Origin of the sequence: Caulobacter sp. RHG1, assembly GCF_013181195.1 — a bacterium.
Classification (GTDB): domain Bacteria; phylum Pseudomonadota; class Alphaproteobacteria; order Caulobacterales; family Caulobacteraceae; genus Caulobacter.
The window spans coordinates 789728-845695 of sequence record NZ_SMZP01000001.1 but is presented as its reverse complement, the minus strand read 5'-3'; the positions used below and the strand labels follow the sequence as shown (position 1 = coordinate 845695).

Below are 55968 nucleotides of genomic sequence, written 5' to 3'. Positions count from 1 at the left end.
CTCGGCGACCAGGGCGTCCTTGTCCTCGTGGTGGTGGTAGAACGAGCCCTTGGTGACGTTCAGGGCGGCCGAGATCTCCTCGACCGACGCGCCGCGATAGCCGCGCTGATTGATCAGGCGGGTGGCGGCGACCAAGAAGGTCTCGCGGCCGTCCAGCCCCTCGGGCGCCGATCCTTTCTGGGCTTGCGGGGTCGGATCGGGCAGGGCCTGCGGGGCCCAGGTCCGGCCCGTGGCGTGCAGGCCGTTCAGCAGGATGTCGCCCATGCGGTCGCGCACCCGGCCATAGTCCTCGACGTCGTAGCGGCGCAGCCAGCGGCCCGACCAGAACACCTGCTCCATCAGGAGGTGGGCGCGCGCCGTGCGCTGACGCTTGTCCAGGTGGCCCAGCGACGGGTCGTCGAAGAAGGCCCGCACGCGCCGGAACAGATCGGTGAACGCGCCGCCGACGGACTCGCGCAGCGGTTCCTTCAGCGCCTTGACCTCGGCGAAGCTGGTGAGCGGCGTGGCCTCGCCCAGGCGGACGCGGCGGTTGAGGTCGAGATAGAGGTCCAGGAACTTCAGGATGCGCGCGGCGGGCGTGCCCTGCGCCGCGGCCTCGTCGACCATGGCCTCGAAGCGCTCCAGCCCGCGCATGAAGCAGGCGGCGGCCAGGTCGTCCTTCTTGCGATAATAGTAGGTGACGCTGGTGGTGTTCAGGCCCACGGCAGCGGCGACGTCGGCCAGGGTCATGCCGCGCACGCCCTGGCGGTTCAGGATCCCCGTGGCCGCGGCCAGGATGGTCTCCTTCTTGCGGGCGTAACGCGCCGTGGCCGCACCCGCGATCCGACCGTCATCCATCGAACAGAACCCCTGCGGCGCCCGTCGCGCCAATTGGCCGAACGCTCATACCCGATTTAGGCTTTTCGAGGGGCGGCCGAAAGACTCCGCTCTCCAAAATCCTCTTTCCCTACGGCGCGGGATGTTTGGCCATTTCGGCCTCGACGATGGCCAGGAAGCGCTGGCCCAGCTCGCCGCCGGTCGCGGTCTCGACGGCCTCCAGCACGACGATGTCCGAGGTCAGCAGGTCCTGGGTCAGGCCCTCGGCCGGGACCAGGGTCGCGCCGCCCTTGTGATACTCGATCGGCGCCAGGCTGATGTAGCCGTAGTTGCGGGCGTGATGGACCAGCTCGTTCTGGTTCAGGAACAGGGTCAACTGGTCCATGAAGCTGTCATTGACCGCCGTCAGGGTCAGCTTGCCTTCGCCGGGCGCGGCCAGGGGCTGGGGCGTCACGGCCGGGGTCTTCCAGGCGCGCGGCGGGCGGCGCAGGTTCAGCAGGGCCGACAGGTCGCGGTCCGGACCGATCTCGTCAGGCCCCGTCGCCACGCTCCAGGTCAGCTTGGGGATCGACGGGTCCTGGCGGCGCAGGGCGTCGGTCACGGCCTCGCCGGCCAGGGCCACGCCCAGCTGGTTCCAGTGGATGCCGTTGCGGGGGAAGAGCTCGTACTCGACCTTGCCGCGGTGGGATTCCAGCACCGCGCGGGCGTCGACCCAGTGGACGCCGGCCGCATCGAACGCGCTGCGGGCGGCCGGATAGAGGACGTCGCGCTTGGCGGCCGGGCAGGGATAGCTGGCCGGGACCAGGTCGGGCAGCCAGGTCGTCTTCACCGGCGACAGCACATAGACGAACTTCTGCCCGCGGCTGGCGAACCAGTCCTGGGCCTTGCGTACGCGGGCGGCGAAGGCGGGCAGGCTGGCGGGATTGACCGGCGCGATCAGTCCGCAATGGGCCAGGATGTAACTCTCTTCGAACAGTGCGCCCTTGCGGCCGCGGATGATCGAGCCGGACGCCATGTAGGACGTGCCGAAGGTGTTCCACTGCCACTGGTTATAGGCGCGCACGATCTGCGGCCGCGGCGGCAGGCTGGCGGCGACATTGGCTTCGGTCGCCTTCTGGTATTCGCCGCTCCACAGCGACGCCAGCGACAGGGGCGGGCGCTCGGGCGGCAGTTGCATGCCCTGCAGCGGCGCCGGCTCGGGCAGGCGCTTCTTGATCAGGGGCGAGGCGCCCATGAGGCCCAGGCCGGCTGCGACCGACAGGGCCAGGATCCTCGGTGTCCAGGTGAGCAGCGTGCGCATGGTCAGAACCGGAAATAGAGGAAGGGATTGAACGTCGTCGTCAGCGCCTTGGCGATGGCCAGGCCGCCGACGGCGACGATGAAGACGGCGGCGCCGGCGCGGGCGGCGGGGCGGGCGGCGCCGGCTGTGACGAGGCGGCGGACCAGCGGCGTGGCGGCGATCAGCGCGCCGCCCAGGCCGATGACGATGGCGGCTAGCTCATGGCTGCGCAAGGCGACGAAGCGGCCCTCCAGCCCTGGCGAGGCCATGGCGCTCAGCATCGCGCCCAGCTGGGGCAGGTCGTGGGCGCGGAAGATGGTCCAGCCGATGGCGACCAGAAACAGCACCCCGGCCGCGCGCAGCGGCGAGGGCAGTTTCTCGCTCCACTTCCACCAGCTCTGGCGGTCCAGCACCATGAACGCCCCGTGCCAGGCGCCCCACAGCACGAAGGTCCAGGCCGCCCCGTGCCACAGGCCTGACAGGAGGAAGCACAGCCACAGGTTCAGATAGGTCCGCGCCTGGCCGTGCCGGTTGCCGCCCAGCGGGATGTACAGATAGCTGCGGATCCAGGTGGTCAGCGAGATGTGCCAGCGCTTCCAGAACTCGGTGAAGCTGACCGCGCCATAGGGGTGGGCGAAGTTCTCCCGCAGCTTGAAGCCGAACATCCGGGCCAGGCCCAGGGCCATGTCCGAATAGCCGGCGAAGTCGAAATAGATCTGGGCGGTGAAGGCGATCACCCCGATCCAGGCGCCGGCAAAGCCCGGCGTGGCCCCGGCCGGATCGAAGGCGCGGTCCACCACCTGGGCGCAGACGTCGGCGATCAGCACCTTGCGGGCCAGGCCCCACAGGAAGCGCAGGAAGCCCCAGGTCCGGTCGTCCCAGACCTCGGTCTTGGCGTCCTGGCGGTTGCGCAGGGCGTCGTCGATCTCGTGATACTTGATGATCGGGCCGGCCAGCACCTTGGGGAAGAAGAACACGAACAGCAGGTAGTCGCGCAGGGACCGGGCGGTGCGGCTTTCGCCCCGGCGCAGGTCGACCAGATAGGTGATCTTCTCGAAGACGATGAACGACACGCCCAGCGGCAGGGCTAGGTTCAGGTGGGGCAGGGGGCCCAGTACCGGTTCGACCGTGCCGATGAAGAAGTTGGCGTACTTGTAGACGAACAGCAGCAGCAGGTTGGCCGACACGCCCAGCGCCAGCCAGCGGCCGCCCTCGGGGCCAGGCTTCACCACCTTGGGGCCCAGCAGGTAGTCGAACAGCGCCGAGGCCAGCACCACCAGCACCGCGGCCGGCTCGCCCCAGGCATAGAACAGCACGCTGGCGACCAGCAGCGCCGTGTTCTTCAGGACCTTCGGCGCCAGGAAGTACAGCAGCAGCGCCGGCGGCAGTACGAAGAACAGAAACAGCGGCGACGAGAACAGCATACTTCCCCCAAGGCGACGCGCGGTCAGCCTCAACCTGGGCAGGAGGGTTAGCGAGCTTGCCGCCGTTTGAACAGAGGCGTGACCCCGGACGGGTCAGCCGCGTCGATTTCACCGTTCCGGGTAATAAGCGGTTTGACCTTCGCGACGCCTCGGCGGCGTGGTGGCCGCCTCGTAGAGCGTGGAGAGGGCGAGATGGAACGCAGGACCGCATTGATGGCGCTGGCCGCCGCGCCGCTGGGGCTGGCGGCGAGCAAGGTCCAGGCGGTCGTCGCGCCGCCGGGGACGCTGCGGATCAACGGCGCGGACTTGGCCTGCTCGATCACCGGGCCGGAGGACGCCCCGCCGCTGATCGTGCTGCACGGCGGGCGAGGTTTCGGCACGCACGGCGGGGTGTTCGCGGCCTTCAAGCCGCTGGCCGACCAATATCGGGTGATTGGCTTCGACATGCGCGGCCACGGCAAGTCCAGCGTCACGGGGCCGTTCACCTTCGACCAGATGTGCGATGACATCGAACAGCTGCGGCTGACGCAAGGCGGCAGCCGCAAGCTGGTCCTGCACGGCGGCTCGTTCGGCGGCTTCATCGCCCTGGCCTATGCCATGCGCTACCCCGATAGCCTCTCGCACCTGATCCTGCGCGGCACGGCGCCGTCCTATCGCCAGGAGGAGGCGGCGATCGCCAATTTCGAGGCCCGGCGAGCGGCCAAGGCGCCGATGGCCACACGCGAGATGCTGGACAAGCTGTTCAGTCCCAACATCGTCGACGACGAGGAATTCCGGCTGATCATGTTCGCCCTGGCGCCGATGTACCTGCCGGACGGCGAGGCGCCCGACTACAACCGGATCCTGGCCAATTCCCGGCGCGTGGCCTATCGCGCCAAGGTCCACAACGACCTCTATCGGCCCGAGGTCTGGCGCGCGTTCGACGTCACCGAAAGGCTGAAGGACATCAAGGTCCCGACCCTGGTGATCTGCGGCGCCGACGACTGGATCTGCGATCCCGTCCACTCACGGGTCATGGCCGAGCGCATCCCGAAGTCGAAGCTGGTGGTGCTGCCGGGCGTTGATCACGGCGTGCCCGCCGAGATTCTGGAGCGTGAGTCGCGGCTCTTCCTGCAGCAGACCTCAGTATAAGCCGTTGTCGCAAAGGCTTGTTTCGATCTTTCCGAGAACTGTGCCTAGATAGCCGCATCGGGGCGGGCGTTTCTTCTTGCATGGAGCGCGTTCGCGAAAATGGCAGTTGTTGAAGGTGGATCGGCGTCGACCGGTCTTGTGGCGCGGATCAAGGGCATCCTTCTTTCGCCCTCCGCCGAATGGGAACGGATCGAACGGGAGCCCGCCACGATCGGCGGCCTGTTCACGGGCTATGTCTGCATCCTGGCGGCGATCCCGGCGGTGGCCGGCCTGATCGGCGGCCAGCTGTTCGGCGTCGGCATTCCGGGGCTGTCGGTCAAGCCGGGCCTGGGCCTGGGCATCGCCGGCGCGGTCATGGGCTATCTCGGCGCGCTGCTGATGGTCGCCATCCTGGGCTTCATCATTGACGCCCTGGCTCCCAGCTTCGGGGCCGAGAAGAACCGCGTCCAGGCCTTCAAGGTCGCCGCCTATTCCGGCACGGCCGGCTGGGTGGCGGGCGTGCTGCAGATCATGCCGGCGCTGGGCATCGTCGTCCTGCTGGCCAGCCTGTACGGCTGCTACCTGCTTTATCTGGGCCTGCCCCGCGTGATGAAGGCCCCGGCCGAGAAGGCCACCGGCTATGCGGTGGTCACGATCCTGGCGGCCATCGTCGTCTCGATCGTCATCGGGGTGATCACCACCACGGTGATCGGCATGGCCGGCCTGGGCGCCGGTCTCGCCGGCGGCGGCCTGGCGGGCGTGGCCGCGGGCAATGCCGCGGGCGCCTCCGGCACGGTCGAGATCAACGGCCAGAAGGTCGATCTGGGCCAGATGCAGGCCGCCGCCAACCGCGCCGAGCAATTGTCCAAGCAGCCTCAGAAGCCGGTGGCGGTCGACGCCCTCAAGGCCCTGATCCCCGGTGACATGGCCGGCTATACGCGGGCCAATCTCGAGACCAGCTCGACCGGCTCGGGCGACGTCCAGATCGGCGTGGCCAAGGCCGACTACCGGAAGGGCGACTCCTCGTTCCAGCTGGCGGTCACCGACCTTGGTCCCATGGGCGCGATGGCGGCCCTGGCCTCGGGCATGGGCGCGCAGCAGACCCGCGAGACCGACGAAGGCTACGAGAAGGTCTCCACGGTCGATGGACGGCTGGTGTCCGAGGAATGGAACCGCCAGTCCAAGTACGGCAAGTACTCGGTGGTCGTCGCCGACCGCTTCTCGGTCGAGGCCGAGGGCACGGCCGACAGCGTCGACGACCTGAAGCGCGCCGTCGGTGCGGTGAACGCTGGCCGCCTGGAAGCTCTGGCGCGATAGTCGGCAAGGCCCTGGCGAGCGAGCCCACTGGGTCCGCTCGCCAGGGCCGGCCGTCAGCCGCCGAAGATGAAGTCGGCCTTGTAGTAGCCGTTGGCCGGATCCAGGATGTTGACCGCGAACGGGGCCGAGCCGTCGGACAGGTCGGCCAGCCAAGCGTCGTTCGAACGGGCCAGGACGCCCAGGTTCTCAGTCGCCGCCGCCGCCAGGAGAAAGCCGACCATCGCCGCCTTGGTGCCGATTCCCTCGGCCGGATCGCCGCTGAAGCTGGCCAGGAAGTCGACGCGGCCCTCCAGCAACTGGGCGACCTTGGCGTCGTTCGGCGCCTTGCCGAAGATGACGCCGTAGGCCTTTCGCGTCGCTTCGAACAGCGTCAGCGATCCGTACTCCGCCGCGAAGCTGTCCTTGGCCTCGCCGTTGCGGCCCAGGTTCATGGCGAAGTTGATGTAACGGTTGACGGTGTTGAACTTGGCGTAGGCCGCACTGTTGAGATTGGCGGTGTTGGGGCCGTCCGGCGCGACCAGGAAGTCGATGCCGATGACGCTGGGGATCTTGCCGGTGAAGAACTGGTAGCTCATCGTCGCCACCGAAGTCGTGGCGTCGGCTAGGGTCGAGACCGTCGTGACCAGGCCGGCATTGGTCAGGGTCCCCTTGTCGTAGGCCGCGGCGGCGGTCTTCAGGCTGGCGAAGTCGCGCAGCAGCACGTCGTCCAGCCGCAGCACGCTCTGGGCCATCTGAACCAGCTTGACGCCGCCGGCGCTGGTGGCCGCACCAGTCGGGGCGCCCTTGGCGATTTGAACGATGAACTCGACGGTGTCGTCGCTGGTGGCGGTGTTGTCGTAGGTCCCGTTCGGCCCAGGCAGGCCGTTCAGGTGGACCATGTCCAGCTTGCCGTCCCCGTTGATGTCCAGCAGCCAGCCGCCTTCGCCATAGAAGCCGTCGCCGTCGGAAAAGTAGCGAACGTCGGCAGCGACGAACTTGCCGTCGCCGTCGTTCAGCATCAGCGCGGGGCCGATGTCCTTGAGGTAGTCGTAGTTGCCGCTCAGAACCAGATCGAGATCGCCGTCGCCGTCCACGTCACGAACGTCGATGTCGTGTGGGGTGTTGTTGTGCGTCTTGACGTCTTTGGTCAGGGACTGGTCGCCCAGTCGAGTGGCGGTCTCGTCACGGAATGTGCCGTCGGCGTTGGCGATCAGAATCTGAAGGAAGCGACCGGTAAAGCCGGGCTCGACGTTCGGCCCGGAGACGTCGTCGTTGCGGGTATGGGCCAGGATCAGGTCGGCGCGCCCGTCCCCATCGATGTCACCGCTACCGATCGCCTCGACGGAGGTATAGCCGAAATAAAAGTCAGGATGGGGCATGGCCACGCGGTTGGCCAAGGGGAAGTGGCCGGTCTTGTCGTTGTAGACGACGAAACTGCTTTGGTTGATGTGCGTCCGGTCGTTGTCGCGAATTTGGCCCAGGATCAGGTCCAGCCAGCCGTCGCCGTTCAGGTCGATCAGCTCGCCGCGACCGTAGCGCCAATAGTCGCCGGAGCCGCCGCCGAAGATCGTCGTCTTGTCGATCCGACTGGGGTCGACCACGAACTGGCCGTTCCCCTGGTTGATCTGAAAGTGATTGGTGATGTTGTCGGCGCCCGTGCTCTCGACCCAAAGGTCGATGTCGCCGTCGTTGTCGATGTCACCCGCCACGAAGCCCTTTATGGCCAAATCGGCGTCGGTGAAGGTCCCTAGGTAGCTATTCTTGGGCGTATTCAACACGGCGTCGGCAAGCGCCGACGAGGCCGTAAATCCGCCCTTGCCGTCGCCGACCAGCAGGGTGGGCGGATGACCGACGCCCATGCGGAGCGTCCAATCGTAGCGCCCGGCGTCGTAAAGGGCGATGTCCAACTTGCCGTCGCCGTTGAAGTCGGAGGCCTGGGCGAAGGCCCATTCGGCCTTGAGCCCCGTAGGCAGGCCGGCGGCTCCGACCGTATAGCCACCCTTGCCGTCGCTCAACGCCACGGCCAGCGGTTGCTGCGCACCCGAGTTCGACCATGCCAATAGGAAGTCTGTCCAGCCGTCGCCGTTGAAGTCACCGGCGGCGCTGATGCCGGTGAGCTTGCTCCCGTACAGCGTCTTGGTGATCGTGAAGCGGTCGGTCAGCGCCATGAATGAATCCCCCAAGATCGGTTCTGGGGCGGCTTGCACCGGGGGCGATGACGCCGCATCCCCCATATGGGGGATGAGGGGCTCTTCAGGACGCCCGGCGTTTGTCCGGGCGCTCTGTCGTGAGCGCCCGGGCGATGGCCTGGACCAGGGCGGATGGCGACAGCGGCTTGGCGATGGCGCCGTCCATGCCGGCGGCGAGGTAGGCCGCTTGCTGGTGGGCCATGGCGTTGGCGGTCATGGCCAGGATCGGCGCGGCGCCGGCGCGGCCCGGCAGGGCGCGGATGCGGTGGGTCGCCTCGACGCCGTCCATCAGCGGCATCTGGATGTCCATCAGGATCAGGTCGAAGCCCTCGCGGGCGGCGGCCACGCCCTGAACGCCATCGTCGGCGGTGGTGACCCGCGCGCCCAGCGCCTCCAGCATCCGGCCGGCGATCAGGCGGTTGGTGGCGTTGTCCTCGACCACCAGCACCCGCAAGCCGGCGAACAGCGGGCCGTCGTCTTCCTCCGCGGCCTCGGCCGGGGCGGCGCAGGCTTGCGCCTCCACCTCGATCCAGAAGGTCGAGCCCTGTCCCGGCTGGCTCTCGAAACCGACCTCGCCGCCCATCAGTTCGGCCAGCCGCCGGCAGATGGCCAGGCCCAGGCCCGAACCGCCGAACCGGCGGGTGGTCGAGCCGTCGCCTTGCCTGAAGCGCTCGAACAGACCCTGGGCCGCCTCTTCGTCGATGCCCACGCCGGTGTCCTGGATCTCGTAGCGCAGGCGCAGGCGTCCATCCACGCGACGCCCGCTGAGCCGGGCCACGACCCCGCCTTCCAGGGTGAACTTCACGGCGTTGCCCAGCAGGTTGAACAGGGCCTGGCGCAGGCGCAGCGGATCGGCGGCCACCCAGCCCAGGGCGCCGGCCCCTGCCGGAGGAACCTCGATGCGCAGCTCCAGGCCCTTGGCCTGGGCCTGGGGGCGCAGCATGTCGGCCACGCCGCGCAGCAGGTCGGCGGGATCCACCGGCTCGATCGCCAACTCCAGCTTGCCGGCCTCGATCTTCGAGAAGTCGATGATGTCGTTCAGCAGCTCCGACAGCATCTCGCCGCAGCCGAGGGCCTCGTTCAGCAGCCGGCGGCCGTCGTCGGAGAGAGACTCGGTCTTGAGCAGGTGCATGACGCCCAGCACCCCGTTCATCGGCGTGCGGATCTCGTGGCTGACATTGGCCAGGAACTGGCTCTTGGCCTCGGCTGCGGACAGGGCCGCGTCGCGGGCTCGAACCAGCTGGGTGACGTCTTGGCTGATGCCGATGATGTCCCAGGCGTCGGAGCTGCCGCCGCGGACGCCGCGCCACTCGGCGTGCATGTGGGTCCAGGCGTCGACGCCAGGGTCGAAGTGGCGATAGTCGACGGTCACATGTTCGCCCGTCCTCAGGGTGCGGGTGAAGCCTTCCCAGACCTTTTCGCGGTCCTCCGCATGGATGGACTGGGTCATCTCGGCCACGGTCATCACCTTCGCGCCCTTCGGCGTCGACGGTGTCGGCACATCCTGGTCGAAGACGTAGACGCCCTTGCGCGGGTTGAAGCGCCAAGCATAGACGCCGGCGGCGCTGCGCAGCAGCTCGCTGGAGCGTTCGGCCTGCTGGTGGGCGATGCGGCGGGCGCGCTCCTCGCTGAAGTCCTGGATGACGATCAGCAGGCCGTCGCCACCGCCTTCGGTCTTGGGAAGGATCTTCGACTGCGAGCGCACCCACAGCCAGCCGCCGCCCTTGCGGGCCAGGCGGTGCTCGGAGCGGGCATGGCCGACCGTGCGCAGGGCCGCGGCGATGGCGTGGATCACCTCGGTGTCGTGCAGATGGAAGAAGTCGCGGATCGGCCGGCCCAGAGTCTCCTCGGGCGTCCAGCCGGTCGCCTGCGTCCAGGCCGGATTGACCTTCACGATGGCGTCGTCGCGTAGCACCACGAACATGTCGAGGCTGCTCTGGAAGAACCAGTCGGCGGCCTCGGCCTCGATTCCGGATGCGGCGTCTGCGTCCAAGCGCTTGCCCATCCACTCTCCCTCGTTTTCAATCAGGATGCGCAGGATCGGGTAAAGGTTGCGTTTCGACGTAACGTTGAAATCTCGGTTCCTGATCCAAAAGCAAGACAGTCGCAGAACTGGGAGGGATACCGATTTGAGCACGCCGGAAGCCGTAGGCATGTCGTCCGAGCGCCTGGAGCGCATCGAGACCTTCATCCAGGACAAGTATATCGACACCGGGAAATTGCCGTGCGCCCAGGTCCAGGTGTGGCGGCGCGGGCAGCTGGCCTATCAGACGGTGCTGGGCTCGGCCGACATCGAGCGCGGCAAGCCGCTGAAGGCCGACAGCCTGTTTCGCATCTATTCGATGACCAAGCCGGTCACCAGCGTGGCCTTCATGATGCTGGTCGAGGAGGGGCTGGTGGCGCTGGACGATCCGGTGCACCGCTTCATTCCAGCGTGGCGCGACCTGGGCGTGTTCCAGGCCGGCGTGGCCGGGGCGTTCCTGACCGAGCGCACGGCCGAGCCGATGCGGATGATCGATCTGCTGCGCCACACGGCGGGCCTGACCTATGGCTTCCAGCAGCGCACCAATGTCGACGCGGCCTATCGCAAGCTGCGGCTGGACGGCGTCGACAGCGAAGGCGGCCTGCAGACCTTCGTCGACACCCTGGGGACTGTGCCGCTGGAGTTCTCGCCGGGGACGGCCTGGAACTATTCGGTGGCAACCGACGTGTTGGGCTATCTGGTCGAGGCGATCTCGGGCCAGCCGTTCGAGGCTTTCCTGAAGAGCCGGATCTTCGACCCGCTGAAGATGGTCGACACTGGCTTCTTCGTGCCCGAGAGCGAGCGCGCCCGCTTCACCGCCTGCTATACGCTGAACCCGCAGGGCAAGATGGTGCTGCAGGACGATCCGCTGAAGAGCCGCTTCCTGTCCGACCCGGCCGTGAAGTCGGGCGGCGGCGGCCTCGTTTCGACCGCCGCCGACTACATGCGCTTTTGCCGCATGCTGCTGAACGGCGGCGAGCTGGACGGCGTGCGGCTGCTCAGCCCCAAGACCCTCAAGCTGATGACCATGAACCACCTGCCGGGCGGCCAGGAGCTGGTCCAGGCGTCCAAGTCGCTGTTCAGCGAGGCGGTGTTCGAAGGGCTGGGCTTTGGCCTCGGCTTCGCCATGACCATCGATCAGGCCCGGACCAAGAACCTGGGCTCGCTGGGCGAATATTTCTGGGGCGGCATGGCCTCGACCGCCTTCTGGGTCGACCCCGTCGAGGACCTGACGGTGGTGTTCATGACCCAGCTGATGCCGTCGAACGCCTACCCGATCCGGCGCGAGCTGCGGACGCTGGTGTATTCCAGCCTGACGGAAGCGGCGGGGTGACAGAGGCTCCCCCGCGATGCGGGGGAGCCTCTACAGGCCCGCAAAGAAACGGCGCGGAAGGGCCCCTTCCGCGCCGAGTTGCGCTTTACCAAAGTCCGACGCATTGCGGGCAACACGCCGCGCCCGCGGGTTCACCGACTTCGAAACGTCAGGACGCGTGCAAGGCGCATCCAAAGTCCATGATTTTCCGCGAACGCCCTCCCCAGCTCGGATCATTCTTCTCGGATTTCAGGCAAATGCGGCGCGCGGACAGTCGCGGCCTGGCATCGGCATCCACGGACGATCTCGGCTGAAACTACAGTTTCGAACTTGCAGTATGGCAACGGGGCCGTCAACGGCGGGCGCCTGAAAATGGGGCGCCGTCAGGGAGGTCTGGACATCTTCGCCGGACCGTGCAGGCTTCTCTCAAACAATCGTTCAAACGATATCAAAGGGTGGAAGCCGCCATGGCCGCGATCAACGACGTCACCGATCTTACCGTCGAAGGCGACATCGGCGTCGTCACGCTGGACAGCCCGCCCGTCAACGCCCTGTCGGCCAAGGTCCGCGAGGGGCTGAAGGGCGCCTTCGAGGGCGCGATCGCCGATCCGGCCGTGAAGGCCATCGTGCTGATCTGCGCCGGCAAGACCTTCATCGCCGGCGCCGACATCACCGAGTTCGGCAAGGCCATGACCGGCCCGTCGCTGCAAGAGGTGCAGGCGATCATCGAGAACTCGCCCAAGCCGGTCGTCGCGGCGATCCACGGCACGGTGCTGGGCGGCGGCCTGGAGGTGGCGCTGGTGGCGCACTACCGCGTCGCCGTGCCGTCGGCCAAGGCCGGCCTGCCGGAAGTGAACATCGGCCTGCTGCCGGGCGCCGGCGGCACCCAGCGCCTGCCGCGCATCGTCGGCGTCGAGAAGGCGCTGGAGATGGTGACCAGCGGCCAGCACGTGCCGGCCAAGGCCGCGCTGGCCATGGGCCTGTTCGATTCGATCGTCGAGGAAGGCGCGCTGCGGGACGGCGCCATCGCCTTCGCCCGCGTGGTGCTGGCCGAGGACCGGCCGCTGAACAAGGTCCGCGAGCTGAACGACAAGGTCGAGGCCGCCCGCGGCAAGCCCGAGATCTTCGCCGACTTCCGCAAGGCCAACGCCAAGAAGTTCCGCGGCTTCCTGGCCCCGGAAAACAACATCAAGTGCATCGAGGCGGCGGTGAATCTGCCGTTCGAGGAAGGCCTGGCCGAGGAGCGCCGGCTGTTCGTCGAGCTGATGAGCGGCAGCCAGTCGGCCGCCCAGCGCTATGTATTCTTCGCCGAGCGTCAGGCCGCCAAGATCCCGGACGTGCCGGACGACACCCCGCTGATCCCGGTCAAGAAGGTCGGCGTCATCGGCGCCGGCACCATGGGCGGCGGCATCTCGATGAACTTCCTCAACGCCGGCATCCCGGTGACGATCATCGAGGCCAAGCCGGAGAACCTGGAGCGCGGCGTCGGCGTCATTCGCAAGAACTATGAGAACACCGCCAAGAAGGGCCGCCTGACCCAGGACGACGTCGAAAAGCGCATGGGCCTGCTGACGCCGTCGATGAATCTGGAGGACCTGGCCGACTGCGACCTGATCATCGAGGCCGTGTTCGAGCTGATGGAGATCAAGAAGGAGGTCTTCGGCAAGCTGGACAAGATCGCCAAACCCGGCGCGATCCTGGCCTCGAACACCTCGTACCTGGACATCGACGTCATCGCCGCCAGCACCAGCCGGCCCGAGAGCGTGATCGGCCTGCACTTCTTCTCGCCGGCCAATGTCATGCGCCTGCTGGAAATCGTGCGCGGCGAGAAGACCGACAAGTCGGTGATCGCCACCTCGATGCAGATCGGCAAGAAGATCGGCAAGGTCGCGGTGCTGGTCGGCAACTGCCACGGCTTCGTCGGCAACCGCATGCTGGCCCAGCGCCAGCGCGAGGCCCAGAAGCTGATCCTGGAAGGCGCCATGCCCTGGGACGTCGACCGGGTGCTGTACGACTTCGGCCTGCCGATGGGGCCGTTCGCCATGAGCGACCTGGCCGGCCTCGACATCGGCTGGGACCCGGCCAAGACCTCGTCCTCGACCGTGCGGGAGGTCCTCTGCGAGATGGACCGTCGCGGCCAGAAGAACGGCAAGGGCTTCTACGACTACGACGAGAACCGCAACGCCAAGCCGTCGGCCGAGGTCGAGGGCGTGATCCGCGACTTCGCCGAGAAGCGCCAGATCCAGCGCCGCGAGATCAGCGACCAGGAGATCCTGGAGCGCTGCCTCTATCCGATGGTCAACGAGGGCGCGAAGATCCTGGAAGAGGGCAAGGCCATCCGGGCGTCCGACATCGATATCGTCTGGATCAACGGCTACGGCTGGCCGGTCTATCGCGGTGGCCCGATGTTCTGGGGCGAGCTGGTGGGCCTCGACAAGATCCTGGCCAAGATGAAGGAATTCCACGAGACCCTGGGCGACGACTTCAAGCCGTCGGCGCTGCTGGAGCGACTGGTCGCCGAGGGCAAGGGGTTCAAGGACGCCTGAGGGCGGCTTCTTCCTGAATTGTCATCCCGGACAAGCGTGTAGCGCGCAGATCCGGGACCGCCGGAAGCGCTGAGCCTTCTGCGGTCCCGGCTCTCCGCTGCGCTCCGGCCGGGATGACAGGATTTGTTGTTTGGAGTCTCCCATGACCACCATCGCCGCCATGATGTCCGCCGACTACGGCACGCTGGGCGACATCCTCCGCGTCCGCGCGCAGGAAGGCCCCAACCATCCGGCGATCGTCATGGAGACCGGCGAGGAGGTGAGCTACGCTCAGTTTGACGCCCTGGCCGACCGCGTCGCCGCCGCCCTGCAGCGGGACGGGATCGCGCCGGGCGAGGCCGTCGCCGTCTGCGCCCTGTCGTCCATTCCGTACACGGCGCTGTTCCTGGGCGCCCTGCGCGCCGGTGTCGCCGTCGCGCCGATCGCGCCGTCCTCGACGCCCGAGGCCATCGCCGGCATGGTCTCCGACTGCGGCGCACGGCTGTTCTTCCTCGACGCCGGCGTCGCGCAGGCCCAGCAGCCCGCGCCGATCGCCGTCCGCCAGATCGACCTGGACCGCGAGTTCGACGCCTGGCTGGCGCCTGAGGACGCTACGCCACGCCCGGTCGCGATCGCTCCCGACCAGCCGTTCAACATCATCTATTCCAGCGGCACGACCGGCACGCCCAAGGGCATCGTCCAGTCGCACGGCATGCGCTGGAAGCACGTGTTTCGCGGCGACGCGGTCGGCTACGGCCCCGAGGCCGTCACGGTGCTGTCGACGCCGCTCTATTCGAACACCACCCTGGTCTGCTTCTTCCCCACCCTGGCCGGCGGCGGGACCGTGGTGCTGATGAGGAAGTTCGACGCCGGCAGGTATCTGGAGCTGGCCCAGAAGCACCGCATGACCCACACCATGCTGGTGCCGGTGCAGTACCGCCGCCTGATGGAGCGGCCCGACTTTTCCGACTACGACCTGTCGTCCACCCACCTGAAGTTCTGCACCAGCGCGCCGTTCGCAGCCGAACTGAAGAGCGAGGTGCTGCAGCGCTGGCCCGGCGGCCTGGTCGAGTATTTCGGCATGACCGAGGGCGGCGGCACCTGCATCCTCATCGCCCACGAGCATCCCGACAAGTTGCACACGGTGGGCCGCCCGGCGCCCGGCCATGACATCCGCCTGATCGACGAGGACGGCGTCCAGGTCGGTCCGGGCGTGGTCGGCGAGATCGTCGGCCGCTCGGGCGCGACCATGAACGGCTATCACGGCCGCCCGGACAAGACCGCCGAAGCGATCTGGACCTCGCCAGAGGGCTGGACCTTCATCCGCACCGGGGACGTGGGGCGCTTCGACGAGGAAGGGTTCCTGACCCTGATGGACCGCAAGAAGGACATGGTCATCTCCGGCGGCTTCAACATCTATCCGTCCGACCTCGAGGCGGTGCTGGTCCAACATCCGGCCGTGCTGGAGGCGGCGGTGGTCGGCGTGCCGTCGAAAGAGTGGGGCGAGACCCCGGTCGCCTTTGTCGCCCTGAAGGGGGCGGGGGAAGCCGCCGACATCAAGGCCTTCGTCAACGGCCAGGTCGGCAAGACCCAGCGGCTGGCCGACGTACAGATCGTCGACAGCCTGCCGCGCAGCCACATCGGCAAGGTTCTGAAGCGCGAGCTGCGCGACAGCTGGCAGATTCCGCCTAGCTAAAGGACGTTTTTGCCGCGTCGGCGCGCCACATTAGGCCAGATGGAATCAGCGAATACGGTTGCTTAACCATATGGTGCGGCCATGCAGGTCGCCCGGTTCGTCGTGGAATGCGCCTGATATGCTCCCGAAGCTTGCCGCTGCTGATCAGAACATCTTCCTGCAAGGGAAGGCCTTCGTCCGGGCTTCGGGCGCGCCGATCGATTTCGATGCGGTCGCCGAGGCCCTGGGCTTCACGGGTCACGTCGCGAATCTCGAAAGCCGTCTGGCCGCCCGCTTCGCCCGTCCGGTCGCCGTCCGCGCGTTTGCGGATCGCGTCGAGGCCACGGCCGCGGCGCTGAAAGCCCTGGGCGTGCGCGAGGGCGGCGTCTGCGTCGTCTCGGCCCTGGCCGATCCCGAGACCCTGGCCGGCGTCGCCGCCGCGGGGCTGAAGGCCTGGCTGGTCGACGTCGATCCGTTCAGCGCCATGTTCGACACCGGCCACCTGCGCGAACGCCTGCCCGACGCGCCGGGGGCTCTGGAAGCCATCGTTCCTGCGGCCGCTCATGGCCGCGCGCCCGACATGCGCGCCTGGGCCGCCTTCCGCGCCGAGACCGGGCTGCCGATCCTGATCGACGCCGCCGGCGCCTTCGACGTGATGATCGAGGCCCCGGTGCCGGTTCTGGTCGGCCTGCCGGGCGGGGAGGGCGTGTTCGTCGCCTGCGAGGACGCCGCCACCATCAACGACATCGAGGCTGCGCCCTTCGCCGGCGAGGACGGCCTCGCCGCCTGGCCGGGCCTGCGCCAGCGCCTGTGCGGCACCGCCCAACAACTGCGCGTGCTGCTGCTGGACAGCGGGGTCGGCTTCCAGCCGGGCTGGGGCATGAGCTGGATCTCGCCAACCTGCGCGCTGAGCCTGCCGACCGACGACGCCGGCGCTGTCGCCTGGAAGCTGCAAGACGCGGGCGTCCAGGCCAGCTGCGCCGTCCGCGACCGCTCGCTGGCCGCCGACGACACGCCGACCGCCGACCACCTGGCCGCCTCGACCGTGGTGATCACGCTCGATCCCAACCTGGACATCGAAGCCCTGGACCGCCTGTGCGACGCCCTGCGCGAGGCTGTGGGCTAGAGCCGGCTCGCGACTTGGCCTAGAGCTCTGGGCCATGGCTGAAGAGTTTCATCACGAAGGCTTGTCGCGGGACTGGGGCTTCACCCTGCCGGACGAGGTCTGGGCGATCCCCGAAGACGAGCGCGACGCCCAGGCGCGTTATAGCGACGACCTGTGCCAGTGGGGCGACCGCTTCTTCATTCGCTGCATCCTGCCGGTGCCGCTGAAGGGGGAAGACGACTATTTCGGCTGGGGCGCGTGGGCCGAGGTCGAGGCCGAGGCGTTCGAGCGCTATCTCGACCTCTATGACGAAGACGGCCGCGAGGAGCCGCCGTTGCCGGGCAAGCTGGCCAACCGGCTTGCGCCCTATCCCGGCGTGTCGCTGGGCACCCGGCTTTTCATCCAGCTACAGACGCCGGACGAACGCGCGACCCTGATCCTTCCCGAAGGCGACAAGAGCCGGCTGGCCCAGGAACAGCGCGACGGCATCGACGCCGCGCGCCACCACGAGATCCTGGGCGTCCTCCACGCGTCCTAGTTCGCCGCCGCGTAGGCCTCGACCTGGGCCACGCGCTCGGCCTTTTCGGCGTCGCTGAGGAACGAGCCCGTGAAGCTGTTCTTGGCCAGGGTGACGATCTCGTCGCGGGTCAGGCCCACGGCGTCAGCGGTGGCCAGGTAGTTCTCCAGCAGGTAGCCGCCGAAATAGGCCGGGTCGTCAGAGTTGACGGTGGCCTTCAGGCCCAGGGCCAGCATCTTCTTCAGCGGGTGGACGTCCAGGCTGGGCACGCCGCACAGCTTCAGGTTCGACAGCGGACAGACCGTCAGGGTGATGCCTTCGTCGACCAGGCGCTGGGTCAGGGCCTCGTCTTCCAGGGCGCGGTTGCCGTGGTCGATGCGGTCGACCTTCACCAGGTCGAGGGCTTCCCAAACATAGGCCGGCGGGCCTTCCTCGCCGGCGTGGGCCACGACCTTGAGGCCGAGGTCACGGGCGGCCTGCATGACGCGGGCGAACTTGGCCGGCGGGTGGCCGACCTCCGAGCTGTCCAGGCCCACGCCCGCCAGCGAGCCGAGCCAGGGCTTGGCCTGCTCCAGGGTCGCAAAAGCGCTCTCTTCCGACAGGTGGCGCAGGAAGCAGAGGATCAGCTTGCTGGTCACGCCCAGCGTCTTCTCGGCCTCGTCCATGCCGGCCAGCAGGCCCTTGATCGCCGTGTCGAAGGCGACGCCGCGGTCGGTGTGGGTCTGCGGGTCGTAGAAGATCTCGGCGTGCGTGCCGCCATCGGCCGCCAGGCGCTTGAAATAGGCCAGCGCCAGGTCCTTGAAGTCGGCCTCGGTGATCAGCACCCCGGCGCCCTGGTAATAGATGTCCAGGAAGTCCTGCAGGTTCGAGAAGTCGTAGGCCGCTCGGATCTCGTCCACCGACTTGAAGGGCAGGGCGACGCCGTTGCGCGCGGCCAGCTCGAACATCAGCTCGGGCTCGAGGCTGCCCTCGATGTGCATGTGCAGCTCGGCCTTGGGCAGGCCGCGGACGAAGGTGGAGAAGGCGGTGTCGGTCATGGGGGCTTTATGAGCCGCCACTTCGTTACCAATCAACCGTCATCCCGCGCTTTATGCGCGGGACCCATCCGTCCGCCGCAAGTGCGGAGAAGATGGGCGCTCTCTCGTGCGGGCTGAACCATGGGTCCCGCGCACAAAGCGCGGGATGACGGGTTGGGTGTTCTCAGCTCAAGAACCCCACCATCGCCTGGGCAAACGCCGGATCCGCCACCGCGGCGCGGTGGTCGCCCTTCACCAGCAGCGAGCGCGCGCCCGGGATCGCCGCGGCCAGCCGCTCGGGACGCACCGCCAGCGGGTCGTCGTCGCCGGCTGTGACCAGGGTCGGGGCGGTGATGCGGTCCAGGGCGATCGGCTGGGCGTGGACGACGCTGGCCTGGGCGGCCAGCGCCTTGCGGTCCGCGCCGATGGCGTCGGCGAACTGGCGGAAGGGGATCGCTGCGGGATGCTGGATCGTGGACGGATCATCGGCCAGCAAAGCCTCGACCAGGGCGGCGTTGGGCACGTGGCGGGTGTCGACGCCGCCGGTCTCGACCACGCCCTCGCCGACGCCGCCGGTGAGCAGCCGCCGCACGCGCGGTTCCTGGCTGGCGCAGATCAGAGACACGATCGCCCCCATCGAATAGCCGGCCAGGTCGATGGTCGGCGCGTCCAGGTGGTCGATCAGCGCGGAGACATCGGCCGCCATCCGCGCCTCGCCGTAGAAGGCCGGATCGTGCGGCTTGTCAGAAGCCCCGTGGCCGCGCGCGTCGATCGTCACGACCTTGCGGCCGGCCCCGACCAGGGCGTCGATGATGCCTGGCGCCTTCCAGTTGATGACGCCGCTGGCCCCGAAGCCGTGGTGCAGCACGATGGGCGGCCGGTCTTCGTCCTCGCCCCAGACCTGATAGGCGATGGAGAGGCCGTCGGAGGTCGTGAAGCGGGGCATGGCGGCTCGCGCGTGAAGTCAAACGATCGTTTCAATTCCTAGCAAACGAAAACGCCGGCCGCCACTGGGGCGACCGGCGTTCGGTGTTCCGGGCCGAACGGCGCGGCTAGTGCGCGGCGTCCTGAGCCTTCTTGGCGGCGTCCTGCGCCTTGTCGCCGGCCTTCTCGGCGGCTTCGCCCGCAGCCGCGGCGGCGTCACCGGCGGCTTCCTTGCCTTCCGGCGTGGTGGCCATGGCGGCGCTGGCCGAGGCGTCGGCGGCGGCCTGCGAGGCCGAGGCGGCGGCGGCCGCTTCGCTGGCGGCGTTGCTGCTTTCGGCGGTGGCTTCCTGGGCCTTCTCGGCCTTGTTCTCGCAGGCCATCACCGTCAGGCCCAAAGCGGCCACGGCCGCGATCGTCACGATACGCATGGACATCTCCTCCAAGCCCGGCCTTGGCGCCGGGTCTGGAGGATAATCCGGATACGGGCGATCGGTTGCGCTTGGCCCTACAGAGGTTGCGGCGGCTTCGGCGTTTCGGGCAGCGGGATGAATTCGTCGTGGTCCAGGTCGGGCAGCTTCATGCGGCCGGCCTTCCAGTCGGCCTTGGCCTGCTCGATGCGCTCCTTGGACGAGGAGACGAAGTTCCACTCCATGAAGCGCGGGCCCACCGGCTCGCCGCCCAGCAGCATGACGGTCGAGCGCTCCAGGGCCTTGAAGACCACGGTGTCGCCGGGCTCGAACACGGCCATCTGCAGGGCGTTCAGCTCGCGGCCGTCGACCTCGACCCGGCCGTCGGCGACATAGGCCGCGCGCTCGGCATACTCGGCGGGCAGGGCGGCGGTCGCGCCCGCCTCCAGCTCCCAGTGGACGTAGAACAGCGGCGAGAAGATCGGCACATTGGCCTTGGCGCCGAACGCCTCGCCGGCGATCAGCCGCGCCTTCAGGCCGCGCTCCTCATAGGTGGGCAGGTCGACGTCGCCCTCGATGTGGACGAAGCCGGGATCGGTCTCTTCGAATTCCTTGGGCAGGGCGATCCACGCCTGCATGCCGTCCATGCGGCCGCCCTGGCGGCGCAGGGTCTCGAAGCGCTCGGAGTGGGTGATGCCCGAGCCGGCGGTCATCCAGTTGACCTCGCCCGGCTTGATCACGGTTTCCGAGCCGACGCTGTCGCGGTGGGTGATCTCGCCCTGGAACAGGTAGGACAGGGTCGACAGGCCGATGTGCGGGTGCGGGCGGACGTCGGCGCTCTTGGGGAAGCCGGGCGCGAACTCGGCCGGCCCCATGTGGTCCAGGAAGGTGAACGGGCCGACCATGCGGCGGGCGTGGAAGGGCAGCACGCGGCCGACCTCGAAGTTTCCGATGTCGTGGCGGCGGGCTTCGATGACGAGATCGATCATGGGGCGGCTCCGGGAAGATGTAAGCTCAACCTAGCCGGGGCGCCCCATGTCGTCTTGCGCAAAGACCGCAACACATCGTTCGCGTTTTGGCGCCCCTAGAGGCTGTCGGGCGTCTTTCTCAGGGGCAGCAGGGCGAGAAGGCTGATCAGGCCGGCCGCCGCCAGATAGATACCGACGAAGCCCAGGCCGCCGTGGCTGGCCAGGTACTGCGCGGCCACCGGCGCCAGGCCGCCGCCCAGGATGCCGCCGACATTGAAGGCGATCGAGGCGCCGGTGTAGCGCACCCGGGCCGGGAACAGGCTGGGCAGCCAGGCGCCCAGCGGTCCGTAAACCAGGCCCATGACCAGCAGCGACAGCGACAGGAACCCGCCGACCAGCCACAGCGAGCCGCCGCCCAGCATCGGGGCCAGGAGGGCGCCGACCACGACGGTCAGGCCCGAGCCGGTCATCAGCACCTTGCGCGGCGTCGTGGCGTCCGACCAGTAGCCGGCCCAGACGATGCCGCCGGCCATGAACAGGATGGCGAACAACAGTACGCTCAGGAACGTCTGGCGATCATAGCCCAGGGTGGTGGTGCCATAGCCCAGGGCGAAGGCGGTGGTCAGGTAGAAGAGCGCAAAGCAGGCGACGACGGCGAAGATGCCGCTGATCGTCTCGCGGCCGTGGGTGCGGAAAAGCTCGGCGACCGGCACGTGCGGCGGCGGGGCCTCGGCGGCCGCGGCGGCGAAGGCGGGAGTCTCGGTCAGCTTCAGGCGGATCCACAGGCCGACCCCGACCAAGAGGATGCTGCCCAGGAACGGCAGGCGCCAGCCCCAGGCCTGGAACTGCTCGGGCGTCAGCAGCGCGCCGAGGATCAGGAACAGGCCGTTGGCGGCGATGAAGCCCACCGGCGCCCCCAGTTGCGGGAACATGCCGAAGCGCGCGCGCCAGCCGGGCGGGGCGTTCTCGACCGCCAGCAGCGCGGCCCCGCCCCACTCGCCGCCCAGGCCGAAGCCTTGGCCAAAGCGCAGCAGGCACAGCATGAACGGCGCGATCCAGCCAGCTTGGTGATAGGTCGGCAGGAAGGCCACCAGCAGGGTCGAGCCGCCCATGATGATCAGCGAGGCCACCAGGGTCGACTTGCGGCCGATGCGGTCGCCGAAGTGCCCGAACACGATCGAGCCCAGCGGCCGGGCGATGAACGCGACGCTCAGGCTGGCGTATGAGGCCAGCAGCTGCATGGCCGGCGAACTGGACGGGAAGAACAGCGGCCCGAACACCAGCGAGGCGGCGGTGGCGTAGATATAGAAGTCGTAGAACTCGACCGCGGTGCCGATCAGGCTGGCGGCCAGCACCCGTCGCGACGAGGCGCCGGTAGCGCTCGATTGGGCCATGACGGCCTCCTCAGAATGTCAGGATAGTCCGGAGCGGCTCCCCAGCACGCTCCGGTTACGCTTTTCAGCCCAGCGGGCTGACGTATGGGCTGACCAGGCCCAGCGGCACGGCGGTCGAGTTCTTGACGCCGCGGATGACGATGCGGCTCTCGATGTTGGACACCAGGCCCAGCGACAGCAGCTTTTCCCGAAGGAACTCGTCGAAGGCGTGCATGTCGCGGGTGACGATGCGCATCTCGTAGTCGGCCGCGCCGGTCACGGTGGCGCACTGCACGACCTCGGCCCACTTGGCGACCGCGACCTCGAAGGTGTCGAGGTTTTCCTTGGTCGGCAGCGACAGCTTGACGGTGCAGTAGACTTCGAAGCCCAGGCCCAGCTTTTCGCGGTCCAGGATGGTGACGCGACGCTGGATGACGCCGGCGTCTTCCAGGCGCTTGATCCGGCGCCAGCAGGGGCTGGACGACAGGCCGACGCGTTCGGCGATCTCGGCGACGGACAGTCCGGCGTCGTGTTGGATGAGATCGAGGATCTTGGCATCCACGGCGTCGAGTTGTTCGGACAAGAAATTCCTCCCCCCAGAGGGCGTTGACGCTCCAATTTTGCGCAAAACCGCCACGAACCGGGCACGCCTTGGGCAAAACTTTTCCGCGCTTCTATAAGATATTGCGTGACGGGCGGAAAGACCCGGGAGGAAAATTTTTGCTATGCGGCACTCCGAAGTCACGCTCGACGACAAATATGTGCTCGAAGATGGTCGTGCATTCATCACTGGCGTGCAGGCGCTGCTGCGGGTCCTGCTGGATCGCAAGCGCCTCGATCGCCTCGCCGGACTGAACACCGCGGGCTTTCTTTCCGGCTATCGCGGCTCGCCGCTGGGCGGCCTGGACCAGCAGGCCGCGCGCATCAACAAGCTGCTGACCGCGCACGACGTCGTCTTCAAGGAAGGCGTCAATGAGGACCTCGCCGCCACCGCCGTGTGGGGCAGCCAGCAGGCCAATCTCTTCCCCGGCGCGCTTTATGATGGCGTCTATGGGATGTGGTACGGCAAGGCCCCCGGGGTCGACCGCACCGGCGACGTCTTCAAGCACGCCAATTTCGCAGGGACCTTCCCGACCGGCGGCGTACTGGCGGTGGCCGGCGACGACCACGGCTGCAAGAGCTCGACCCTGCCGTCGCAATCGGAATTCGCCTTCCAGGACTTCGAGATGCCGGTGCTGTCGCCGGCCGACGTTCAGGAAGTCCTCGACTACGGCATCCTGGGCATCGCGATGTCGCGGTTCTCGGGCCTGTGGACGGGCATGATCGCCCTGGCCGACACCATGGATAGCGGTGTGACCATCGACGTCTCGCTGGGGCGCCACAAGGCGATCATTCCCGACTTCCCGTTCCCCCCCGGTGGTCTGGGCATCCGGCTGAAGGATCAGCCGATGGAGAAGGAACGGCGGATGCGGCTGCACAAGCTGCCCGCCGCCCTGGCCTTCGCCCGCGCCAACCAGATCGACCGCGTGGTGCTGGGCGCCTCGCACGTTCGTGTGGGCAAAGCTCGATTGGGCATCGTCTGTCAGGGCCAGGCCTACAAGGACGTGCTGGAGGCCTTCACGGCCATGGGCATGACCCTGCAGGAAGCCGCCGACCTGGGGGTGTCGATCTACAAGGTCGGCATGCCCTGGCCGCTGGAGCCGCTGGGCCTGCGCGCCTTCGCCGCCGGCCTCGAGACCCTGATGGTCATCGAGCACAAGCGCGGCCTGATCGAGCCCCAGGCGAGGGCGGCGCTGTACGACCTGCCCGCGCAAGCTCGCCCCCGCATCATCGGCAAGATCGACGAGCGCGGCGCGCCGCTGCTGTCGGAGCTGGGCGCCCTGTCGGTGGCCGAGATCGCCCTGGCCATCTACGACCGCCTGCCCGACGGTCCGCACATGGAGCGGGCGCGAGCCTATCTGAACCGCGTCTCGGCCGCCGGCGTCGCCGCCGTCAGCCTGGCCGCCGATCAGGCCCGCAAGCCGTTCTTCTGCTCGGGCTGTCCGCACAACACTTCGACCAAGCTGCCGGAAGGCAGCCGGGCCCTGGCCGGCATCGGCTGCCACTACATGGCCGGGTTCAACGATCCGCAGACCGACCTCAACACCCACATGGGCGGCGAGGGCCTGACCTGGGTCGGCGCCTCGCCCTTCACGGCCGAGAAGCACGTCTTCCAGAACCTGGGCGACGGCACCTACAACCACTCGGGATCCCTGGCCATTCGCGGCGCCGTCGCGGCTGGGACCAACATCACCTACAAGCTGCTCTATAACGACGCCGTCGCCATGACGGGCGGCCAGCGCGCCGAGAGCGGCTTCACCCCCGCCCAGATCACCCGCCAGCTGGCGGCCGAGGGCGTCCAGAAGACCGTCATCGTCGTCGATGACCTGAAGCGCTACGAGGGCGTCACCGACCTGGCGCCCGGCGTCGAGATCTTCCCGCGCTCGGACCTGATGCGCGTGCAGGAGATGCTGCGCGAGACGCCCGCGACCAGCGTGCTGCTGTACGACCAGACCTGCGCCACCGAAAAGCGCCGCCGCCGCAAGCGCGGCTCCATGCCCAAGGCCACCCAGCGCGTGTTCATCAATCCGCTGGTCTGCGAGGGCTGCGGCGACTGCTCGGTGAAGTCCAACTGCGTCTCGGTCGAGCCGCTGGCCACGGAGTTTGGCCGCAAGCGCAAGATCAACCAGTCCAGCTGTAACCAGGACTATTCCTGCGTCGAGGGCTTCTGCCCGTCGTTCATCACCCTGGAAGGGGCCGAAAGCGCCCAGGCCAAGAAGGCCCCCGCGCCCCTGACCGCCGATGCGACGCCGCTGCCGGAGTTCGAGGCTTTCACCGGCGTGCGCCGCATCCTGTTCACCGGTGTCGGCGGCACCGGCGTCACCACCGTGGCCTCGATCCTGGCCATGGCCGCCCATATCGACGGCCGCGCCGGCAGCGTCGTGGACATGACCGGCCTGGCCCAGAAGGGCGGCTCGGTTTTCAGCCACGTCAAGATCGGCGAGACCGAGGACACCATCGTGGGCGGCCGCGTGCCGGCCGCCAGCGCCGACGTACTGATCGCCTGCGACCTGCTGGTGGCCGCTTCGCCGGAGGGCCTGTCGCTCTACGCCAAGGACCGCACCCACGCGTTCGGCAACAGCGACTTCGCGCCGACGGCCGACTTCGTCACCAGCCGCGACGTGCGCTTCGACAGCGGGGCGATGGCGCGCCGGGTGCGCGGGGCGACCAAGACCTTCGACGCCTGTCCCGCCCAGCATCTGGCCGAGAGCCAGTTCGGCGACGCCATCTACGCCAACATGATCATGGTCGGCTTTGCCTGGCAGCGCGGGGTGATCCCGGTCTCCAGCCGGGCCCTCTATCGCGCGATCAAGCTGAACGGCGTCGACGCCGACGCCAACCTGGCCGCCTTCGAGCTGGGCCGCCGCGTGGCGCATGATCCGTCATCGGTCGAGGTCAAGGAAGACAAGACCCCGTCGCCCGAGACCCTGCCGCTGGAAGAGCTGATCGCCCACCGCATCGGCGAGCTGACGGCCTATCAGAACGTCGCTTACGCCCAGCGTTACGCCGACAAGGTGGCCAAGGTCCGCACCGCCGAGGTCGCGACCAGCGGCCCTGACAGCGCCCTGCCGCTCACCCGCGCCGCGGCGGTCAACCTCTACAAGCTGATGGCCTACAAGGACGAGTACGAGGTCGCGCGCCTCTACACCGACGGCCGCTTCGCCAAGGAGCTGGCCGGGACCTTCAAGGGCGGCAAGGCCAAGGTCTGGCTCTCGCCGCCGCTGCTGGCCCCCAAGGGCGCCGACGGCAAGCCCAAGAAGATCGCCTTCGGCGGCTGGATGCTGGACGCCGCCTTCCCGCTGATGGCCAGGATGAAGGGCCTGCGCGGCGGGGCGTTCGACGTCTTCGGACGGACGGAGGAGCGTCGGATGGAGCGCGGCCTGATCGCGTCCTACGAGACGGCGCTGGATCGCCTGGCCGCGGGCCTCTCACCCGAAAGCCTGTCCCTGGCGGTGAAGATCGCCGAGGTCCCGCAACAGATCCGGGGCTACGGCCACGTCAAGGACGCCTCGGTGGTCACGGCCAAGGCGGCCGAGGACAAGCTATGGGCGCAATGGGGCGGCTGACGCGGTTTCGGGGATCGCGCGGCTGACCTTGCGGGCGAACGGCACGTTCAAGGTCCGATAGGTCGCTGCGGCTCGCCTCAAAGGCGAGTATTCGTCAAAACCCGCAGGAGTGGCTCAAGGGGCGGCCTTGATGTCCTCGAGGATGGCGTGGGCGGCCTTCGTCAGGGTGGTCCAGTCATAGACCAGCGCCACCATGGCCGGCGCAGGCATGGGTTGGCCGTCGGCCAGGACGGGCGCCTTGAGCTTGGCCAGGGTCTTGCTGACGGCCTTGGTCGCGCCGGGACCCTCCTCGCCATCGATCCGGCAGGTCTCGAAGCGTCCGGCGGCGGTGAATCGGCAGAAGACGGTCGACAGACCTGTCGCCTGTTGTGCGTCGATGATGATCGGCGCGGTGTCTTCCAGCATTGGGGTGTCGGTCCAGTAGACCTCGCGCGCCTCGCAGACGGGCGTCTTGTCGGTGTCGAACGGGCACGCCATCTGGCGCGCGCCCGTCTTCTCGCGGCCGGTCAGCGGCGTCAGCACGAAGGATGGCCGCCCGGGGGAAAAGGTGAGGCGGGGCGTTCCGGTTTCGGGCGAGCCGATGACGATCGGCACCAGGACATGGCCGCCGTCGACCGGCTTCCCGTCCTTTATGGCCGGCTTGAGCCGGAAGATCGGGGCCAGCTTCAGAGCCACCCTGCCGATCTTGCCCGGGTCCGGAGACTGGATGATCACGCGGCAAGGCTTCAGCGTGCCCGCCGCCGTCACCCAGCAGCGCATCAGCGCCCAGCCGCTCTGCTGGCCCAGGGAGAGGGTGCTGTCCAAGGCGTTGGCGATATCCTGCCCCGACGGTTTGCGAACCCACTCGGGTCGTGTCGGCGCCGCGTCCGCGGGCGGCGTCTGTGTCTGCGCACTCGCCGCGCCGGCCAGCAGCTGAGCCGCCAGCGCGACCCCGATCCAGAGCTTCATGTCATCCCCCGCGTTTCAATCTCAGGGTGAGCGATTGTGGCCCAGCTTGGCAAGGGGGCTGGCGGCGTTCATCAGCCAGTAGAGGCCCAGCGCCACGGCGATCAGCGCGCCGGCCGTCAGCGGCGCGGCGAGGTCGCCGGTCGAGACCCGCACGGCGATCAGGCCCAGGCACACGACCGCGCCGAGCGCCGGGACGAAGGCCGGCGGCTCGAAGGCGCCGGGTTTCTCGCCGGGACGTTTGCGCAGGACCAGGAGGGCGCCGTTGACCACGGTGAACACTGCCAGCAGCAGCAGGGTGGTGGCCTCGCCCAGTTGGGTGACATTGCCCGACATCACCAGCACCGCGACGATGGCCAGCAGCACCAGGATGGCGACGTGCGGGGTGTGGCGGGTGGCGTGGACCTTGGACAGCGGCTTGGGCAGGCGCCCGTCGCGGGCCATGCCGTACAGCAGGCGCGAGGCGGTGACGTAGTTGACCAGGGCGCTGTTGGCGACCGCGAAGACGGTGATGACCACGAAGGTCCAGCCCGGCAGCCACGGCGCGGCCTTGTCCATCACCGCGGCCAGCGGCGCGCCGGCCTCGCCCAGCTCGCGCCAGGGGATGACCGAGACGGCGGTGATCGCCACGGCGACATAGAGCACCGCCGTAATCCCCATGGCCAGCAGGATGCCGATCGGCAGGGTGGTGCGGGGGTTCTTGACCTCCTCGCCGACATTGATCGAGTCCTCGAAGCCGACGAAGGCGAAGAAGGTCAGGGCTGCGCCCTGAACCAGCAGCAGCGGCACGATCGAGGTTGCTGCGCCCTGGGCCGGGGTAGGGATCTCGAACAGGTCGGCCTGGCCCCAGAACCTGGCGCCCACGACGACCACCAGCAGCAGGCCGCCGGCCTCGATGAAGGTGCAGACCAAGTTGGCCCAGATCGACTCCCGGATGCCGCGGAAGACGATGCCGGCCATCAGCACCACATAGGCCAGGGCGATCAGCACGGGCGGCGTGGAGGCCAGCCATTTGAAGGTGTGCAGGTTCTCGCCGATCACCCAGGCCCCGGCGGCGATCGAGGTCAGGCCCGAGCAGGCCGTGGCGATGCCGACCACGTGGGTCAGCAGGCCGCGCTTGAAGGCCCGCTGGGTGACATAGGCCGCGCCGCCAGCCTTGGGATAGCGCGAGGCCAGGCTTGCATAGGACAGGCCCGTCAGCAGAGCCGCGACCAGGGCGACCAGGAAAGAGGCCCACACCGCCGAGCCGACCTGCCCGGCCGCCTTGCCGATCAGGCCATAGATGCCCGCGCCCATCATGCTGCCGGCCGCGTACAGCGTCATCTGCATGGGCCCGATGGCGCGCAGCAGCGGTTCTTTGGACGTGGGCTTGGCGGGCTCGGTCATGAGGAGGCAACGCGCTGACGCCGCCAGGGGTTCGTGCTAGTCTTGCGGCCATGAACAAGCCGGTGAACGCTAGCCAAGTTACGGTGCAGCTCAGCGCCGAGGACGCCGCCGACCTTCAGGCGCGCGTGGAGCGTGGTGAGTTTACATCGCTGGATGAGGGTATCGCGGCTGAGCTTGCAGAGCTCAACTATCGCCGGGCATCGGACATCGTCGGCGGTTCGGAGAAGCTGAAAGCACTGCTCGATGAGCTGGAGGCAGAGGTTATCCATCCCGACGAATGCGTCGACGGCGCGACGTTCATGGCCGAGATGCTTGCCGAACTGAAGGCTCGCGCCGAGGCCGCGGGGGAGTGAGCCGTCGCTATGTTCTGACACGGCGCGCTCAACGCGATCTGCAGAGCATTCGCCACTACATCGTTCAGCACAGTCCCCAAGCCGGGGTGCGGTTTGTCGAGGGGCTGACGGCCAAGTTCGACGACCTCGCCCTCATGCCGTTCATGGCTCAGACCGTAGCGCAGAACCCGCGGTTTCGTCGGCTTCCACACGGCGCCTACGTGATCTTTTATGAGGTCGTGGATGATGCCGTCATCATCCGTTCAATCGAGCATTCGGCGACCCTGAAATGACCGAATTCGATTTCGACGCCGTCGTGGTGGGCGCGGGCGCGGTCGGCCTGGCGTGCGGCTACGCCCTGGCTCAGCGGGGCCTGATCGTCGCGGTGCTGGAGGCCGAGGGCCACATCGGGCAGGGCGTGTCGTCGCGCAATTCCGAGGTGATCCACGGCGGGCTCTACTATCCGTCCGGTTCGCTGAAGGCGCGGCTGTGCGTGCAGGGGCGGCGGCTGCTGTATCCGTTCCTCGACAAGCACGGCGTGGCCTACAAGCGCTGCGGCAAGCTGGTCGTGGCCACGAGCGAGGACGAGATCCCGCGCCTGGACGCCATCTGGGACCAGGCCCTGGCCAACGACGTCGAGGGCATGGAGCGAGTGAGCGGCCAGCAGGCCCGCGCGCTGGAGCCTGGTCTCAACGCCCATGCTGCGCTGTTGTCGCCTGAGAGCGGCGTCTTCGCCAGCCACGACTACATGCTGGCCCTGCAGGGGGAGATCGAGGCCGCCGGCGGGGCGGTGGTGCTCAATACGCCGTTCGAGGGCGCCGAGGCCTTCGCGGGCGGCGGCTTCAAGGTCAGGGCCGGGGGCGTTGACCCGACCAGCCTGACCTGCCGCCTGCTGGTCGCTGCTCCGGGGCTGTCGGCGCAGGACGTCGCGGGCCGCATCGAAGGCTATCCCGGCGACCGCATCCCCACGGCCCACTATGGCAAGGGCGTCTATTTCCGACTGACCGGCAAGGCGCCGTTCCAGCGCCTGGTCTATCCGCCGCCGATCCACGGCGCGCTGGGCACTCACTACCGCAACGACCTGGGCGGCCAGGCGGTGTTCGGGCCGGACCTGGAATACGTGTCCGCGCCCGACTATTCGGTCGATCCTGCGCGGGCCGAGACCTTCGCCGCCTATATCCGCAAGTTCTGGCCGGACCTGCCTGACGGCGCCCTGCAGCCGGACTATGCCGGCGTGCGGCCCAAGCTGCACGGGCCCGATGAGCCGCAGCCCGATTTCCAGCTGCGCGGCGTCGAGGATCATGGTCTGGAAGGCCTGATGGCGCTGTTCGGCATCGAGAGCCCCGGCCTCACCAGCTCGCTGGCGATCGGACAAGAGGTTGCGGATCGGCTGCTGGCGCGTTGACACGCAAGCGGCGCCCCACGATGGTCCCCGCCCGTTAGAAGACTCCCTGGAGCCCGCCTTGACCAACATCCTGCACGCCATGCTGGGCAAGGGCTTGGGCGGTCTGGAGCAGGTGTTTCTGGACTATCAGCCGATCCTGGAGGCGTGGGCGGCGCGGCATGACGGTCGCTGCGTCGGCGTGGTGCGCCAGGGCGGCAAGGTCGCGGCCGCGCAGAGCCAACGCACGCCGCCATTCTCAAGCATGCCGGCCTTCACCGACTGGGACCCGGTCACCCTGGGCGCGGCCAAGGCGGTGGTTCGCGAGGTCCGGCCGGTCCTGATCCTAAGCCACGGCCAGCGGCCTGCTCGCCTGTTCGCCAAGGCCGCGCCGGCGGGAACCTTGCAGGCCGTCTGCGTGCACAAGCCCTCGTTCGACGTCGCCCCGGGCGTTCACTATCTATGCGTCGGTCAGCACCTGGCCCAACTGGCCCTGGACCGCGGCGCGCCGGCGGACCACGTCCATTTCATCCCCAACGCTGTGACCCCGCCGACCGCGCGAGCGACGCCGTTCGCGCGCGGAGCGACCGACGGCTGCCCGATCAAGATCGTCGCCGCCGGCCGGCTGCACTCGAAGAAGGGCTTCGACATCCTGATCCGGGCGATCGGCAAGCTGCGCGCCTACGACCTGGAGGTCACCTGCGAGATCGCCGGCGAGGGCGACGAGCGCGGCGCGCTGGAAGCGCTGATCCGCGAGCTGGACCTCAGCCCCTGCGTCAAGCTGGTCGGCTGGACCGACGACGTCGCCGGCTTCCTGGCTTCGGGCGACGTCTTCGCCTTCCCCTCGCACCAGGAGGGTTTCCCGCTGACCCTGCTTGAGGCCATGGCCGTGGGCCTGCCCGTGGTGGCCACCGAGATCGACGGTCCCGACGAGATCCTCAAGGACGGCGTCAACGGCAGGCTGGTCCCCGACGACGACGTCGACCGCCTGGCCGAGGCCCTGGGCGAGGTGGTGGCGGACCCGCAAGGCGCGGTCCGCCTGGGCGAGGCCGCCCGCGCCCTGGTGCTGGGCGAATACGGCCCCGACCAGCTGGCGCGGCGCTTGGAAGCCGCGCTGGATGCGATGCTCACCTGAGCGCGCCGGGCGAAAGCGTGTGCGGTTTCGCCGCCCGATACGGGTCGATTCTAAGGCTTGATGCGGGGCGCTCTTGAGCGTATGACCCCCGTCCGTCCTGGCGACGGTTGGGTAGCTCAGATGGTTAGAGCGGTGGATTCATAACCCACAGGTCGGCGGTTCGATCCCGCCTCCAACCACCAGGACGGACTGACTTCTCCTTACAATTCAGAAGTTTGGAACAGGGCCTCGGCGCTGCTCGTTGTCGCGTCATGGCGCGCGCCCTCAAGGTCTTCACCTGGTCTGACGGCTTTCACCGCTACACCGTGGCGACGACGTCGCGCGTCAAGGCGTTGGCGGCGTGGGAGACGGACCGCGATCTCTTCAAGGAAGGCGTGGCGAGCGAAGCGTCCGATGCGCCCGACGCCAAGGCGGCCCTGGCCGCGCCCGGGTCGGTGATCCGGCGGGCCGAGGGCGGGCTGAAGGCGGCGATCGAGACCCTGCCCAAGCCCAAGGCTGCGCCGAAGAAGGCCGCCGATGCCGCCGAGACCAGACGAAAGAAGGCCTTGGCCGAGGCGGAAGCCGTCTTGGAGGCCGCCGAGATCGAGCAGCGTGACGTCGCGGCCGATCTGGAGCGGCGGCGTCGCGCGCTGGAGACCGAGGCCGAAGGGCTCAATGAATCCTGGACGAAACGACGGCGGACGCTGGAACAGTCGATCCGACGTCTGCGACGGTGACCCTCGCGGGATCGCGCAGGCCCTGGTCGTTCAGATAGTCGAGCAGGGCGGCCGGCTGGTCGGTCTGGACCATGTTGACGCCCTCGGCGATCAGGCCGCCCCAGGCGCGGGCGGGATCGGTCAGGGCGCGACGGTCGCCGGCGGCGTCGGCCACGCCCTTCAGGCCCTTGCCGTCCAGGCTGTTGCTCCAGACGCGGATGCGGGCGGCGTGGGCCGCGTCGCGCACCGCGAAAAAGCCGTCCTTCTTGAGGGCGTCCAGCTCGACGGCCGGGATCGCGCGTTCGCCGGAAGCCTGGCGGGTGGTGATCTCGCCCAGCTGCTCGGCGCGCGAAGCGGCCTTCTGGCCCACGATCGGCATGAAGGCCATGTCTTGATACAGCGGCTTGTCGGCGATCGGAGCTGCGTCGAGGTCGGCGCGGGCCTTGAACAGCACCCAGTCGGTGGTGTCGGTGTCTCGCACCAGTCGAGCGGCCTGGGCGGCCAGCGGCCCTTCCTTCAGGTCGATGTTGACCAGGATGCGGCCGCGGGCGACGCGCAGGAAGGCCGACAGGGTCGGCGGCGCTTCGAACTCGGCGTCGCCGGCCTTGAGGCGCAAGGCCTGGACCTCGCCCAGGGTCATGTCGGCGATCTTGCCCTTGCCGTTGGTGGTGCGATCGACCTTGGCGTCGTGCATGACGACCAGGGCTCCGTCCTGGGTGCGGCGCACGTCGATCTCGACCATGTCGACGCCCAGGGCGATGCAGCGCTTGAGGGCGGACAGGGAGTTTTCAGGCAGGGTGTTGGTCATGCTGCGCGAAGGCGCGGCGGCGTGGCATGCGCGGTGGGCGACCACCATCACGCCGGCCGAGGGATCGTGGAGCCGCTCGCGCGGATCGGCGGCTTGGGCCGCCGGGGCGCCCAGGCCGGCGGTGATCGCCAGTGCGGTCAGGAACGTGCGAAGTCGCATGGTTCAAATCCCCCGAGCCGTCGCCTTGATGACCGATTCACGCGACAGGCCTGCGTCGGTTCGGGCTCACTGGGATGACGACGTCGTCGGGGCTGGGCCTCAGCGTTTGGGGTGCGACAAGTTGTCCGTTTCTAAACCTTTCGGAAACCGCGCAGCACGTTGGCCTCCGTGCTGAGCTGCAGCTGGGCGTAGTCGATGCGCGGCGTGTCCGAAAACAGCAGGTAGTAGTATTTCATCTGCTCGGACCACCAGTAGCCGGGACAGTTGTCGCCCTGGGTCATCGGCTTGGTCGTGATGTCCTTCAGCGCGGTGTAGCCGTAAGGCGCGCGGCTGGTGGCCTTCATCTCGCGATAGTGGATGGCCGAGAGCTGGCGATAGCGCTCGTCGCGGTCGATCAGCCACAGGTTCAGGCAGGCGTCGGGATACTCCGGGCGCAGGCCCGTGTGCTTGCGGCGTGGCTGGGCGGTGGGAGCCTCGATCGATTCCGGAATGATCCCGAACGTCGCCTGCAGATAGGTGAAGGTGGCCAGATAGTCGTCGCCCTGCGCCTTGCGGCCCACCTGGCCCAGCAGGCCGGCATAGTAGGCGGCCAGTTCGCTCTGGGCCGTCGAGGTCACGACGCCGGTCTCGTAGTCGACCATCGGGAACCAGAGACGACCCTCATAGCGCTTGGCCTGGTGGGCCAGCTGAGCGTCGACGCACTCGACCGCCCAGCGCTTGCAGTCCGCGTCGCCGAACAGCTCCCAGGCGTCCCAAAGATATTCGTAGAAGCTGTCGGCATAGATATCGATGCTGGCGTTGCGGCTGATGAAGTCGCCGGTGCGGGCGTCGATATTGGCGGCCATCAGGCCGATCCTCGAGCGGCGGTCCAGGGCGTGCTTCATGGCCCGTTTGGCGGCCTTGAAGTAGCGGTCATCGCCGGTCAGCTGGCTCAGCACCCCGAATTCGGTGATGTAGGTGCCGATCTCGGCCAGGTTGGTCTCGGGATCACGCACGGCGCCGGTGCGCAGGTTCACATAGCGCCAGGGCAGGCCGTGCGGCGAGGCGTCGAAGGCCTTCATCAATCGGTCGGCCAGGTCTTTCGCCTTGGCCAGCAGCATCGGATCGCCGCAGGCCAGGTGGGCGGCGATCAGGCCGCCGACCAGCCGGATATTGGTCTCGAACACCTGGGCGTCGCCGTCGACATCGAAGGACAGGGACGACTTCACCCAGTCGACGCCGGCCTGGAACTCGGCGTCCAGGCCCATGATCCACAGGGTGTCCAGCGCCTCGACCAGCGACAGGCCCAGGTCGTGACCCTCGATGAAGAACGAGCGCGACGTGCCGCTGACCGGATTGATCTCGTCCTTGCCCCAGGCCTTGGCGACATAGGCCTGCCAGGCCCACTGGAACTCCTTGCGGACGTCGGCGGCCAGGGCCTTCCAGTCCTCCGGTTTGTTCTGAGCCTGAGCGAAGGGCGGCGCCAGTCCCGCCGCGATCACGGAGGCGAGGGCGGAGCGGCGCGTGAGTCTGGCGAGCGTCATGGCGCCAGCCTATCCAGGCGTGAGTGATGGTGTCGAGGGAAAGGCTGCCGGCCGAGGTCACGACACCCCGGCCGGCCAAGGGGTCCTGGCGGATGGGGTCGCCGGAAGCCGCTTTGCAACTATGACGCCGCCGATCGTCTGCGCCCGCAATGCGGCAGATCAAATGTGTCTTCGAGCGGGATCAGCCAGGCTCGGACGGGGTTTCCGGCGCTTCGGGCAGGCGGGCCTGGAGCACGCAGCGCAGGCCCTGGGGGCGGTAGTCCATGGCCGCCTGGCCCTTCAGTTCGCCGCGCAGGCTGCGCTCGATCAGGCGCGAGCCGAAGCCCTTGCGTGTCGGCTCGACCACGGGCGGACCGCCAAGCTCGGTCCAGGTGGTTTCGAGGATGCGCGTGGCCGGGTCATAGGTCCAGGCCAGGCTGACGCGGCCCTCGGCGTTCGACAGCGCGCCGTACTTCAGGGCGTTGGTGGCCAGCTCGTGCAGGATCAGCGCCATGGTCAGCGCGCCGCCGGGTTGCAGCCTCACCGCGGGCCCCTCGACGCTGACGCGCACCCCGGCCTCGTCGAAGGGGCGCAGGGCGCGTCGGACCACCTCGTGCAGCGCCGCCCCGTGCCAGCTCTCGCGGGTCAGGATGTCGTGCACCCCCGACAGGCCCAGCAGGCGCGCCTCGAACTTCTCGAAGGCCACGGTCGGATGGGGTTCGTTGCGCAGGGTCTGGGCCGCCATCGACTGGACGGTGGCCAGGGTGTTCTTCACGCGGTGGTTCAGTTCGTTGATCAGCAGCCGCAGCTGGCCCTGATGGTTCTGCTGGGCGGTCTCGGCCTGCTTGCGGGCGCTGATGTCGGAGATGATGGCCAGGATGTAGGCTGGTTCGTCTTCCACCCTGACCATCGAAGCGGTCAGGTGGATCCAGATCTCGCCCTCGGGCAACTGGAAGAGGCGCTCGGCCGAGCAGGTTTCGCGCTCGCCGGCCAGCAGGGCGGCGCTGGAGGCCAGCACGTCGTCCAGATGGTCGGCATGGGCCAGGCTCTGGAAAGACGCGTCCAGCAGGGCTTCGCGCGGGCGCTGCAGCAGGACGCAGAAGCTGTCGTTGACCTCCAGGATCTCGCCGGTCGGGGTCAGGCGAGCCACGCCCATGGCGGCCTGGTCGAACACGGCCCGATAGCGGGCTTCGGCCGCCTCCAGCTTCAGACGGGCCTCGATATTGGCGGTGACCACCTCGGTGTAGAGCACCAGGCCGCCGATCTCGCTTTCCCCGCTTTCATTGGCATCCGTCCGCCAGGGGGCCATCGACCAGCGGATCCACTCGGTGCGGCCGAAGCGGTCGACATAGGGGTCGCCCTCGTGGCGCAGTTCGACGCCCTCGAGCAGCACCTGGGCATGAAGGTCGCGCCACTTCTGCGGCACCTCGGGGAAGGCCTCGTAGTGCAGGCGGCCGATCAAGGGCATGTCCGCGGGCAGGTGCTGGTCGGTCAGATACTGCCGCGAGGCCGCCAGATAGCGCATGTCGCGATCGAAGATGGCGATGCCCAGCGGCGCATGCTTCAGCGCGGTGGTCACGCTGGGAGAGGCGGAGAGGGGCGGGGATTCGTCAATCATCGTTCGTCGATGGTAGCGGTCGCTAGAGCCTATGTCGGTCGGAATTCGACCTGAAGCCGTCAGCGCAAATCGCCGCACCCTGAGGTCGTTAACCTTTACTGCAAAAATCTTAAATCTGCACGACCGATTAACCGCCCCATGCGTTTATCCGGTCATGGCGAAGTTCGCGTCCGGCGGGGAACATGAGCGGCGGTCTGCCGTCCGCATCCAGACCCAACGGTCCGGCAAGGTGCTGTGCGGCGCCTTTGCCTGGGACTGCGTGATCCGCGACCTGTCCAGCAGCGGCGCGCGTATCCAGATGCTGACCGCCGCCGCGCCGCCCGGGCAGGCGCAGCTCGTCGACCTGGTCGCCGGCCTGGCCCACGACGTCACCGTCGCCTGGCAGAGGGACCGTGAGATCGGCATCCGGATCGTACGCACCTACGACCTGCGTGGCCTGGCGCCCGCCGCGGCCGGCACCGCCAAGCGCATCTGGCAGGCCTCGCAAGGCAGCGTTTCTGCAGGGTAGGGGCGTCGTCGTCACCTAAGATCTGTCTCTCTTAAGAGGCGCTCCAAGGTGCGGGCTTTCTGCTTCCGGTTGCGCGCGTTTTTGGATTCGGATAGCGGGCGATCATGACCTTGTCTGCTGCTCGCCTGTGGGATCGGTATCGCGCCATCAATCCCGATGCCCCGGCTGATGCGCCGAGCAGCTTCCATTTCTGCGACAATCAGGCGGATGCTGATCTCTGCGCCAAGCTGGTGGCGATGGGGCAGAAGCGCGCGACGGCGCCCTCGGTTGCGGAACTTGAGCTTGCCGGCGACCCGATGCCGCGCGTGGGCGACTACTCGATCGTGACCGACTGGGCAGGCGACGCCGTGGCCGTCATCCAGACAGTGTCGGTCGAGACAAGGCGATTTGGCGAGATCGACGAGGCGTTTGCGCGCTCCGAAGGGGAGGGAGATCTCTCGCTTGAATGGTGGAGGGCGGCTCACCAAAGCTACTATGAGACCGTGCTGGCTGGCTCCAAGTTCACGGTGGACGCCGATCTGGAGATCGTCTGCGAGAGGTTCACCCTCGTATTGGCGGCGTAGCGTCTGCAATCGGCTAGGGTTCCGTTCGCTCACGCTTGGTGGATCGGGAAGCGGGGTGTCTGGCGCTCGTCGTTGACAACCGTCGCTATGCGATTCCCCGTCCTCTGGGGGGGATGGCCAAGGACACACCAGCGGCGCCGCCGGCGTCGTATGCGTCCGGCGACACCATGCGAGTAGGGCGGCGCACGGTCTCGAGCTTCAGGTCGAGCCTGTCGAATTCGGCCTCGACGACCGCTGACTTGAGAACGACGAGATGACGTCCGGCGTCGTTGTTGGCCTGATCCCGGCCAGCCTTCATGGCGGTCAATTTCTCCGCGATCGACGCTACCATTCCCAGGGTGAAGGACGCATTCGCCATGTGTCGGTCTTGGTGTCGAAACTGCTGGTATTCTCTACTTGTCTTGTATCGGCCAAGCTCTGACCGAACGGCCAGATCTATCAGTCCGGTCAGGTAGTGGGCGGCTTCGATATCAGACCGGAGACCAAAGAATACGTAGCGTGGGTCGCCCGCGGGCGTCTTTTCGCGCCAGACCCGGCAATCGCAGAAGTTCGCGACAGCGCCGATGCATTCCTCCAGCGGTATGCGTTTGTTGTGGCGGGTCTCGTACTCAAGCCGCTCGCACGTCGCGTCACGGATCTCGACGTCGGTCAGCGACAAGTCGTAGCGATCGAGCAGCTCCGCGACCTTGGCGGCGGCCGACAACGCTTCGGCCTCGGTGCAGCCGTTGTCCGTCGTCTTGGCGCGTAGCCCCTGGATGCGCGCCTTAAGCTTATCCAGGGCAGCGAGATCGGGATTTTCGTTCATGGATGCATCCCGAAAAAGTCGATCCAGGCAGCGCCGGCTCGCCGGGGCAGGTAGCGCCGCCTTCTAGCCGAAGCCCGCCAAGCATCACAGCGCCGGGTCTTGCGATCGAAACATCTCATAGCCGACCGGGTCCGCTAACGGCCCCTTTCCGGCGCTGCGGCGGTCTGCTTTGCAGAATCGGGCCGCCCTACAGGCACAAAAAAGGCCTCGGCTGAGCGGACCGAGGCCTTTGTCGTTCTTGGCTCTTAGCGGGTCCTAGGCGGCGTCGCCGCGCGAGGATTCGTCGGCCATGGCGCGGACCAGGTCGAGCACCTGGCGACGGACGCGGCCGCGACCGATGCGCGGGAACACTTCGGCCAGTTCCAGGCCTTCCGGGGTGGTCAGGAATTCCTGGACCACGCGTTCGGCGTGCTGGGTGGCGTCATCGACTTCGGCGCCGCTCATCGGGTCGGCCAGGCCGTCGAAGAAGAACGACACGGGGACCTGAAGGGTCTTGGCGATCTCGTACAGCTTGGAAGCGCTCACGCGGTTGGCGCCGCGCTCGTACTTCTGAACCTGTTGAAAGGTAAGGCCGAGAGAGTCCGCGAGCTGTTCCTGGCTGACGCCAAGCAGCTTGCGGCGCATGCGGACCCGGCCGCCGACGTGCAGGTCGACAGGATTGGGACGACGGCCTTCGGTTTCTTCGCTCATGAGTTTAATTCCGCCTCCAACGGTTGTTCAGGGAAAATGACACGACCGTGACGCTGGTGAAAGCGAAGCTCGCGTCGCGCGGCGTTACGTCGCGCTGGTTGGCCTTTCCTCCCCGATTCCAGGAGGTTAGTCGCCTGCGAGGTGATTCGCCGCCAACCTTGGCGGGTCTCACTTTCGTCAAACGCGAACTTGGAGAGCGGCTGGAGGAATTTTTCAGGCGTGGAGACGTTGTTCGCGCTGGCTCCAGATGTGACGGGCGCGTCCGGTGGCGTCGTGCAGGCGGAACAGGGTCTCGGCCGCCAGGGTCTCGTCGCGCTCGGCGCCCGCCACCAACTGCGGGGTCATGGCCCGGCGCACCTGGCGCTGCACGCAGGACAGATCGCCGAAGGCCAGCATGTCCATGGCGTCGATCTCGTAGCCGACCGGCGACTCGCGGCAGACGGCTTCCAGCACGCGATCGAGCAGCGCCCGGGACAGGGCGATTTCCGACCCGGCCACCACGCCGTGTTCATAGGCGCGCGGGATGCCGACCAGGCGGGTGTCGATCGGCGAGTTCAGGATCCCGGGATACAGCTGCATGTCGATCATGCCGACAAAGCGGTTCACGCCCTTGCGCAGGGCGTATTCGAACGCAGCCGCCCAGACCTCGAACACCCGCTCGCCCCGGCCGGGGCCCTTGCGGCGGCGATAGGCGTCGGTGGTGAACAGGCGCGTGGCCTCCCAGACGTCCGGTCCCTTCTTGGGCGTCTCGCCGGGGGCGATCAGATGGGGGAACTTGTCGGCCAGCATGCAGCGGTCGTCGGTGGGGCGAAGGCGCAGGCCGACCTCCAGCTCCATCTCGGGATTGAAGCCCAGCAGGTAGATGGCGCGGTCGTCGTCGTAGTCGTCGACCTCGCCGCCCTCCAGCACCACGAGATCGACCCAGCCATTCTTCTCGACGCATTGGCGGCGACGTTCCTCGTGCATCGCCCACAGCTGCGGGCCGTAGAGGTGACGGTTCTCGGACGTGATGATGTGGATCATGGCCTGCCCCCAAGCGCTGACGTTCAACAGGGGGGGATTAAGCGGCATGATCCGTCAAACCGACGATAGGCCAAACGGCCTATGGCCTTGTCAGGCGAGAGGTGAGGGGGCAGCATTTCCGCCATGAACACGGCGACCCCAGAGCGCTACCGCACCTTCGCGGCCTTCTATCCGTTCTACCTGACCGAACACGTCAATCCGGTCAGCCGGCGGCTGCATGTGATCGGGACCAGCCTGGTGATCGTCTGCCTGCTGCTGGGCGTCGTCCGGGACTGGCGGTTCTTCGTGGCCGCGCCGCTCGTCGGCTACGGCTTCGCCTGGATCGGCCACTTCGTGTTCGAGAAGAACCGGCCAGCGACGTTCAAGTATCCGCTCTACAGCCTGATGGGCGATTTCCGCCTGTGGTTCGAGGTGGTGACGGGCAAGTGGAAGTTCTGAGCCAGATCCGTCTTCCCGGCCTTCACCGGGGAAATGGAAGACGTGGAAGTTCTAGCGGTCCAGCTTGCGCAGCAGGCCCAGTTCGCCGGCTTTCAGAACCGCTTCCTGGCGCTTGGCCACGCCCAGGCGCTTCTTGGCGGCCTCGATGTGGTGGTGGACGGTGCGCGGCGACAGTTCCAGGATCGCGCCGATCTCCCAGTCGGTCTTGCCGCGGCTGGCCCAATACAGACACTGGGCCTGACGCTCGGAGATGATCCCGTAGTCGGGATTGTCGTCCTGCATTTCCCAGTGCTTGAGCATGGTGGTGCCAAACACCGTGGCCAAGCTCTCGATCACGGCGCGGTGGGCCGGGTCGGTGTCGGGCGCGCCGGTCGACATGCGGATCAGCACTTCCTGGCCGGCGGGGCCGAAGACGCGCACGACATAGCCGTCGTTCATGCCCTGGTCGGCGGCCTCGCCCCACATGGCCTGGGCGCGGCTGTCGCCCAGCGGCCGGGCGTCCGACCAGGCAAAGGCGCGCGGCGAGGTCAGCAGCAGCCGCACGCAGGGATCATGGACGACGTAGCGCTCGCTCCAGTACCGCTCGTCCCAGGCGTCGAAGTCGCGCCGGCTGAGGGTGCGGGGCTCCTTGCCGTAGTGTTCGGCATTGACCAGGGTGGCGGCGAAGCGGTCGTAGCCGAACGCGGCGATAGCCTCGGCAAAGCGCGCCTCGACCTCCTGGGCGGAGGTCAGGTGAGGGGCTTGGCTCAGGAAGGCCCAGGCCTGCTGTTCAGCGGTGGTCAGCACGCGCCGCTCCGGACTCACACCTTGTTAAGCTAGGTGCGGCGCCACCTTGGCGCAAAGCGGCCGCAATCCCAAGCGGAGCGGTAGAGCGGCGGCGATCGGTCGCGGCTAGGCTGCGGCTTCGGCGTCCTCGTCCTCGCCGCCCAGCAGAGCGTTCAGGACGGTGGCCAGGCGTTCGGGCTTGATCGGCTTCTCGACCACGTCCTGCATGCCCGCGGCCAGATAGGTCTGGACGTCGGCCGGATCGGCGTTGGCGGTCAGGGCGACGATCGGCACGGCGCCGACGCGGCCGGCCATGTCGCGGATGGCGCGGGTGGCGGCGATGCCGTCCATGCGCGGCATCTTGATGTCCATCAGCACTAGGTCGTAGCGGCCGCTCCTGGCCATCTCGACGGCCTCGACGCCGTCGACGGCCTGTTCGGAGGTGCATTCGAACATGTCGCAGAGGGCCTCGGCGACCATGCGGTTGGTGGCGTTGTCGTCGACGATCAGGATGTGGGCGGCGCGGCCGGCGACGGCCGGCTCGGCGTCGCGGGCGACGAGGATCTGGGCGGCGTCGGCGGTGAGGCCGAAGCCCACGGTCAGGCCGGCGCCGCGATTGGCCTCGGCGACCAGCGGGCCGCCCATGGCCCGCATGACGCGGTGGGCCAGGGCCAGGCCGACGCTGAGCGCCATCTCGTGGTGGTCTTGCAGGCTGGCGGCGCTGAGCGGCGCGCTGACCCAGGCCAGGCGATCGCCGCCATGGCCCTCGGCGTTGTCGCGGACCTGGCCTTCCAGGCGGACGCGGCCGCCGTCGGCGCGGGCGGTCAGGCGGGCCTCGATCATGCCGCGGCCGGCGGCCAGGGCGTTCTCGATTAGGATGTCGTAGACCTGCAGCAGGCGCTCGCCGTCGACCTCGACCCCGCACTCGGGCTCGCCGTCATAGGACACCAGCAGGGTCGAGCCGCCTTCGTGGGCGCGGGCGGCCCAGCGGGCTTCGACCGCGTCGGCCAGGTCGCGCAGGCGGGTCGGAACCGCGTTGAACGCCATCTGGCCCTGGGCCGAACGGTGCAGATCGATGGCGCGGCTGAGCGTCTCGCCCATGTCGCGGCTGGTGTCGCCGATGGCGCGCACGAAGGCGGCGGCGTCAGGCGTCAGGCGTTGTTGTTCGAGGCGCTCGGTGATGGCCAGGACGCCGTCCAGATGGGCGCCGATCTCGACGGCCATGCGGTCGACCATGGCGCGGGCGTCGCGGGCTTCGCCCTGGCGGCGGCGGTGCGAGGCCAGCAGCGAGGCCAGCCCGCCCACGCCGACATAGGCGCCGGCGGCGTCGATGGTGACATAGGCGGTGCGGAAGACGGGGGTCGGGCTGTCGGCCAGGGCGTTGACGAAGGCGCTGGCGTCGGTGTCGGCCTGGATGACGCGCGGGGCCGCATCCATGATGTCGCGGACCGGGCGGGCGATCAGGTCGGCCACGCGCATCTGGCCCTGCAGCACGTCGCGATAGACCAGGCCCACGGGCCCGCCGTCCTCGACCACGGCGATCGCGGTCAGGCTCGGTTCGGCGTCGAACATCGCCGCGACGTCGCCGCAAAGCGTGTCGGGCGCGATCGGCGCGCGGGTATCGATCAGACGGGACAGCGTTTCCATACGGACGTCGCCAAGACCTTTAGTCAGCACTTTGGATTGTCAGCTTGCGCCAGCTCGCCTTGCAGAGTCGTTAAGTTGACAGCGCTTGTCTCGGCATTAGCAGCGGAAACCGCTGATCTTTTTGACTGATCATTGTTCATCGAAAAGGAAAGGGCGACGGATCGCTCCGCCGCCCTCCAGGGAGAATAAGGCCTTCAGTATGCCTCGAGGCTACCAGGACTTGCTGATCGCGATCCCGTATAGCCGCGGCTCGGCGGTGATCACGTTGGTGAACAGGCCCGAGCTGTCGTCGGTGGTGTAGGCGTCGACGATCGGGATCTTGTTGCCGATGTTCTTGACGTAGGCGTCGACGGTGACGCCCCACTCGGGCTTGTCGAACTTCAGCGTGATGTTGCCGTTGTCCCACGACTTCAGGCGGTCGTACTCGGTGTTGTAGACGCGGGCGAACTGCTGGCTCTGGCGGTAGTAGTCGCCGCGCAGCGTCGCCGACCAGCCGCCCGAAAGCTCGAACGTGTACTGGGCGCCGATCGACGTCGTCCAATGCGGCGAGTTGGGCAGTTCCTTGCCCGACAGGTCCGCCGCCACGCCCTCAATCGAGAAGCCGTTGGCATAGTTGAACAGGCCGGTGCTGTTGGCCAGGAAGGCGGCCGTGGGCGCGGGCAGGCCTGCGCCGCCGGCCGCGGCCGGGGTCGACAGGAACGCCTGATAGGCCGCCGCCCCGGTGCAGGCCCAGGGCAGGGTGGCCCCGGCGCCGGCGCCCAGGATGGTGGCGACGCCGACGGTGTTCAGCACGCAGTTGGCCCCGACCGACGAAGCCTGCGGGCCCACCTTCACGACCGTATAGGCCGGGTTGGACTGGGTGCGGTTCATGGTGTCGATCGAAGAGACGCCGTCGCCGATCTTGGTGTTCAGATAGCCCAGGGTCGCGTTCAGTTTGAGGTTCCGGACCGGCGACCAGATGGACTCCAGCTCGAAGCCCCAGATCTTGGCGTCGACGTTCTCGTTCACCGACGTGCGGTTCACGATCTTGGAGATCTGATAGCCCTTGTAGTCGTAGCGGAAGCCCGTGGCGTTCAGCAGCACGCTGCCGCCGGCCAGGGTGTTCTTGGTGCCGATTTCGATGGCGTTGACGAACTCGGGGGCGAAGGTCTGGCTGATGCCGATGGCGCCGGCGGGCACGCCCGGATTGATGCCGCCGCCCTTGTAGCCCTTTGAATAGAAGGCATAGAGCAGGGTGTCGTCGGTGAAGCCGAGATTGGCCTTGTAGTCGAGACCGATCCGGCCCGTGGTCTCGGTGAAGCGGGCCCGCTGGTCGGGGTTGGTCGGGTTCAGGGTCAGGCCGTAGCCGGGGGCCAGCAGCACGGTCGAGTAGTTCTTGACCGCCTTCTTGTCGCGGGTCTGGCGCAGGCCCAGGGTGAACTTCAGATCCTCGTTGATCTGATAGTAGACCTCGCCGAACAGGGCGTCGGACACCAGGGTGTAGGGCGTGCGGTTGTCATAGTAGTTGTGGCCGTCGCCGGTCGGGGTGGCCGAGGTGTCGATGCCGATGCAGTTGGCGGTGGTCGCCGGGTTGCAGGTGGGCGACAGCCCCTTCGAGGCGTTCAAGGCCATCGACGACAGGGTCAGCGAATTGCCGATCACATAGTAGTCGGTCAGCGTCCGGTAGGTGAAGTGGATGCCGCCGACATTGAAGTTCACCGGGCCGTCGAAGGCCGACTGCAGGCGGAACTCCTGGCTGAACTGCTCGGAGCGGCCCGACGACACGTCAATGGTGGTGAACTTGTTGGTGTTGCCGACCTGCGGATCGTTGAAGAAGCCGCCCGGCGTGAACGGGGTGTTGTTGAACGCGATCGGCGAGACGACCCGGTTGTAGTCCTGCTTGGTGTAGACGCTGCCCTTTCCGTACGAGGTCATGGCCGTGAAGGTCAGCTCGTCGGACAGGTCGTAGTTCAGGGTGAACTGATAGGTGTTGGACTTGGACTGATACAGCGGGTCCAGCGCGGTCTCGATCTCGCGCAGATTGGTCGAGGTGGTGGCGCCGGCGTTGGCGTCGCCCGAGGTGAAGCCGAAGATGTTGCCCAGCAGGCCCGTCAGCGTGCCCGAGGTGTTGACCGTGCCATAGGCGGCCGGTGCGTACAGCGAACCGGGCAGGCAGCCCTGCGTCAGATAGCGGCGTGCCGCGCCGGTCGGAACGCCGCCGACCGTGGCGGGGCCTTCGTCCTTGGTGCACAGCTGCTTGCCGGTGCGGGCGCGGCTGTCGTTTTCGTCGAAGCGCTCCCACAGGAAGTTGGTTCGCAGCTTTTCGGTCGGGTTGAACATCACCTGCACGCGACCGGCCCACAGGTCGCGGTCGTCGACGACGTGGTTGTTGAAGGTGTTGGTGACGAAGCCGTCGCGCTTCAGCAGGGTGCCGGCCGCGCGGACGGCCAGCTTGTCGCCCCAGATTGGCAGGTTGACCATGCCGCGCAGGCGGATGGTGTTGTAGTTGCCGTACTCGGCGCGGGCGTTCGCCTCGAACTGGTCGGTCGGCTTGGCGGTGATGACGTTGACCACGCCGCCCGTGGCGTTGCGGCCGTACAGCGTGCCCTGCGGGCCGCGCAGTACTTCCACCCGCTCGACGTCGTAGAACTCGCTCTCGAACAGATTGCCCGACTGCTGGGGCGCGTTGTTCACGTGGACGCCGACGCCCTGGTCGGCCGAGGCCCCGACGGCCTTGGCGCCAATGCCGCGGATCTGGAAGTTGAAGCTGTTGGTGAAGTTGCTGCGGGCGAAGCTGACGTTCGGGATCGCCTGCTGCAGGTTGGGGCCGCCGTCGATCTTCTGGGCCTGCAGCGAGTCCTGGCTGAAGGCCGACACGGCGATCGGCACGTCCTGAAGGGCTTCTTCCTTCTTCTGGGCGGTGACGACCAGCTCTTCGATGACGCTGCTTTGCTGAGCAGGAGCCTGACGAGTCTGTTGAGCGAACGCGGGGACGGCGAGAGCCGAGATCGCGGCCGCCGAAGCGCCCATGACCAATAGGCTCCGCAAACGCAGAGTATGCGACATTGAATTCCCTCCCTGGACCCAAGCGGCGCCTTATGGATGGAGCCTGCGAGAGCGATGTTTCCTCGGCGCCGTACCTGTTTTCACCACGCGGGCGTACGGCGAGCCCCTCGCAGCATTCGTCGATTGCATACTTGCGTTTGAAAGCTGTCAACTGGGCGCTATGTAAGTGAACAGCGATAGGTTACGCCTTTTCACTTTGCGGGTGGCCTATTTCTCCTTGCAGGCGTAAGGTTTCACCGAATTAGAAAACAGGGTTTGTGATTTCCGTAACGGAAACATGACGCGGTGGGTTGGCGTATAATCGCCATGTGACGGGAGAGAATCTGTCTTTCGCGCGCGAAAGAGATCGCTGTCTTTCAAGCTCTGAGTATTGCCTGTAAGGCCCCCGCCGAGGCTGTGTCGCCCTGGCCGCTGTTCCGGGAAGGGCGCGGCTCGTGTAGAGGAGGGCGCATGTCTCCTTCCTCTTCCATCGAGCGCCCCGCCTCCGAAGGCCAGGCGGCCCTGGTTCTGTTCTCCGGCGGCCAGGACAGCAGCGTCTGTCTGGCCTGGGCCCTGGAGCGCTATGCGCGCGTCGAGACGGTCGGTTTCGACTATGGCCAGCGCCATGTCGTCGAGATGGAGGCGCGCCAGACCGTGCGCGCCGAGATCGCCGCGCGCTTCCCGCAGTGGGCCGATCGTCTCGGCGAAGACCACGTGCTGGATATCCGCAGCTTCGGCCAGGTGGCCCAGTCGGCCCTGACCGCCGATCGCGCCATCGAGATGACCGAGCGCGGCCTGCCCTCGACCTTCGTGCCAGGGCGCAATCTGGTGTTCCTGATCTACGCCGCCGCGCTTGCGGATCGCCGGGGCGTCGACGCCTTGGTCGGCGGCATGTGCGAGACCGACTTCTCAGGCTATCCCGACTGCCGACGCGACACCATGGACGCGATGCAGAGCGCCTTGAACCTTGGCATGGATCGCAGCTTCCGCATCGAGACGCCGCTGATGTGGCTGACCAAGGCCCAGACCTGGGCGCTGTCCAAGACCCTCGGCGGCGAGGACCTCGTCAAGCTGATCGTCGAGGAAAGCCACACCTGCTACCAGGGCGAACGCGGTGCGCTGCACAGCTGGGGTCACGGCTGCGGGACCTGCCCGGCGTGCGAGCTGCGTGAAAAGGGCTATGCCGAGTGGGACGCGGCCGGGCGCCCAGCCCTGGTCGAGGGGGCGCTCCAGCCGTGACCTACAGCGTCAAAGAGATCTTCCTGACCCTGCAGGGCGAGGGCGGCCAGGCGGGCAAGGCGGCGGTGTTCTGCCGCTTCTCGGGCTGCAACCTGTGGACCGGCCGCGAGCAGGACCGCGCCAAGGCCGTCTGCACCTTCTGCGACACCGACTTCGTCGGGACCGACGGCGAGAACGGCGGCAAGTTCGCCACGGCCGACGACCTGGCGGCCGCCGTCGAGGCCCAGTGGACCGGCGGGCCGGACGATCGCCTGGTGGTCTGCACCGGCGGCGAGCCCTTCCTGCAGCTGGACGAGGCCGCGATCGCGGCGCTGCACGCCCGCGGCTTCCAGATCGCCTGCGAGAGCAACGGCACGCTGGAGGCTCCGGCCGGGATCGACTGGATCTGCATCAGCCCCAAGGCCGACGCGCACGTGGTCCAGACTTCGGGCCAGGAGCTGAAGCTGGTCTTCCCGCAGGACAAGGCCATGCCGGAACGCTTCGCGGATCTCGATTTCGAGCGCTTCTACCTTCAGCCGATGGACGGCCCGGACCGCGACAGGAACACGCAATTGGCCGTCGCCTATTGCCTTTCGCACCCACAATGGCGTTTAAGCGTCCAAACGCACAAATATCTCGGCCTGCCCTGACGGATAAGGCGCTCGACTTGGTGACAGGGTCGACGCGCTAGAGCCTCCCAGGCCTTAGTCAAAGAAGTCCCTATGAAGCCCGTCTTCGAGATCACGAAGGCTGCGTTCTTCGACGCCGCCCATTTCATCGAGCAAGGTCCGACCGACCATCGCTATCGCAAGCTGCACGGCCACTCGTTCAAGGTGGAGGCCAGCGTGCGTGGTGAGATGCTGCCGGAAGGGTGGGTCGCTGACCTGGAGACCCTGGACGTCGCGCTGAAGGCCGTCGCCGCCGAGCTGGACCACGGCCTGCTCAACGACCGCGCCGGCTTGGAAGTCCCGACCCTGGAACGCCTGTGCCTCTATTTCGCCGAGCGCCTGCAGGGCCAGTTCCCCGGCCTGTCGCGCGTGGTGCTGTCGCGCCCGACGATCGGCGAGACGTGCGCGTTGGTGCTCTGAAGTCTTAAATCCTCCCGCTAGCGGGGGAGGATTGGGATGGCTTACCGCCGATAATCGTCCCGGTCCCGATCCTTCTTGCCATCGCCCGGGATCACGGCCTTGCCGGCCCCGACCACGACCTTGCCGGCGCCGCCGACGACCGCGCCAGTGACGCCGATGGCGGTGCCCGCGACCGTGCCGACCGCGGCGGCGGCCAGGCAGCCGGTCTGCGAGACGGCGATCATCGCCAGGAGCGCGGCGAGGGGGGCGAAGCGGCGAAAGAGCATGGGGAAGTCCGTAAACAGCGGTTCACCACGTTCTAGCCGGCCAATCCTTTAAATTCTCCGCGTCGGATGGACGCGCTGCTCCTGGACGTCGTCGACATAGGTCGCGCGGTCCTCCTCGCGCCGCCGTTCGCCGCGGTAGCGCGGGTCGTCGCGTCGACGGCGGTCGGGGCCGAAATAGGTCTCGGTCCGGATGAAGGGGCGGGGATTCTCGACCAGCAGGGTCAGGCGGTGGATCACGCCGCGGGCGGTGACCGGCTTGGTCAGGAACTCGTTGACGCCGGCGTCGCGAGCCTCATGCACCCGGCGCTCGGTCGAGTGGCCGGTGATCATCACGACGGGCACGAACGGATTGGGGCTGTCGGGCGAACGGCGAACCAGGTGCATGAAGTCGATGCCGTCCAGACCGTTCATCGACAGGTCGGTGAGCACCACGTCGATGGCGACCTTGCGCAGCAGGGACAGGGCTTCGGCGCCGTCGGTGGCCTCGAAGACGTGCCGCACGCCGATCGCCCGCAGGATCTCGATCAGCAAAATGCGCATATGCTGGTTATCGTCGACCAGCAGGACTTTCAGCAGATCGAACCGCACGCCCCATACTCCCCCAATGGGCGAGTTCTAAGGCCTGTTGATAACTTTGGTCAATCCGAAAGCTTATAGTTTTCAGTCAGAAGAACTCATCATGTGCATCAGCGCTGTCATCATTTGACGAATGCGCCACACGCCATGCGCGAGCTTAACCGACCTGGGCCCGATGGCGCAGGAAGGCGTCGGCCAGGACGCAGGCGGTCATGGCCTCGACCACCGGAACGCCGCGGATGCCCACGCACGGATCGTGGCGGCCCTTGGTGCGCAGATCGATTTCTTCGCCAGCCTCGTTCAAGGTCTGGCGCGGGATCAGGATCGACGAGGTCGGCTTGAAGGCCACGCGCGCCACGACCGGCTGGCCCGTCGAGATGCCGCCGAGAACCCCGCCCGCATGGTTGGACAGGAACACCGGCTCGCCGTTCTCGCCCCGGCGCATGGCGTCGGCGTTGTCCTCGCCGGTCAGGGCGGCGGACGCGAAGCCTTCGCCGATTTCCACGCCCTTGGCGGCGTTGATCGACATCAGGGCCGCGGCCAGTTCAGCGTCCAGCTTGCCGTACAGCGGCGCGCCCCAGCCGGCCGGCACGCCGGTGGCTTCCACCTCGACGACGGCGCCGGTCGAGGAGCCGGCCTTGCGGATCTTTTCCAGGTGCTCTTCCCACACCGGGATGATCTCGGCGTCCGGCGACCAGTAGGGGTTCTGCTCGGTCTGCGCCCAGTCCCAGTTGTCGCGGTTGATGGCGTGCGGGCCGATCTGCACCAGGGCGGCGCGGACGGTGACGCCGGGCGTGACCAGGCGGGCGATCGCCCCGGCCGCCACCCGCGCGGCCGTCTCGCGGGCCGAGCTGCGGCCGCCGCCGCGATAGTCGCGGACGCCGTACTTGGCGAAATAGGCATAGTCGGCGTGGCCTGGGCGGAAGGCCTGGGCGATCTCGCCATAGTCCTTGGACCGCTGGTCGGTGTTCTCGATCATCAGGCTGATCGGCGTACCCGTCGTGCGTGGTCCGTCCGTGCGCTCGTCCTCGAACACGCCCGACAGGATGCGCACGGCGTCCGGCTCCTGGCGCTGGGTCACGAACTTGCCGTTCCCGGGCCGGCGCTTGTCCAGGAACGCCTGGATCATCTCGGGCGTCAGCGCGATGCCCGGCGGAACGCCATCGACGACGCAGCCCAAGGCCGGGCCGTGGCTTTCGCCCCAGGTGGTGACGCGGAACAGGTGACCGAAGGTGTTGTGCGACATGGGCGGGGGTTTAGCGGAAACGGAGCCACGTCGCAAAAGGGAGGATGAGCTTGCTCACTTGCCCCCTCCGGGCCTGCGGCCCTCCTCCCCCGGAGGGGGAAGACGGGCGCCGTCTGCCCCCTCCGGGGTCGGACGACCTCGCAGGGCGAGGTCAGGTGGGGGCCTGCTGAGTCAGCCGCGCACCTTCGCCGCGTCGGCCAGGTAGAGCTCCAGGTTCGTCCAGCCGTCTTTGCCGACGACCGCGCCATCCGCCGTCTTCGGATCCAGCCCATGCGCCGTTTCCCAAGCGTCGGGCATGCCATCGCCGTCGGTGTCCTTGGCCGCCTTGCCTGCCGGCAGGTCTGGCCAGCCGCCGACGTCGCCCTGGATGTTGATGACCTTGCCGGTCTTCGTCCGCACGCCCTCGACCACGCGGCGGTCGACGGGGTCGCGCCAGACCGAGGCGCCGGCGTCGGCCAGCACGCGCTCATAGGCCTTGTCGGCCGTCTCGGGCGTCACGGCCCCGACGTCCAGCGGCGCAGGCAGGCGATAGCCGGCCGGCTCGGGGATGGTGAAGGTCACCAGGCTCCACGGATCGGCAGGAACCGCGCCCGCCATGCTGTTGCCAGCGAAATGGGCCTTGGCCAGGGTGTTGCTCTCCTGGAAGGCCACGGCCTTCGTCGAGTTGGGCCCTGGCACATAGGCGTTGTCGACGAAGTTGTAGGCCGCCATGGCCGCCTTGTCGGCGTCGTAGCCGGCGTGGCCCTTGCCCCAATTGTAGAAGACGTTGGAGCGGAAATCGAAGAACGCTCCGACCGGATCCTCGTCGACGCCGGCATAGTTCCCCGGCCGCGGCATCCGGGCCATGTGGTTGGCCCACAGATTGTGGTGGAAGCTGATCTTCGAGCCCTGGCCGCCGCGGATCAGGCTGCCATAGCCGTGGTCGCCCTTGACGTGGATCGAATGGGCCAGGCTTTCAGCGATGATCGACCACTGGACGGTCAGGTCGTGAAAGCCCTGCTCGCCCTTGCCGAAACGGGCCGAGGCCGACAGGGTCTCGTCCACCGACCAGCTGGCCGAGACGTGGTCCAGGATGATCCGGCGCCCGCCATTGATCCAGATCGCGTCGCCCTCGACCTTGCTCTCGGCCCCCAGGCGCGAGCGGATGAAGCGGATCACCACGTCGTCGGCGGACACCACCAGGGTCTGGTCGCGCAAGGTGATCCCGCCGCCCGGCGCGGTCTGGCCGGCGATGGTGATGCGGCCCTCGCGGATCCTCAGTTCGCTCTTGAGCTGGATCGTGCCGGCGACGTCGAAGACGACCGTGCGAGGGCCCTTGGCCTCGATCGCGGTGCGCAAGGATCCAGGGCCGGCGTCGCTTAGGTTGGTGACCCGCAGAACAGCGCCGCCGCGTCCGCCCTGGCTGAACCGTCCCGCGCCCTCGGCGCCGGGGAAGGCCAGGGTGTCCGACAGGGCCGGCGTCGCCGCGAGCGTCAGAGCGACCGCGCCGGCGGCGCGAAGAAGGTGGCGAGCGAGCATGGTCCATCCCCGAATGCGGCCGACTTGGCGTCGCCGTCAGGCTCGGGAAAATGCAGGGCGACACCGATCTTGTCCACCGGTGTCATGGCTGCCCCGCGCGCGGCTTAGAGGCCCTGTTTCATGATCACGTTCAGCGACACATGCGACTGCTGGCCGTCGTTCTGGTGAACGACCTCGACGGCGTCGATCGCGCCCTTGGGCAGGGTGGTGGGGTCGAAGCCGGCGGGCGCGGCCGCGCCGTTCAGCAGCACGAGGGTTTGGGGCGCGCGCAGGCGACCGCGGATCTGGACGTCGCCGTGATAGGTCGACATCTTGCCGTTCTCGATCTTGAGCTTGCCGTCGACCAGCTCGGCGTTGTGCACGCGGATGTATTTCGAGCGGATGTCGACGTACTGGCCAGTCTTGCTGTCGGTGATGACCGTGCGGCTGCGACTGCGGCCGGGGGTCTCGTCCTGCTGAGCCAGGGCGATCGAGCCGGCGACGGTGACGCCCACGGCCAGCAGGCCGGCCAGGGTCAGCAGGGCGCGGCGGCCCAGGGAGGCGGGATCGCGCGGAGCGGTGATGGCTTTCAGGCGCATAATCGTGGGTCTCCGTCCCTTGCCGGTGAAGGCGGGATGCAGGGCGGGCGCGGCGCGGGTCCGCAGCACGTCGATCAGGGTCTCGGCATAGTTCCGGCGCGCGGCCGGACCTGCGTCCTCCAGGGCCAGGGCGTCGGCCAGCTCCTCGCGGGTGGCGGCGGCGCGGGCGCGCAGCACGGCGTAAGGCGGGACCATCCAGAAGAGGCCGCCCAGCAGGTGCTCGGCCAGCAGCCGCCAGTTGTCGCCGCGCTTCAGGTGCGCCAGTTCGTGCGCGCAGACCGGCGCCAGTCGTTCGGGGCTCAAGCGCTCGACCAGGGCGCGGGGCAGCAGGATCACCGGCGTGGCCAGACCCGCCAGCAGCGGCTGGTCGATGGTGTCGCTGACCTTCACCTCGGGCCGGCCGGTGTCCAGCCGGCGGGCGGCGGCGCGGACGGCTTGGGCCAGTTCCGGCGAAACGGGACGGGCCTGCGCGGCGATGCGCTTGAGCCGGGCGCGGCCCACGGCCTGGCGGACGGTCGCGACGGCCAGCCCGCCCAGGGCGCCCAGGATCAGCGCTGCGCCGGCCGTTTCCAGTCCGCTGAAGGTGGAAAAGGCGCGGACCGAGAGCTCGCTGATCGTCGCCGTGGCGCTGGCGGCGGCCTGGGTGGTCAGGGCGGCCTGGTAGACGGGCGCGGTGGTTTCCTCAGGCAGGGCCGAGACGCCGACCATCGCCGCCAGCATGACCGGGGGCAGGGCGACGGCGCGGTTCCAGGCCCGGGCCCGCTGGGTCGGATCGCCGGTCAGCCGGTCGGCCGCCTTGCCCAGCAGCCAGCCCAGGCCGCTGGCCGGCCAGGCGACGACTAGGCCCAGGGCGGCGGAGGCGAAGAGCGCGTTCATGGGTCCCTCCGATCTCAGCGGTTCCAGGGTGTGGGCATGGGCGGTTCGTTGCGCAGGCTGAGCTTCACGCTGATCTTCGGTTCGGCCATGGCCCGAGGGGCGATGGCCTTCACGCGGAGGGCCTTCTCGATCACGTCCTGGGGCAGGATGACCCTCACGTTCGGCTGCACGTCGACCTTGACGTCCAGGGCGCCCAGCGCCTTCAGGGCCGCTGCCTGGGCGATGACGGCTTGGTGCTGGGCCAGGTCCGCGGCGACGGCGGCCAGGCGGGCGCGCTGCGCGGCGCGATCGGCCTCGACCTGCACGCGCGGCTCAGGCTGAGGGTTGGGGCGCGGATCGGGATGCGGGTCCGGATGCGGATCGGGCCTAGGGTCCGGCGCGGGCGCGGGGAGGGCGGCCAGCGCGGCGGTCGCAGCGGCCTCGGCCTCGACGGCGCGTTCCACGGCGGCGACGTCCTTGGCGGCCGCGGCTTCGGCGGCCTTCTCGACCTGAATGCGCAGAGGCTCGACCTCGGCGGCCGCCTGGGCCGCGGCGGCCTGGGCCACGTCGCTCGCATCGGCGGCGGCTTCGGCCTCGATGCGGGCGATCTCTTCTGGCGCGGGCGGAGCGATCTTGCGCACCTGCGAGGCCAGGGCCAGCGAGCCGGCGCCGGTGGCGACGGTCAGGGCGCCGCCCAGAGCGACGACCAGGCCCAACCGACCGACCGAGGCGCCGCTTTGCGGCTGCAGGATCGCCGACAGCCGTAAGGCGGCCAGGCTGCGCTCGCGGCCGGTGAAGGCCGACTCGAAAGTCATTTGGGGCGCGGGCAGGGCGTTCATCCGCAGGGCTTCGACCAGCACGCGGGCATAGTCGCGGCGAGCCTCGGGCGCGGCGCCGGCCAGGGCGTACTGGTCGCAGACGGATTCGCGGGCGGCCAGCATCCGGCTGCGCAGGGCGGCGACCGGCGGGGTCATCCAGAAGAGGCCGGCCAGGGCTTCCTCGGCCGGAATCCGCCAGTTGTCGCCGCGGCGCAGATGAGCCAGTTCATGGCCGCACACCAGGGCCAGGCGCTCGGCCCCGGCGGTCTCGATCAGGGCGCGAGGCAGCAGGATGGCGGGGCGGCGCACGCCGGCCAGCAGCGGTTCGGACACCGCATCGCTGACCAGCACGCGCGGCGCCTGGACGCCCAGGCGCATGGCCTCGCGGCGCACGGCGGCGGTCAGGGCCAGGTCCTCGCACGGGACGGCGGCGGCGCGGATCGCGGCCAGGCGTCGGCGACCCTGGTTCCAGCGCCAGCCCCGAGCCATCAGGCCGGCGGCGGACAGGCCGATCAGGCTCCAGGCCAGGCCGGTTGCGAGACCGGGGGGCGGCGACCAGGTCAGGCCGGACGCCAGACTGGGCGGCGGCATCCGGGCGGGAGCGGCCGGCGCGGGCGGGACGGCGACCGCCTCCATGGCGACGGGCTCAGGGGGAGCTTTCGGCGGTATCGGCGCGAAGGTCATGGCGACCGTGGCGGCCAGGGCGCCGGCGGGCAGGGCGTAGGCCAGGCTCCAGGCGGCGGCGCGCGGGCGCGGATCCTCGGTCAGCCGCTCGACGGTGCGGCCCAGGGCGAAGCCCAGCGCGCCGACCGGCCAGGCGGCGATCAGCCCCAGGGCGGTGGAAGCCAGCAGCGGGTTCATGCCTTGTCCTCCGTCTCACCGGTGTTGAGCAGGGTCTCCAGCTCGGCGATCTCGGTCTCCGACAGGATCTGGCTGCCGGCGAAGGCCGAGGCCGGCAGGCGACCATCGATCTCCAGCAAACCCCGCAGGCGGTTCAGCACCCCGCCGATCACGTCGACCTTGCCGGTGCGAGCCTCGTAGACCGCCAGGCCGTGAACGGACCGCCGGACCAGCAGGCCCTTGGCCACCATCCGCTCCAGCACGGTGCGCGTGGTCGAGGCGCTCCAGCCCAGCTCGGGCTCGATCAGTCCCTGGGCTTCGCGGGCGCTCATCGCGCCGCCGCGCCAGAAGGCCTTCAGCACTTCCAGTTCCAGGTCAGAGGGTTCGGTCATCGTAGGGATCTCAGTGATGTCGCGAGTACGCTACAAATGTAGCGCATCGACGTCAAGTGTGATGAGCGGCGTTCTTCGCTTGTCAGGGCGTGATTTGAATAGCAAGCTATATAGCGAGCTATGAATCTGGAGATCGAAGATGGACGTCGACCTGCTGGCTGGCCTGGGCGTGGGGTTCCTGGGCAGCCGTCTCAAGCGCCTGGCCGAGCGGATGCAAGCGGACGCCGCCGAGGTGGCGAGGTCCCTGGAGCTGCCGGTGCAGCCGGCTCAGATGTCGATGCTGCTGGCCATTCGTCTCCACGGTCCGATCTCGGTCGGCGAGCTGGCCGAGCGACTGCAGCTGGCCCAGCCGACGGTGACCCGGGCGCTGGGCGCGCTGGGCGACTATGTCGAGGCGCGGCCTTCGCCGGACGATGGGCGCACGCGGAGCCTGGCCCTGACCTCCGCCGGAGACGCCCTGCTGGTGCGGGTGCAGACCGAGCTGCTGGCGCGTATCGAGCCCGCCGCCGCCGAACTGGTCGAAGGCTTGGCTGGCGACTTCATGCAGGGCCTGGCCAAGGTCGAGGCGCGGCTGGCGGAACGCTCGCTGCTGGGCCGCATCACCGTCGCCGGTGCGCCGACGATGTGGGTGCGCGACTTCTCCGACGATCTGGCCGAGGCCTTCCACCGCATCAACGCCGAATGGATCCAGGCGATGTTCAGCCTGGAGGAGAACGATGTCGCCCTGCTGACCCGCCCGCGTGAGCTGATCCTCGACAAGGGCGGCCTGGTGCTGTTCGCCGAGACCCCGGATCTGGGCGTGGTCGGCACGGCGGCTCTGATGGTCTCCAAGGGCGGCTGGATCGAGCTGACCAAGATGGGCGTGTCCGAGAGCGCACGGGGCCGCAAGGTCGGCGAGTTCCTGCTGGCCAAGACCCTGGAGCGCGCCGCCAGCCTGGGGATCGACAAGCTCTATCTGCTGACCAACACCAAGTGCGAGGCGGCCATCCACCTCTATGAGAAGCTTGGCTTCGTCCACGACCCC

The 55968-nt window shown here is 68.1% G+C and carries 49 protein-coding genes, 1 tRNA gene and 1 pseudogene (2 of these 51 only partly in view); 21 read left to right on the top strand and 30 right to left on the bottom strand.

Annotation, left to right across the window (positions count from 1 at the left end; all coding sequences use genetic code 11):
• From E1H18_RS03870 to E1H18_RS03860, 3 genes are all read right to left on the bottom strand, one after another.
• Positions 1-837, bottom strand: the 5' portion of a protein-coding gene (locus tag E1H18_RS03870) for a TetR/AcrR family transcriptional regulator (RefSeq protein WP_172263810.1). The gene continues 405 nt to the left of window position 1, outside the view; only the first 837 of its 1242 coding nucleotides appear in the window; its start codon is at positions 835-837; its stop codon lies beyond the left edge, outside the window.
• A 109-nt stretch (positions 838-946) separates the two neighbouring features.
• Entirely contained in the window at positions 947-2116 is a 1170-nt protein-coding gene (locus E1H18_RS03865; protein WP_172263808.1) for a hypothetical protein, read from the bottom strand.
• 2 nt (positions 2117-2118) lie between these two features.
• Complete coding sequence (locus E1H18_RS03860) at positions 2119-3519, bottom strand: MBOAT family protein (protein ID WP_172263806.1); 1401 nt, start codon at positions 3517-3519, stop codon at positions 2119-2121.
• A 192-nt stretch (positions 3520-3711) separates the two neighbouring features.
• Here E1H18_RS03860 and E1H18_RS03855 point away from each other — a divergent pair, with 192 nt between their 5' ends.
• Positions 3712-4650 (top strand): alpha/beta fold hydrolase, encoded by a 939-nt coding sequence (locus E1H18_RS03855; protein ID WP_172263804.1) that lies wholly within the window; start codon positions 3712-3714, stop codon positions 4648-4650.
• Positions 4651-4749: 99 nt separating this feature from the next.
• The gene (locus tag E1H18_RS03850; protein WP_172263802.1) at positions 4750-5946 is read left to right on the top strand and encodes a Yip1 family protein; all 1197 of its coding nucleotides are present in this window, start codon (positions 4750-4752) and stop codon (positions 5944-5946) included.
• Positions 5947-5999: 53 nt separating this feature from the next.
• Here the strand turns inward: E1H18_RS03850 and E1H18_RS03845 are convergent, their stop codons facing one another.
• Together E1H18_RS03845 and E1H18_RS03840 are read right to left on the bottom strand one after the other, a co-directional pair.
• On the bottom strand, positions 6000-8093 hold the full coding sequence (locus E1H18_RS03845) for an FG-GAP-like repeat-containing protein (RefSeq protein ID WP_172263800.1): 2094 nt from the start codon (positions 8091-8093) through the stop codon (positions 6000-6002).
• A gap of 85 nt (positions 8094-8178) precedes the next feature.
• Entirely contained in the window at positions 8179-10119 is a 1941-nt protein-coding gene (locus E1H18_RS03840) for an ATP-binding protein (RefSeq protein WP_172263798.1), read from the bottom strand.
• A 124-nt stretch (positions 10120-10243) separates the two neighbouring features.
• Between E1H18_RS03840 and E1H18_RS03835 the strand changes: the two genes are divergently transcribed.
• The 5 genes from E1H18_RS03835 to E1H18_RS03815 all read left to right on the top strand — a co-directional run bounded on the left by E1H18_RS03835 (position 10244) and on the right by E1H18_RS03815 (position 17292).
• Positions 10244-11470 (top strand): serine hydrolase, encoded by a 1227-nt coding sequence (locus tag E1H18_RS03835; protein WP_172263796.1) that lies wholly within the window; start codon positions 10244-10246, stop codon positions 11468-11470.
• 434 nt (positions 11471-11904) lie between these two features.
• Positions 11905-13995 (top strand): 3-hydroxyacyl-CoA dehydrogenase NAD-binding domain-containing protein, encoded by a 2091-nt coding sequence (locus E1H18_RS03830; RefSeq protein WP_172263794.1) that lies wholly within the window; start codon positions 11905-11907, stop codon positions 13993-13995.
• Between the two features lie 142 nt (positions 13996-14137).
• A complete protein-coding gene (locus E1H18_RS03825; RefSeq protein ID WP_172263792.1) occupies positions 14138-15670 on the top strand; it encodes a class I adenylate-forming enzyme family protein in 1533 nt (510 codons plus the stop codon).
• Between the two features lie 118 nt (positions 15671-15788).
• Positions 15789-16775, top strand: a complete 987-nt coding sequence (locus tag E1H18_RS03820; RefSeq protein ID WP_172263790.1) for a DegT/DnrJ/EryC1/StrS family aminotransferase — start codon at positions 15789-15791, stop codon at positions 16773-16775.
• Positions 16776-16809: 34 nt separating this feature from the next.
• A complete protein-coding gene (locus E1H18_RS03815; RefSeq protein ID WP_172263788.1) occupies positions 16810-17292 on the top strand; it encodes a DUF2199 domain-containing protein in 483 nt (160 codons plus the stop codon).
• Here the strand turns inward: E1H18_RS03815 and E1H18_RS03810 are convergent.
• From E1H18_RS03810 to E1H18_RS03785, 7 genes and pseudogenes are all read right to left on the bottom strand, one after another.
• Complete coding sequence (locus E1H18_RS03810) at positions 17289-18308, bottom strand: adenosine deaminase (RefSeq protein WP_172263786.1); 1020 nt, start codon at positions 18306-18308, stop codon at positions 17289-17291. The genes E1H18_RS03815 and E1H18_RS03810 overlap by 4 nt on opposite strands.
• A gap of 35 nt (positions 18309-18343) precedes the next feature.
• Positions 18344-18430 (bottom strand): annotated as a pseudogene (locus E1H18_RS26615) (hypothetical protein); the annotation flags it as partial.
• A 41-nt stretch (positions 18431-18471) separates the two neighbouring features.
• Positions 18472-19233, bottom strand: coding sequence for an alpha/beta fold hydrolase (locus tag E1H18_RS03805; protein ID WP_172263784.1), 762 nt, complete (start codon positions 19231-19233; stop codon positions 18472-18474).
• A 106-nt stretch (positions 19234-19339) separates the two neighbouring features.
• The gene (locus E1H18_RS03800) at positions 19340-19639 is read right to left on the bottom strand and encodes a hypothetical protein (RefSeq protein ID WP_172263782.1); all 300 of its coding nucleotides are present in this window, start codon (positions 19637-19639) and stop codon (positions 19340-19342) included.
• Between the two features lie 77 nt (positions 19640-19716).
• Positions 19717-20607: a pirin family protein gene (locus E1H18_RS03795; protein WP_172263780.1), complete on the bottom strand. Its 891-nt coding sequence runs from the start codon at positions 20605-20607 to the stop codon at positions 19717-19719.
• 95 nt (positions 20608-20702) lie between these two features.
• Complete coding sequence (locus E1H18_RS03790) at positions 20703-21980, bottom strand: MFS transporter (RefSeq protein ID WP_172263778.1); 1278 nt, start codon at positions 21978-21980, stop codon at positions 20703-20705.
• 64 nt (positions 21981-22044) lie between these two features.
• Positions 22045-22542 carry an Lrp/AsnC family transcriptional regulator gene (locus E1H18_RS03785; protein ID WP_172263776.1) on the bottom strand — a complete coding sequence of 166 codons (498 nt, stop codon included), beginning with the start codon at positions 22540-22542 and terminating at the stop codon, positions 22045-22047.
• A 142-nt stretch (positions 22543-22684) separates the two neighbouring features.
• Between E1H18_RS03785 and E1H18_RS03780 the strand changes: the two genes are divergently transcribed.
• Positions 22685-26125, top strand: a complete 3441-nt coding sequence (locus E1H18_RS03780; RefSeq protein ID WP_172263774.1) for an indolepyruvate ferredoxin oxidoreductase family protein — start codon at positions 22685-22687, stop codon at positions 26123-26125.
• 114 nt (positions 26126-26239) lie between these two features.
• On the opposite strand, the gene E1H18_RS03775 is transcribed toward E1H18_RS03780, so the two are convergent.
• Entirely contained in the window at positions 26240-27073 is an 834-nt protein-coding gene (locus tag E1H18_RS03775; protein WP_172263772.1) for a hypothetical protein, read from the bottom strand.
• Positions 27074-27094: 21 nt separating this feature from the next.
• On the bottom strand, positions 27095-28456 hold the full coding sequence (locus E1H18_RS03770) for an APC family permease (RefSeq protein ID WP_172263770.1): 1362 nt from the start codon (positions 28454-28456) through the stop codon (positions 27095-27097).
• A 50-nt stretch (positions 28457-28506) separates the two neighbouring features.
• Between E1H18_RS03770 and E1H18_RS03765 the strand changes: the two genes are divergently transcribed.
• The 6 genes from E1H18_RS03765 (at position 28507) to E1H18_RS03740 (ending at position 32020) form a co-directional block, all read left to right on the top strand.
• A complete protein-coding gene (locus tag E1H18_RS03765) occupies positions 28507-28809 on the top strand; it encodes a hypothetical protein (RefSeq protein WP_172263768.1) in 303 nt (100 codons plus the stop codon).
• Positions 28806-29081 (top strand): type II toxin-antitoxin system RelE/ParE family toxin, encoded by a 276-nt coding sequence (locus E1H18_RS03760; RefSeq protein ID WP_370526408.1) that lies wholly within the window; start codon positions 28806-28808, stop codon positions 29079-29081. The genes E1H18_RS03765 and E1H18_RS03760 overlap by 4 nt, the downstream gene beginning before the upstream one ends.
• Positions 29078-30193: an NAD(P)/FAD-dependent oxidoreductase gene (locus E1H18_RS03755; protein WP_172263764.1), complete on the top strand. Its 1116-nt coding sequence runs from the start codon at positions 29078-29080 to the stop codon at positions 30191-30193. Before E1H18_RS03760 ends, E1H18_RS03755 begins: the two co-directional genes overlap by 4 nt.
• A gap of 58 nt (positions 30194-30251) precedes the next feature.
• The gene (locus tag E1H18_RS03750) at positions 30252-31304 is read left to right on the top strand and encodes a glycosyltransferase (RefSeq protein WP_172263762.1); all 1053 of its coding nucleotides are present in this window, start codon (positions 30252-30254) and stop codon (positions 31302-31304) included.
• A 105-nt stretch (positions 31305-31409) separates the two neighbouring features.
• Positions 31410-31486 (top strand) — tRNA-Met (locus E1H18_RS03745).
• A gap of 69 nt (positions 31487-31555) precedes the next feature.
• Entirely contained in the window at positions 31556-32020 is a 465-nt protein-coding gene (locus E1H18_RS03740; RefSeq protein WP_172263760.1) for a hypothetical protein, read from the top strand.
• Here E1H18_RS03740 and E1H18_RS03735 read toward each other — a convergent pair.
• From E1H18_RS03735 to E1H18_RS03725, 3 genes are all read right to left on the bottom strand, one after another.
• Positions 31956-32966 carry a glycerophosphodiester phosphodiesterase family protein gene (locus E1H18_RS03735; RefSeq protein WP_172263758.1) on the bottom strand — a complete coding sequence of 337 codons (1011 nt, stop codon included), beginning with the start codon at positions 32964-32966 and terminating at the stop codon, positions 31956-31958. The two genes, E1H18_RS03740 and E1H18_RS03735, sit on opposite strands and share 65 nt — an antisense overlap.
• Positions 32967-33097: 131 nt before the next feature.
• A complete protein-coding gene (locus tag E1H18_RS03730; RefSeq protein ID WP_172263756.1) occupies positions 33098-34489 on the bottom strand; it encodes a glycoside hydrolase family 47 protein in 1392 nt (463 codons plus the stop codon).
• A gap of 181 nt (positions 34490-34670) precedes the next feature.
• Positions 34671-36086 (bottom strand): sensor histidine kinase, encoded by a 1416-nt coding sequence (locus tag E1H18_RS03725; protein WP_172263754.1) that lies wholly within the window; start codon positions 36084-36086, stop codon positions 34671-34673.
• Positions 36087-36240: 154 nt separating this feature from the next.
• Between E1H18_RS03725 and E1H18_RS03720 the strand changes: the two genes are divergently transcribed.
• A complete protein-coding gene (locus tag E1H18_RS03720; RefSeq protein ID WP_172263752.1) occupies positions 36241-36594 on the top strand; it encodes a PilZ domain-containing protein in 354 nt (117 codons plus the stop codon).
• A gap of 104 nt (positions 36595-36698) precedes the next feature.
• Positions 36699-37157, top strand: a complete 459-nt coding sequence (locus E1H18_RS03715; protein WP_172263750.1) for an ASCH domain-containing protein — start codon at positions 36699-36701, stop codon at positions 37155-37157.
• An 85-nt stretch (positions 37158-37242) separates the two neighbouring features.
• Here E1H18_RS03715 and E1H18_RS03710 read toward each other — a convergent pair whose 3' ends face one another.
• The 3 genes from E1H18_RS03710 to E1H18_RS03700 form a co-directional block, all read right to left on the bottom strand.
• A complete protein-coding gene (locus tag E1H18_RS03710) occupies positions 37243-37962 on the bottom strand; it encodes a DUF2786 domain-containing protein (RefSeq protein WP_172263748.1) in 720 nt (239 codons plus the stop codon).
• Positions 37963-38217: 255 nt separating this feature from the next.
• Positions 38218-38652, bottom strand: coding sequence for a helix-turn-helix domain-containing protein (locus E1H18_RS03705; protein WP_172263746.1), 435 nt, complete (start codon positions 38650-38652; stop codon positions 38218-38220).
• Positions 38653-38865: 213 nt separating this feature from the next.
• Positions 38866-39675, bottom strand: a complete 810-nt coding sequence (locus tag E1H18_RS03700; RefSeq protein ID WP_172263744.1) for an acyl-homoserine-lactone synthase — start codon at positions 39673-39675, stop codon at positions 38866-38868.
• A 123-nt stretch (positions 39676-39798) separates the two neighbouring features.
• On the opposite strand from E1H18_RS03700, the gene E1H18_RS03695 reads away from it, so the two are divergent.
• Positions 39799-40113: an Mpo1-like protein gene (locus E1H18_RS03695; protein ID WP_172263742.1), complete on the top strand. Its 315-nt coding sequence runs from the start codon at positions 39799-39801 to the stop codon at positions 40111-40113.
• Positions 40114-40164: 51 nt separating this feature from the next.
• Here the strand turns inward: E1H18_RS03695 and E1H18_RS03690 are convergent, their stop codons facing one another.
• From E1H18_RS03690 to E1H18_RS03680, 3 genes are all read right to left on the bottom strand, one after another.
• On the bottom strand, positions 40165-40899 hold the full coding sequence (locus E1H18_RS03690) for an autoinducer binding domain-containing protein (RefSeq protein WP_172263740.1): 735 nt from the start codon (positions 40897-40899) through the stop codon (positions 40165-40167).
• Between the two features lie 105 nt (positions 40900-41004).
• Entirely contained in the window at positions 41005-42525 is a 1521-nt protein-coding gene (locus E1H18_RS03685; RefSeq protein WP_172263738.1) for a response regulator, read from the bottom strand.
• A 210-nt stretch (positions 42526-42735) separates the two neighbouring features.
• The gene (locus E1H18_RS03680) at positions 42736-45570 is read right to left on the bottom strand and encodes a TonB-dependent receptor (protein ID WP_172263736.1); all 2835 of its coding nucleotides are present in this window, start codon (positions 45568-45570) and stop codon (positions 42736-42738) included.
• A gap of 450 nt (positions 45571-46020) precedes the next feature.
• Between E1H18_RS03680 and queC the strand changes: the two genes are divergently transcribed.
• The 3 genes from queC (at position 46021) to E1H18_RS03665 (ending at position 47855) form a co-directional block, all read left to right on the top strand.
• Positions 46021-46788 carry a 7-cyano-7-deazaguanine synthase QueC gene (queC, locus tag E1H18_RS03675; RefSeq protein WP_172263734.1) on the top strand — a complete coding sequence of 256 codons (768 nt, stop codon included), beginning with the start codon at positions 46021-46023 and terminating at the stop codon, positions 46786-46788.
• The gene (gene queE / locus E1H18_RS03670; RefSeq protein WP_172263732.1) at positions 46785-47417 is read left to right on the top strand and encodes a 7-carboxy-7-deazaguanine synthase; all 633 of its coding nucleotides are present in this window, start codon (positions 46785-46787) and stop codon (positions 47415-47417) included. Before queC ends, queE begins: the two co-directional genes overlap by 4 nt.
• A 72-nt stretch (positions 47418-47489) precedes the next feature.
• Positions 47490-47855 carry a 6-carboxytetrahydropterin synthase gene (locus tag E1H18_RS03665; RefSeq protein ID WP_172263730.1) on the top strand — a complete coding sequence of 122 codons (366 nt, stop codon included), beginning with the start codon at positions 47490-47492 and terminating at the stop codon, positions 47853-47855.
• 41 nt (positions 47856-47896) lie between these two features.
• Here E1H18_RS03665 and E1H18_RS03660 read toward each other — a convergent pair whose 3' ends face one another.
• From E1H18_RS03660 to E1H18_RS03630, 7 genes are all read right to left on the bottom strand, one after another.
• The gene (locus tag E1H18_RS03660; protein WP_172263728.1) at positions 47897-48121 is read right to left on the bottom strand and encodes a hypothetical protein; all 225 of its coding nucleotides are present in this window, start codon (positions 48119-48121) and stop codon (positions 47897-47899) included.
• Between the two features lie 48 nt (positions 48122-48169).
• On the bottom strand, positions 48170-48709 hold the full coding sequence (locus E1H18_RS03655) for a response regulator (protein WP_172263726.1): 540 nt from the start codon (positions 48707-48709) through the stop codon (positions 48170-48172).
• A gap of 145 nt (positions 48710-48854) precedes the next feature.
• A complete protein-coding gene (gene aroC, locus E1H18_RS03650) occupies positions 48855-49943 on the bottom strand; it encodes a chorismate synthase (protein WP_172263724.1) in 1089 nt (362 codons plus the stop codon).
• 171 nt (positions 49944-50114) lie between these two features.
• Positions 50115-51461, bottom strand: coding sequence for a pectate lyase (locus tag E1H18_RS03645; RefSeq protein WP_172263722.1), 1347 nt, complete (start codon positions 51459-51461; stop codon positions 50115-50117).
• 104 nt (positions 51462-51565) lie between these two features.
• The gene (locus E1H18_RS03640; protein WP_172263720.1) at positions 51566-52915 is read right to left on the bottom strand and encodes a M56 family metallopeptidase; all 1350 of its coding nucleotides are present in this window, start codon (positions 52913-52915) and stop codon (positions 51566-51568) included.
• Positions 52916-52929: 14 nt separating this feature from the next.
• Complete coding sequence (locus E1H18_RS03635) at positions 52930-54573, bottom strand: M56 family metallopeptidase (RefSeq protein WP_172263718.1); 1644 nt, start codon at positions 54571-54573, stop codon at positions 52930-52932.
• Entirely contained in the window at positions 54570-54944 is a 375-nt protein-coding gene (locus E1H18_RS03630) for a BlaI/MecI/CopY family transcriptional regulator (RefSeq protein ID WP_172263717.1), read from the bottom strand. Before E1H18_RS03630 ends, E1H18_RS03635 begins: the two co-directional genes overlap by 4 nt.
• A 139-nt stretch (positions 54945-55083) precedes the next feature.
• On the opposite strand from E1H18_RS03630, the gene E1H18_RS03625 reads away from it, so the two are divergent.
• Positions 55084-55968, top strand: partial view of a bifunctional helix-turn-helix transcriptional regulator/GNAT family N-acetyltransferase gene (locus tag E1H18_RS03625; protein ID WP_172263716.1) — the 5' portion only. Its footprint extends 66 nt past the window's final position; the window shows 885 of its 951 coding nt (coding positions 1-885); its start codon is at positions 55084-55086; the stop codon falls past the right edge of the window.

Bases quoted from the DNA above. Each gene is read 5' to 3' on its own strand.
- E1H18_RS03865 (WP_172263808.1), bottom strand. From the start codon at position 2,116: ATGCGCACGCTGCTCACCTGGACACCGAGGATCCTGGCCCTGTCGGTC.
- E1H18_RS03860 (WP_172263806.1), bottom strand. From the start codon at position 3,519: ATGCTGTTCTCGTCGCCGCTGTTTCTGTTCTTCGTACTGCCGCCGGCG.
- E1H18_RS03855 (WP_172263804.1), top strand. From the start codon at position 3,712: ATGGAACGCAGGACCGCATTGATGGCGCTGGCCGCCGCGCCGCTGGGG.
- E1H18_RS03850 (WP_172263802.1), top strand. From the start codon at position 4,750: ATGGCAGTTGTTGAAGGTGGATCGGCGTCGACCGGTCTTGTGGCGCGG.
- E1H18_RS03845 (WP_172263800.1), bottom strand. From the start codon at position 8,093: ATGGCGCTGACCGACCGCTTCACGATCACCAAGACGCTGTACGGGAGC.
- E1H18_RS03840 (WP_172263798.1), bottom strand. From the start codon at position 10,119: ATGGGCAAGCGCTTGGACGCAGACGCCGCATCCGGAATCGAGGCCGAG.
- E1H18_RS03825 (WP_172263792.1), top strand. From the start codon at position 14,138: ATGACCACCATCGCCGCCATGATGTCCGCCGACTACGGCACGCTGGGC.
- E1H18_RS03820 (WP_172263790.1), top strand. From the start codon at position 15,789: ATGCTCCCGAAGCTTGCCGCTGCTGATCAGAACATCTTCCTGCAAGGG.
- E1H18_RS03815 (WP_172263788.1), top strand. From the start codon at position 16,810: ATGGCTGAAGAGTTTCATCACGAAGGCTTGTCGCGGGACTGGGGCTTC.
- E1H18_RS03810 (WP_172263786.1), bottom strand. From the start codon at position 18,308: ATGACCGACACCGCCTTCTCCACCTTCGTCCGCGGCCTGCCCAAGGCC.
- E1H18_RS03805 (WP_172263784.1), bottom strand. From the start codon at position 19,233: ATGCCCCGCTTCACGACCTCCGACGGCCTCTCCATCGCCTATCAGGTC.
- E1H18_RS03800 (WP_172263782.1), bottom strand. From the start codon at position 19,639: ATGCGTATCGTGACGATCGCGGCCGTGGCCGCTTTGGGCCTGACGGTG.
- E1H18_RS03795 (WP_172263780.1), bottom strand. From the start codon at position 20,607: ATGATCGATCTCGTCATCGAAGCCCGCCGCCACGACATCGGAAACTTC.
- E1H18_RS03790 (WP_172263778.1), bottom strand. From the start codon at position 21,980: ATGGCCCAATCGAGCGCTACCGGCGCCTCGTCGCGACGGGTGCTGGCC.
- E1H18_RS03780 (WP_172263774.1), top strand. From the start codon at position 22,685: ATGCGGCACTCCGAAGTCACGCTCGACGACAAATATGTGCTCGAAGAT.
- E1H18_RS03775 (WP_172263772.1), bottom strand. From the start codon at position 27,073: ATGAAGCTCTGGATCGGGGTCGCGCTGGCGGCTCAGCTGCTGGCCGGC.
- E1H18_RS03770 (WP_172263770.1), bottom strand. From the start codon at position 28,456: ATGACCGAGCCCGCCAAGCCCACGTCCAAAGAACCGCTGCTGCGCGCC.
- E1H18_RS03765 (WP_172263768.1), top strand. From the start codon at position 28,507: ATGAACAAGCCGGTGAACGCTAGCCAAGTTACGGTGCAGCTCAGCGCC.
- E1H18_RS03755 (WP_172263764.1), top strand. From the start codon at position 29,078: ATGACCGAATTCGATTTCGACGCCGTCGTGGTGGGCGCGGGCGCGGTC.
- E1H18_RS03740 (WP_172263760.1), top strand. From the start codon at position 31,556: ATGGCGCGCGCCCTCAAGGTCTTCACCTGGTCTGACGGCTTTCACCGC.
- E1H18_RS03735 (WP_172263758.1), bottom strand. From the start codon at position 32,966: ATGCGACTTCGCACGTTCCTGACCGCACTGGCGATCACCGCCGGCCTG.
- E1H18_RS03730 (WP_172263756.1), bottom strand. From the start codon at position 34,489: ATGACGCTCGCCAGACTCACGCGCCGCTCCGCCCTCGCCTCCGTGATC.
- E1H18_RS03725 (WP_172263754.1), bottom strand. From the start codon at position 36,086: ATGATTGACGAATCCCCGCCCCTCTCCGCCTCTCCCAGCGTGACCACC.
- E1H18_RS03720 (WP_172263752.1), top strand. From the start codon at position 36,241: ATGGCGAAGTTCGCGTCCGGCGGGGAACATGAGCGGCGGTCTGCCGTC.
- E1H18_RS03715 (WP_172263750.1), top strand. From the start codon at position 36,699: ATGACCTTGTCTGCTGCTCGCCTGTGGGATCGGTATCGCGCCATCAAT.
- E1H18_RS03710 (WP_172263748.1), bottom strand. From the start codon at position 37,962: ATGAACGAAAATCCCGATCTCGCTGCCCTGGATAAGCTTAAGGCGCGC.
- E1H18_RS03705 (WP_172263746.1), bottom strand. From the start codon at position 38,652: ATGAGCGAAGAAACCGAAGGCCGTCGTCCCAATCCTGTCGACCTGCAC.
- E1H18_RS03700 (WP_172263744.1), bottom strand. From the start codon at position 39,675: ATGATCCACATCATCACGTCCGAGAACCGTCACCTCTACGGCCCGCAG.
- E1H18_RS03695 (WP_172263742.1), top strand. From the start codon at position 39,799: ATGAACACGGCGACCCCAGAGCGCTACCGCACCTTCGCGGCCTTCTAT.
- E1H18_RS03685 (WP_172263738.1), bottom strand. From the start codon at position 42,525: ATGGAAACGCTGTCCCGTCTGATCGATACCCGCGCGCCGATCGCGCCC.
- E1H18_RS03680 (WP_172263736.1), bottom strand. From the start codon at position 45,570: ATGTCGCATACTCTGCGTTTGCGGAGCCTATTGGTCATGGGCGCTTCG.
- queC (WP_172263734.1), top strand. From the start codon at position 46,021: ATGTCTCCTTCCTCTTCCATCGAGCGCCCCGCCTCCGAAGGCCAGGCG.
- E1H18_RS03665 (WP_172263730.1), top strand. From the start codon at position 47,490: ATGAAGCCCGTCTTCGAGATCACGAAGGCTGCGTTCTTCGACGCCGCC.
- E1H18_RS03660 (WP_172263728.1), bottom strand. From the start codon at position 48,121: ATGCTCTTTCGCCGCTTCGCCCCCCTCGCCGCGCTCCTGGCGATGATC.
- aroC (WP_172263724.1), bottom strand. From the start codon at position 49,943: ATGTCGCACAACACCTTCGGTCACCTGTTCCGCGTCACCACCTGGGGC.
- E1H18_RS03645 (WP_172263722.1), bottom strand. From the start codon at position 51,461: ATGCTCGCTCGCCACCTTCTTCGCGCCGCCGGCGCGGTCGCTCTGACG.
- E1H18_RS03640 (WP_172263720.1), bottom strand. From the start codon at position 52,915: ATGAACGCGCTCTTCGCCTCCGCCGCCCTGGGCCTAGTCGTCGCCTGG.
- E1H18_RS03635 (WP_172263718.1), bottom strand. From the start codon at position 54,573: ATGAACCCGCTGCTGGCTTCCACCGCCCTGGGGCTGATCGCCGCCTGG.
- E1H18_RS03630 (WP_172263717.1), bottom strand. From the start codon at position 54,944: ATGACCGAACCCTCTGACCTGGAACTGGAAGTGCTGAAGGCCTTCTGG.